Origin of the sequence: Vagococcus allomyrinae (assembly GCF_017829975.1) — a bacterium.
GTDB classification, from domain to species: Bacteria; Bacillota; Bacilli; order Lactobacillales; family Vagococcaceae; genus Vagococcus_D; species Vagococcus_D allomyrinae.
Window position 1 is genome coordinate 57,672 of record NZ_JAEEGA010000006.1, and the last position, 57,671, is coordinate 115,342.

A 57,671-nucleotide genomic window follows, 5' to 3' on the forward strand; every position below is an offset into this window, starting at 1 on the left:
TAATCAGGATAGATAAGATAACAAATGAAAAAGTGAAAAAACAAGAATGGTTGCTGAAATCATTCATGAAGCTGCTTGTGATGTTAATGGGATTTGGTTCAGTGGTAATGTGTTATAAAACGAGTGATGGGATCACTCATTGGTTGAGGAAATGATTATTTTAACACAACAGAAAAATTCGATGGAACTACGAAAAGCTTTGGTGGCAGAGAGAAATCAGGATAGATAAGATAACAAATGAAAAAGTGAGAAAACAAGAACTGTTGATGAAATCACTCACGAAGCTGCTTGTGATGTTATGAGGTGTTCACTTAGGGTTAGGCAGTTTTAAAATAAGTGACGAGGCACTCCTTGTATAAGCGCCTCTTTTTAGTGACAAAAATCGGCAGGAAAATGATGAAATTAAGATAGACATAGAATGTTGTTAAAGCTTAGACTAAGTGATTTTTGTCGTCCTTAACAATCGTTTTAAATTGGTTACAGTTAATTACCTCTAGGGTAACTGACTGTAATTTTTTTTGGTTGTGAAAGAGTAAGTAAAGAAAATTACAGAAAAAAATCAAAATACTTGCATTAGAGATAAATAAAATCTATAATGGATTTCATAAGTAGAGGAATTAAATAGATGTTATTTATTTAATGTGATTAAAGGAGTTGACTTACATGAAATTGACCAATGCAACAGAGCAAGCTTTGGCCATAATGGCCATGCTTTCCATGCAACCCAAAAATGTGCCCGTCTCGTCAGAAAGTATCTATACGAAATTATCGGTCTCTCAATCCTATATCAAAAAGTTGTTACGTAAACTGGTAGTATCTAAGTTAATCGGTGGTGTGTCAGGAAATAATGGCGGCTTTTATTTGGAAAAAGAGACATCGGAAATTTCTCTCTTAGAAATTGTCGAGGCCATTGAAGGGCCTTTAGAAACCTTTCCAGATATCGGTGTTTTACAACGGGCGTTCTCAGAATTTGACGAATATGCTCAAAATGGCCACAGCATTGTCTCCTCTTTTTTCTCAGAAGCAGATCGTCTTTGGGAGGAGCGGTTGCGTCAAGTTTCTGTCAGAGAGGTACTGGAAAAAGTATTTGAAAAAGAAGTGGAAATACCCACACGGGATTGGAATCAGATTTAACAGTGAAGGAAGATGGTAGGAAATGAAAAAGAGTCTCAAACAGACAGGTGAATTATTTAAATTAGATTGGCAACGGATATTTCACAACAAATTAACGTTGTTATTAATTATTGCCCTCATGATCATCCCATCTTTATACGCTTGGTTTAACATAGCGGCCCTTTGGGATCCTTATTCGAATACGAAAGATATTTCAATAGCCGTTTTTTCGGAAGATAAAACAGTCACTGTGCTGGACAAAGAAGTCAATATTGGCGATCAGATAGTGACGAGCCTCAAAAAAAATAAAACAGTTGGTTGGCGGTTCGTTGATTCTAAAGCGGAATTGGACAAAGGCGTTAAAAGTGGTGAATTTTTTGGCGGGATTTATCTACCTGAAAACTTTTCAGCTAACTTAGTGAGCTTTATTGATGGTGATATTCAAAAGCCAGAAATAAAGTATAGTGTGAACCAAAAAATCAATGCGATTGCGCCTAAGATTACCGACAAAGGGGCCAACACTATTAAAGATACCATCAGTAAAGAGTTTGTTGGGACTGTTAGCGAAACTTTACTGAAAACTTTTAATGAATTAGGTTATGATTTGGACTCCAATATGGCCAGTATTAATAAAATTACCAGCAAGGTGATTTTGCTGGATGATAATTTAGATAAAATTGATGGCTATACGAAAGAAGTAGTCGAGTTAAATAAAAAGATGCCAGAGTACAAGGAAAAACTGGAAAAGGCCAATGAATTTATCAAATACATCCCTGAAGTTAACAAGATGGGGGATAAATTAATTGAGGTTAATAAGCTAATGCCTCAAATTAAAGAATCAGGCAAAATGATTTTAACATTGCAAGAAAAAATCCCTGAGATTGAAAATGCAGGACGTCAAATCAAAACGATTGACGAAGACTTTGATGATCTCGTTGGGATTATGACTGATGCTATCGGTGAAGCGAAAAAAGGGGTTGAAATCGTCGAGAAAGCTCAGACGGTCTTACCTGATGTTCAAAAGTTAGCAGAAACTGCTAATCAGATGATTCCCGAGGTTTCTGCTAGTATTGAAGAAGTCCAAAATGCGTTGCCAGAAATAGCCGAAGGTGTTGGGACTGGTTTTCAAATTATCTCTGCCATTGCTCGTGATGTCCAAATCAGTTCTCAAAAATTGGCAGAATTACTGGGGGACAACGAGCTAACACCAGAACGCAAAGCGGAAATCAAAGCGGCTTTGGCGAGTTTAAATTCAAGTTTAGGTGCATTGGATCAAATGATCAGCTCCACAGTCGGAATGTTGCAACAGATTCAGGAATTGACTGGCAGTACCGACTTGCAACCGATTATTGATACCTTAGTTGGAGCTCAAGGTCGCATTCCGCAATTACAAGGGGACATTGAATATGTGATTGCTAATATTGACGGCTGGTCATCAGCTGAGTTGCAACAACACTTAACAACGATTAGTCAGGAAGCAGGGACATTGGCAGATGCCTTGAGCACCATCACCCCAGAAGCGATTAAAGCCAAAGTGGCCCCTCTTTTAGCTCAATTACAAGAGCTTCTAGGATCTGCTAAAAACATTACAGGGAAAGTGGTCGATGAACAGTTAATCACTCAACTAGACACGCTCTTGACCAATACGACCCAAACGGTAACACAGGCCATCACTTTTTTAGAGAAATACCAAGCTGAATTGCCAGCCGTTAAACAGGAAATCCACACTGCCAATGAAATTCTTAATGGCAATATGACGACGATTGTCAGTGGCATCAATAAAGCGGCTGATTTGTATCAAAATGATTTGCCGGAATTGGCAACGAAACTCAACAAAGCAGCGACGTTTGTTGAAAATGATTTGCCTAAAATCGAAGCGGATTTAACAAAGACTTTGGAAATGGTTAATCAAAAAATGCCACAAGTAGAAGAGGCATTAAATACAGCCACAACAATGATTCAAGATGACTGGCCCAACATTCGCAGCGGTGTTCACAAGGCGGCGGGGTTGATTCGTAAGGGTCAAAAAGATGTGGACTTAAAAGAAATTGTTAAATTGTTAAAATCAGATGCCAATGCTGAAAGTGATTTTATCTCAAATCCAGTGACGATTGATCAAAAAGATGTTTACCCAGTTCCAAATAATGGCTCAGCCAGTGCGCCTTTCTATACAGCGCTTTGTCTTTGGGTGGGAGCCGTCTTATTTTCAAGTATTGCGTCAACAGAGTTTCAACTATCTGATGAGCAAAAAAAGAAATACTCAAAACGGCAACAGTTTTTGGCAAGAATGGGAACTTACTTAGTTGTTGGCTTTTTCCAAGCCTTAATCGTCAGTGTGGGAAATCACTGGTTACTTGGGACATACGCGGTCAGTCCTTTGTACAGTATCTTGTTTGCTTTACTAGTTGGTTTTACCTTTATGATGATGGTCTATGTCCTAGTGGCGATTTTTGGCAACTTGGGCAAAGGCGCGGCGATTATTATTTTAGTGCTTTCCATCTCAGGCGGGGGAGGAAACTACCCGATTCAGATGTCAGGGAAGTTTTTCCAGTTTATTAATCCGCTACTGCCTTTTACTCATGCTGTCAATCTCTTGCGAGAACCAGTCGGCGGAATTTATTGGCCAAATGCCTGGAAGGCGATCATTATTTTAAGCTTGATCATGGTAGGATTTTTCGTGCTAGGTGTTTGGATTTATCCAAAACTTCGTCCCTTCTTTAAGAAATTAAACGAAAATCTTCATGAAGGCAAAATTTTACACTAGATTTTTGATGACGACTCAAGTTAAAAAAACTTGAGTCGTTGTTTTTTGTAGTATATGATTAGAGAGAAAAAACAAGTAAGGAGGCCATCATGAATTATTTAAAAAAGTTCAACAACAATGTTGCGATGGTCATTGATAATGAGGAGAAGGAATGGATTGTCATTGGCAAAGGGATCAGTTTTGGCAAACGACCAGGGGATAAAATTGTGACCAGTGAAATTGAGCGTCGGTTTTTAGCGGAACCCTCTCAGGATTTTTCCTATATCGTTCAAACTATTTTTAGTATGGACGCAGAATTAATCGAAGCGGTCAATGAGATGATTCATGAAGCGGAGCTGGTGATTGGGGTAAAGTTAAAGGACAAAAACTATATTACGTTGTTGGATCATATTAATTTTGCTTTAAAGCGAACAAGTGAAGGGATTGAGTATTCTGCTCCCTTAAAATGGGAAACCAAACGGTTGTATCCGAAGGAATATCAAGCAGCGGTCCAATCCATTGGTTATTTAAACCAGCGTCTAGGAATAAATTTGCCAAAGAGTGAAGAAACGTTCATTACCATGCATTATGTGAATGCTCAAGATGGTAAGGAAAAACTGGAGCAATCTGATCGCATTAACATGATTGTGCGGATGATTATGACTTTTGTTAGCGATGAATACCAGATTGAATTAGATGAAGAGTCAACCAATTATATTCGCTTTGTGACTCACTTACGGTATTTTATCATTCGTCAAATCAACAATGAAAGTTTGAAAGACAGCTCACTCGACCGTGATTTAATGATGATTATTAAAGAAAAATACCGACGAGCTTACGAAGTGGCCTTAGGGGTCAGCGAAAAAGTCCGTCGGGAAGAAGACTGGGAAATTACAAGCAATGAAGTCCTCTATCTAACGATTCACATTTGGCGCGTGACCAGTGTAGATGATGAATAGTTAAAGAAAAGGTTTACATTATTAGGTAAATCTGATAGAATGGATTTGTCAGAAATAGGACTGTTACCATTAGAGGGCATAACCTAAGCTGACATAGATATGGAGCAACTGTCTCCATGTTTATGTCAGTTTAGGTTTTTTTGTTGTTTACTATGTTAGCTAGTCAGTGAAAGAAGGAGGATAAAGAGATATGAAGTATGAAGAATTGGCTAAAGAAATTATTGCCGGTGTTGGCGGGGAGGACAATGTCAAAAGTGTCTTTCACTGTGTGACGCGCTTGCGATTTAAGTTGGAGAATGAAAGTAAGGCACAGACGGAAAAGCTTAAGGGACTGGACGGCATTGTCACGGTGATGCAAAGCGGTGGACAGTATCAAGTTGTTATTGGCAATCATGTGGACGAAGTCTTTAATGCCGTCGTGAAGGCTGGCAATATTAAAACAGAATCGATGGATATCTCAGATGCGGAACCAAGTGGTAATTTATTTGATCGCTTTATTGATTTAATTTCAGGCATTTTCACACCAACATTAGGCGTTTTAGCGGCTACGGGGATGATTAAAGGCTTGGTTGCCCTGTTGGTTTCCATGAACGTCTTAGTGGATGGCCAAAATACGTTTATTATTTTAAATGCCGCCGGTGACGCCATGTTTAATGCCTTGCCGATTTTCTTAGGTTATAATGCGGCTAAAAAATTCCGTTCGAATCCTTTTATTGCCATGACCATTGCCGCGGCGATGATCTATCCGTCAATAGCCGGGTTATCACCATTGGCGATGGCGGGAGCAGGAGCTGAGCCCTTATATACGTTATTTTCCGGGACGCTGTTTGAGGCCCCTGTCTACATTACGTTTTTAGGTTTGCCAGTTATTATGATGAGTTATGCCTCATCCGTTATTCCAATCATTATTTCCGTTTACGTTTCCTCTAAAGTCGAGCGGTTTTTCACGAAGGTAATTCCCAGCGTCGTTAGGACCTTTTTAGTGCCTTTTTGTGTGATTTTAGTGATGGTTCCACTGACGTTTCTTATTATTGGGCCAGTCGCAACTTGGGCAGGGAATTTGCTTGGGGCATTGACGGAGCTATTGTATAATTTCAGTCCAGTGGTGACCGGTGTCTTTATTGGGGCCTTCTGGCAAGTTTTTGTCATCTTTGGTTTGCATTGGGGCTTGATTCCGATTATGATGAGCAATTTACAGGTTCTCGGCTATGATATGATTGTCGTTTTAAGTTTTGCTTGTTCTTTTGCGCAAACTGGGGCGGTTGCCGCGGTGTACTTGAAAACTAAAAACAAAAAGACTAAGTCTTTAGCAATTCCAGCATTTATTTCAGGGATTTTTGGTGTAACAGAACCAGCTATTTATGGGGTAACCCTACCACTTAAGCGGCCTTTTTATGCGAGCTGTGCGGCTGGAGCGGTTGGCGGCGGGATTCTCGGACTACTCGGAACGAAATCTTATATCAATGGCGGTTTGGGGATCTTTGCCTTTCCGAATTATCTCAATGTTGAAACAGGGATGGACATGGCCTTTTACGGGTCATTTATCGCCGCAGGTGTTGGCTTGGTTTTAGGATTTATCTTTGCTTATATGATCGGCTTTAAAGAAGATCTGACAGAACCAGAGTTAGTTAGTGCTGGCGGGCCAAATCAACGATCAGTGATGCCAGAAGTTGAGGCGGCAGTTGTGCCATCCCAAGTTGAAGCAGTCGACGCAGTCATTTTGAGCCCTTTAGATGGTACTCTTAGCCCCTTGTCTGAGATAGACGATGAAGTTTTTTCTTCAGGTGCTATGGGGCAAGGGCTGGCTATTACCCCAACCAAAGGTGAATTGCGTTCTCCCGTGACGGGTCGAGTGACAACCATTTTTCCTACTGGACATGCGGTTGGTTTAACTTCTGATGAGGGTGTAGAAGTGTTATTGCATATTGGCATGGATACGGTTGAACTTAAGGGGCAGGGCTTTGAGGCCTTTGTTAAATCTGGGGAAACCGTTGGGGCAGGCGACCTCTTAGTACGTTTCGATATTGATAAAATTAAGGCCGAGGGCTACAGTGTGGTGACGCCTGTCGTCATAACCAATGGCGCTGATTATCGTGTTGAGCTAACTACGGCAACAACTGCCACCACGGGCCAGTCGTTAATCACGATTAAAGACTAAGTCATGAGGCTATCTACATCCTGTAAAATAATCAGACATGGGGCGACAGAAATAAACCTCAGTCAAAAGGGGGACTTTCAGCTTTGCTTCCGCTGAAAGATGAACGGGAGCAGCCTTCAAATTTAGTACTTAGAATTGGTTGAGAGCGAAGCCTACGTAGTGACTCTTTAGTGGGAATTATCTAGCTATAGAAAAAGAGGCTAGGACAATAGTCCCAGCCTCCGATACTTTTACGAACATTGTGAGATAGACGCGCTCCAAAAGTCTGCTCTCTCGGCAATTTCTCAAAACCCGAGCAATCGAAAAAGCCGATTATTCGGGTTCTTCGAGATTGCTCGGAGCAAAACGACTTTATGTCCCAGCTTGTTTTCATTATTTAACGAAGTAAGTACAGACACATTCTGGTGCGAACACATCTTTTTGAATCAATGTTAAGTGACCGGTTGCAGCGTCACGGCTGAAAAGAGTCAAGTTATCTGATTCTTGATGAGCAACAACGACGAATTCGTCAGTGCTATTTAAGGCGAAATCGCGAGGAATATGACCTTCAGATGAAATCAGTTGGCTCAATTCTAAGGCTTTGCCATCGTCAATTGTTTGGAAGACCGCGATTGAATCATGGCCACGGTTTGAGGCGTAAACAAATTTGCCATCTTGCGAAATGCGGATGGCTGCGCCACCGTTAAAGTCGGTAAAATCAGCGGGAATTGTTGAAATAGTGTGCAACGTTTCAAATTTGCCAGTTGCCGCATCGTAGCTTAATGTCACCACGGTATTGGCTAATTCACCAAAGAGATAAGCGATTTTGCCATTTGGGTGAAAGACTAAATGGCGAGGGCCAGTTCCAGGTGTTGCGTGGTAAACGGCCACTTCTGTCAGCTTGCCATCAGCTGCAATATCGTAAGTATAAACGCCATCTGTTCCTAGATCACAAGCGACGAGGCGTTTGTCAGGCGTTAAATCGGTGTAGTGAGCATGAGGGCCTTTTTGATTTTCATGAGGTCCATTGCCTTCATGTTGGATCTTATCGACTAATTGGATCGTGCCATCGGCTTGAATTTTATAAGATAAAACTTGACCTTTGTGATAATTGGCGCCAAATACTAAGCCGCGCTCATTGTCGATGCCGACATAACAAGGCGGCGCGCCTTCTTCTGTGACCGCATTTAATAAGCTATAGCCACCATTTGCTTCTGGTTGATAGGCAGCCATCCCACCTTCACCATCAACAATCGTCATCGAATATAAGTGATTATCACTGCCAACGCCAACATAGGTAGGATTTGTTTCAGTGATAACTGGTTTAAAGTTTACAAGTGCCTGCTTTTCTGTATCAAGAGAAATTTCATAAATCCCTTTACTTTCTCTCTTGGTATAAGTCCCTAATAAGATTTTTTCTAACATAAAACGCCATCCTCTCAATCTTTATAACCAAAGTATAGCATAAAGATTTTTCGATTGACACGGTAAAGCTATTGGCTACAATCAATCTCTTGTTTTTTGTGAAGTAATTTGTTTTTTTGACAGAAGTGATTGAGTGACGGAGCTAGCTCTTTCGTTGCTGGAAAAATAATGAATTAGTAAACTTTGATTCTTAAACACCTCTCATTAATTGGTTTGTGGTACAATTAAAAAGGAGAGAAGTGGCATTTATGTAACACAATTAATAAAAGTGACCCTTCCCATAGAAAAATAGGTTAGGAGCAGACAGATGACACAAGGAATTGTTAGACATATCGGTTCTCAAGCAATCGATGCTAAAGACAAGATGTTAATTTTATTTGGCGATGACGCTACCGAGGAATTGAAAAAGGTATCCATTATTCAAGATCTTAAAACGGCAGGTCAGCCGATTGAGCTAAAAGAAGGGGGGAAAATTTCTTTTGGTAGACAGGACTATACAATTACTCACGTAGGTCATCTTGCGATTAATCACTTAAATTCAATTGGTCATGTGACCGTTGTTTTCAAGGACGCGCCAGCAGAGGATAGTTTGGTTAATGCTATCTATGTGACCCCTTTTGAGATGCCACAGATCACAGAAGGCTCAACGATCACTTATCACTAACTATTAGGAGGTCACTATGGAAAAAAAAGAAAATGAGCACAGCAAATCCTCTTGGTTTTGGAAATGGTTTTTGAACAACCAAGTTGTGACCGGACTTCTCGTCATCTTATTGTGTCTCTTGATTATTTTAGTCTTTACCAAAGTATCTTACTTATTTACGCCAGTTTGGCAATTTTTTGGTATCGTTGGTTTTCCGATTGTTTTTGCCGGCATTCTTTATTATTTCCTGAATCCCTTGGTTAACATGCTTGAGAAACGAGGCATCAAACGGGTCTGGGCCATCACCATCATTTTTATTGGGATTATTGCCTTAATGGCTTGGGGAATTATCATCTTAGTGCCTAAAATTCAAGAGCAAACAATGAGCTTCTTAAACAATTGGCCAACTTACTGGAAAACAATTGAAGCTCAAACAACGAAGTGGTTAGGTCATCCAATGTTTGACCAGTATGTGGATCAGTTGGAAAAAATTAGTGAAAGTTTGTTTGATAGTATTGGGAACATCGTGAAAAACCTTTCTAAAACAACCTTTGAAGGGATTGGCAGTTTTATTGGTACGGTGGCGAATGTCTTTATCACCGTCATTACAACGCCTTTCATCCTCTTCTATTTACTGAAAGATGGCAAGGACATGATGTCTTACTTTGTAAATTTCTTGCCTACGAAAGCCCGCAAACCGACGACAAAAGTCTTAATTGATATTAATAACCAAGTTTCTCAATACATCCGTGGTCAGTTGACTGTGGCTTTTGCTGTAGCGGTCATGTTTGTGATTGGTTTTAGCTTGATTGGCTTGGATTATAGTATTACCTTAGGGATTTTAGCTGGATTTTTGAATTTGATTCCTTACTTAGGCTCATTTTTAGCGACGATTCCAGCGATTATTTTAGGCTTGGTTGTCGGGCCATCCATGTTGATTAAGGTCATTATCGTCTTTATTATTGAACAGGTGATTGAAGGGCGCTTTGTCTCACCTTTAGTGTTAGGCAGCCAGCTAAAAATTCACCCAATTACCATCATCTTTGTCTTGTTAACAGCCGGCAAACTATTCGGTGTCGTTGGCGTGATCGTTGGGATTCCTGGTTATGCGGCGATCAAAGTAGTGGTCACTCATTTATTTGATTGGTACCGTGACAAGTCCAGTTTATACGAAGAAAGCGAGTCGCCTGCGATTGAAGCACCAGATGAATAGAGGGCAAAAACAGTGTTCTTCCTAGAAGAATGCTGTTTTTGATTGATTTGAAAAAGCGTGTAAAAACATATAATTAATGAAAAAAAGCAATAAATTCAAATTTTGACTATCATTTCTTCTTAATTATGAGGTATGATTATAGCTGGAACTTTTGATAATTGTCAATTTTAATTAGTTTATGGGAGAGCGTAATCTGGTTTCCGTTTTATTAATGGGTGATTATTGAAATGAACTAACTATACGGAGGGAAGGAAAAAGGTTAATATGATTGTTATTATTTTAGAAGTCCTTCTTTGGTTTGCCCTTTATCCAGCTATCTGGTGGTTTGTTCTCAAATATTTATTTGAAGAATACCCTGTCTTAAATTATTTGAAATTATTGATTATACCTTTAGGGATAACTATCGCGATCCTACTTTTTGCTCTTTTACGAGACAGCACGCGTTTCGTTGTTGTTTTTCTAATTGAAGGTCCTAATAAATCTAAGTGGTTGGCAGAACAAGGGCCAAAAATTTCCCGATTATTATTTTGGACTTGGTTGTTGATGCCAATCACCGTTCGTTTAGTTTCTTTAACTAATGGTCGTGATTATAAAGTGTTAAAAAGACATGTTAAACAAATTAGAAAAAAAGTAACTCAGGTGACAGCGCCAGAAAAACCAGTGAGAAAAACGAAAAAACATAAAAAAAGTAAAAAAAAGTGACGTTGAAAGACAACTTGTAACGAAAAAAAACTCAGCCAATCGAAGATGGCTGAGTTTTTTTGTCGTGTATAGCAGCTTAGCTCCCTGTGGATGTCCGAATGATTTTAGCTGTAATAAACGTTGAAGTCAATGTCTTGATCATGATTCCCAAAACCTTTGCCAAATAAGGTACAACCACCAACATTGTCGGCGTCCTCTTTGACTTCTATTTTAAATGTCCATGTTTCTGCGGCAAAGTCGATGTCTGATGTGCTGATATCAGATAAGGAATCCCCATCCATGTAACAACCGTGATTGGTTATTCTAATGGTTTTGAGTAAACCGTATTGATTGTTTTTATCTGGGTACCAGTCTGGCGTAAATTTTCCTCGTGTATCGGCAAAGTCACCTGGACTGGTCCAAGTTCCCAGCTCACAGCCGTTTAATGAGAAGGTGATATCCGAAGGCCAGACATCGTTGGAAAAAGGAAACTCGGAACAAAGCTCTAAGGAAATATCAATCATTTCTAAGGTGTCGCTTTGGGATAAAAAATTGGGCGTACGGTATTCCACGAATCCTTTGGTAAACCAAAGGATGCTAGCATCCATGCGGCGTGGGTCCATAAAATATTTGGGCTCATCAACTTTGCCGATAAACTCGTTAACAGAGGCCAGTCCGCAAGTGGGTTCAACCAAATAATCTGTATAATGACCAACGGGGATGGAAGATCGATAAGTATCGAAAGCTTTGAAAATTTTTTTGGGAAAGCAGATCTCAATATTATCGACTTTTAGACTTGAGATCTTGTTTTGCTTGACTTTCTCAGTTTTAATAATGCCAGCTTCTTCTAGTTTTTTGATGTGCATGGTGATGATAGGACTACTTAAATCAAGTTCTTGCGCAATTTCTTTGATGTTCATTTTACTGGTAGCTAACAGTCTGATAATCGCTAGTCTGACGTCACTGGCTAAGGCCTCATATACTTTTAAAGAATCATTTGTTATATCTAGTTGCATCTGGCATTCTCCTATCATTCGATATTAATTGTATATTAACATTTATATTTATTTATGTAAATAGAAGGTGTTTTTTGAGTTATATATTAATAGATATGTTAATTAATAAGAATATAAATGAAATAAATTAACATAAAACTTATTGACAGCGATTGCAAAAGATATTATAATTCGTATTATCATTACTGAGGAGGTATTGCATGAAATCAAAAGTAACGGTATCGAAAGATTTTATCGTGTCAAAGGTTGATCCAAGGATTTATGGTTCCTTTGTGGAGCATATGGGGAGGTGTGTCTATGAGGGGATTTATGAGCCCGGTCACACAAATAGCGATTCAAAAGGCTTTAGAGAAGATGTTAAGGCCTTAGTGAGTGAACTAAATGTTCCGCTGATCCGTTACCCAGGAGGGAATTTTCTATCGGGTTATAATTGGGAAGATGGTGTTGGTGAGGTTTCCCAACGTCCTAAACGGTTGGATTTGGCTTGGCGAACTGTGGAAACCAATGAAATTGGGATTCACGAGTTTATGGGATGGGCTAAAACCGTTAATGCCGAAGTCAATATGGCTGTCAATTTAGGGACTCGCGGAGTTGATGCTGCCAGAAACTTAGTGGAATATTGTAATTTTGCTGGTGATTCAGAGTGGAGCAATCTTAGACGAAAGAACGGACAAGCAGAACCCTTTAAGATTAAAACCTGGTGTTTAGGAAATGAGATGGATGGCCCTTGGCAAATTGGTCATAAAACGGCTGAAGAGTACGGTCGGCTGGCAGAAGAAACGGCTAAAGCGATGAAGTTAGTTGATGACTCGATTGAGTTAGTGGTCTGCGGTAGTTCTAATAGTAAGATGCCAACATTTGCTTCATGGGAGGCAGAAGTGTTGGAACATGCCTATGAGCATGTGGATTATTTATCTTTACATCAATATTATGGGAATCATGAGAACAACATTGAGAATTATTTGGCTCAATCGATTGACATGGATCGTTATATTAAAAGTGTGGCGGCCATTTGTGATTACATCAAAGCCAAAAAGAGAAGTGATAAGCAATTGAACCTGTCTTTTGACGAGTGGAATATCTGGTACCATTCAAATGAAAAAGATGAGAGCAATGAACCATGGCAAGTGGCACCTCATATTCTTGAAGATGTCTACAACTTTGAAGACGCGTTAGTTTTGGGATGTATGTTGATTACCCTTGTGAAAAATGCGGACCGGGTTAAAATCGCTTGTCTGGCCCAATTAGTCAATGTGATTGCGCCGATTATGACCGAAAAAGAGGGACCTGCTTGGAAACAAACCATTTTTTATCCATTTATGCAATTATCGACTTTTGGCAGGGGGAATGTCTTATTGCCCCAAATCGATTGTCCTAGTTATGCAACCGACCAATTTGCAGAAGTCCCGTATTTAGAATCAGTTATTATTCACAATGAAGAGGCCTCGGAACTCGTGATTTTTGCAGTGAATCGTTCCCTGGATGAAAGTTTAACTTTGTCAGTCGACGCTCGCGATTTCACTGATCTGACGGTGGTTGAGTTCAGCCAAATGGCAGGGTTTGATATTAAGGAGGTCAATACCAAAGAGAAACAAGCAGTAAAACCAAGTATCAGCAATGATTACCAAATAACTGAAAACACCTTAGAAGCTGTTTTAGCACCACTTTCTTGGAATGTTATTAGATGTAAAGTCAAATAATGGAGGATATGGACATGACTAAAAAAATTAAAGTTATTGTAAGCGTATTAGTTCTATTGTTATTGATTGGCGGGTGTGGCAAGAAAAAGGAAAGTGCCAAAACCAGCGATGGTAAAACTAAATTGGAGATGTGGACCTTTGTTGAGCAGCATGCTAAATTTTTTAATGATGCGGCGACTTCTTGGAATAAAGAAAATCCTGATGAACAGATTGAACTTAAAACCAATGTTTTAGCTTATGATCAAATGCATCAAAAACTGCAGGTGGCATTGACTTCTGGATCAGGTGCTCCCGATATTTCTGATATTGAAATTGGCAAGTTTTCTTCCATGACAAAAGGCAACAAAGTTCCCTTGGAATCATTTAATGACGAGATAGCAGATATTAAGGATGTCTTAGTTACCTCCAGACTGGATAATTTTACAGTAGACGGCAACGTTTTAGGTTTGGATTATCATGTGGGCTCCTCAGTGGTCTTCTATAATATGGAGATTATGGATGAAGCGGGCATTAATCCCGATGACATCAAGACTTGGGCGGATTTTGAAGCGGCTGGTAAAGTGGTTAAAGAAAAAACCGGGAAACCCATTACGGATTTAAATACTACTAATGCCACCCAATATTACTTGATGGTCACCCAACAACATTCGGATATTATTCAAGAGGGGAAGTCGGATTTAGCCAATGAAGCTAGCGTTCGTGCGCTGGATTATTTACAAGGCCTTATTTATGACAGTAAAGTCGCTGGTAAATCAGCCGGTGGTTTTAATGACACAGAAGAATTTTTCCCCACATTTAACGAAGGGCAGTCAGCTGCTGTGGTTTACCCGATTTGGTACATGAGTCGGATGGTGGATTATATGCCAGACTTAAGCGGGAAAATTAAAATCACCCCATTGCCAATCTTCAATGAAGGAGATGACCGTTCGGCTGGGATTGGTGGGACTGCCACCGTTGTCACCAACCAAGCAAGTAATAAAGAGTTGGCTAAGAAATTTATCGTTTATGCCAAAGCCAGCAAAGAAGGGGCCATCAACATTTGGAATGAATTGGGATTTGACCCAATTAGAACAGATGTCTGGGAGTCTGATGAGTTGCGCGCGGAAAATAAATTTACCAATTATTTTGGCACCAATATCTTTGATGTTTTAGCTGAAGTGAGTGATGAGATCGGCACGATCAGTTGGACGGATCCTCTTTATGCCACTGTTTCAGATAAAATAGGCACAGATGTTTTCCCTAACACCTTAGAAGAAAACAATGAAACGCCAAAAGAGGCCTTAGCCAAAGTAGACAAAGCAGTTAACGCTAAATAGCAGGCAAAGCTGTGCTGAGGCAGTAGAGTGCAGCTTGTCTTTTATGTAAGTGAAAGGAGATTATGATGAGCAAAAAAGCGTTTAATCAACAAAAAATTGCACCTTACCTATTCGTAGCGCCATTTATCTTAATTTTTATCTTTTTTTCCATGTATCCTCTTTTTGACGCCTTTAAAATGAGTTTTCAAGAAGTGAATGGCTTTGACGATGTGACGCTGATTGGCTTGGATAATTATATCAGATTAATCAAAGACCCGGTTTTTTATAAAGCGTTGTGGAATGTTTTACGCTATACATTTTGGACCTGCTTAATATTGATTCCGTTTCCGATGTTAGTCGCCATTGTCATGAATTATCAGGGAACGCCGTTTAAATCTTTCTTTCGTTCCTTGTATTTTATGCCAGTCTTAACCTCTTCTGTGATTATTGGGATTGTCTTCAAATTTGCTTTTAGCAAGCAGCCAACGGGGGTTTTTAATACCTTTTTAAGTCACTTTGGCGTGGGGCCTGTTAACTGGTTAAACGGCTCTAGCACGGGGATGTTTGCCTTGATTATTATTTGTGTTTGGCGTTGGTTAGGGGTTAACATGATCTATTTTCTTTCTGGGCTACAAGGGATTCCAGTTGAATTGTATGAATCAGCGGATGTGGACGGAGCGAGCACTTTTCAAAAGTTCAAGAATATCACAGTGCCTCTGTTAAAGCCGATCACGGTTTATGTTCTGACAATCTCGATTTTGGCAGGCTTCTCATTATTTAATGAGTCCTATGTGTATTGGGGGACGGCTTCTCCTAATAATATTGGGACAACCTTAGTGACGATGATTTATAAATTCGCGTTTGAGCAAGGGGATTATGGTTATGCGTGTGCTTTAGGCGTAGTGATGTTCTTAATTGTGGTGACCTTTAATGGGGTTCAGATTAAATTAACAGGACTTTTCAAGGAGGATAACTAATGAAAATACAACGTCGTTTTAGTCCGGTTGGCTTGGCTACATTGCTCTTTTTATTAGTTGTCGGGTTGCTGGTCTTTATTCCTTTTATGTTTTTGATTATTTCCTCTTTGCAAGATGCGTCACTGATTTTTTCTAAAGGTCTCACATTGAAGATTGATTTCAAAGTGGCTGATTTGGATAATTACAAATTGTTATTTACTCATAATGAAGGGATTTATTGGGTCTGGTTTAAAAACAGTGTCGTGATTACCTTTATTCAAACCGTTGTGGTATTAGTGTTGTGTTCAATGGTCGGGTATGGCTTGGCTCTTTATGATTTTAAAGGCCGTCAGCTTATTTTTGGAATGGTCCTCGTCATGATGATGGTGCCAAATGATATCTTATTGATCCCTCTCTATAAATTAATCACGAATTTAGGGTTAATGGATACCTATTTGGGGGTTATTTTACCGGGGATTGTGCCTCCTGCCACCATCTTCTTTTTTAGGCAGTATGCCATTGGTTTATCAAAAGAATATGCAGATGCGGCCAAGATTGACGGCTGTGGTGAGTTTCGCATATTTTGGAATATTTATGCGCCGATGATGAAGCCAGCTTTTGGAGCCATGGCGATTCTGACGTCGATGAATGTTTGGAATAACTATTTATGGCCGATGATCGTCTTACGATCAGACGAAAATCTCATGTTGCCAGCAGGCTTGATGACGTATATGACACCTTATGGCAATAATTACGATATTGTTTTTGCAGGGTCTGTTATGTCGATCATTCCGATCATCATTGTTTTTATGTTAAATCAAAAACAATTTATTGCAGGGCTGACGGTTGGTGGGGTTAAAGGATAAGAAAGGAGGAGCTGAGATGAAGCCGAATTTGATGAATCGTTTTTTGAATACAGTCTGGTTGTTGTTTCTTTTAAACTTGTGTTTAGTTGTGACCAATCCCCTGATTGTGGCTGCTTTTTTCATCAAGGGAAGTCTAAAACTAGTGTCTTTAGCTGTGGGGGTATTGTTATTTTCTCCTTCCTTAACGGCGACATTATTCCTGTTAAATAATCCTGTTGAAGAAAACGTCATAGGAATGTTTGTTAGGCGCTACCGCCGTGAGTTTAAAGAGGCTGTTCTTTTAGGCTTGCCGACTGTCTTACTGTCACTTGTTCTGGTGGTGAATTTAATCGGGGTAAAGTTATTTCCAAAATTTCAAAGTCTTAGTCCTTTGTTTATGATTCTGCTAGTTCTGGTAGTTGTTTTCTATTTTTATCAATGTCTATTTTTTGCCAATTTTGAGATGACGCTCAAGGTGTCATTCAAATTCGCGCTCCAGTTCTTTTTAGATAACATGGTCCTAAATGCTGGGGTGATGCTCGTCCAGCTAATCGCCTTGTTTATGGCTCGCCAATACATGGGGTATTTTTGCTTAATTGGTTTTTCGGGAACACTGTTCTTGATGAATCTGATTGTAAAAAACAAGCTGATTAAAATGAAACAAATAGTTAATTTACATGAAGGAGGAATGACCTTTGAGCATTTCTAAAGTCACCGTTTATCACAATCCAATCGTCAGAGAACGAGCTGACCCATGGGTCTATCGCCATACAGATGGCTATTATTATTTTACTGGCTCGGTACCTGGCTATCAAGAAATCGAAGTACGCCGCAGTAAAACACTTAATGGTTTAGAAGAAGGGGAGCGTGCCACCGTTTGGCGAGCCCATGCCGCTGGTCCCATGAGTGCGTTAATATGGGCGCCAGAAATTCACTACATTCGCGGGAAATGGTATATCTATTTTGCTGCCGCCGCTAGTTCAGAAACCAAAAACAATATTTTTCAACATCGAATGTTTGTGATTGAGTGTGAAGAAGCTAATCCTTTAGAAGGTCTTTGGAACGAGAAAGGGCAAATCAAAACCCATCAAGAGAGCTTTAGTTTAGATGGAACGGCTTTTGAGCATCGGGATAGACTGTATTATGTCTGGGCTCAAAAAGAACCGGCGATTCCGGGAAATTCCAACTTGTACCTGTCTGAAATGAGCAATCCGTGGACTTTAAAGGGAACGCCAACACTGTTAACAATTCCAGAGTTTGACTGGGAAAAAATTGGCTTTTCCGTCAATGAAGGCGCGGCGGTACTAGTACGTTATGGTAAGGTATTTATCACTTATTCAGGCAGTGCTACAGATGAAAACTATCAGATGGGGCTATTATGGGCAGATCAGGATGCTGATTTATTAGATGGTTATGCTTGGCACAAAAGCACTGTCCCTGTTTTTGAAAGTTCAGAAAAAGCGGCTCAATTTGGGCCAGGGCATAATTCATTTACCCGTTCGGAAGATGGTCAGCAGGATGTGCTAATTTACCATGCTCGACCTGAAAAAATTAAAGCAGGTGATCCTCTGGACAACCCTAATCGTCATGCTCGTGCCCAACTGTTTCATTGGCAGGACGGGATGCCAGTTTTTGGAGAACCACACTGATCAAGTAGAGGAGATTATTTATGAAATTAACGATATTAGCTGATAAAAAAGGGCCCCTGATTAGTAAATACATTTACGGTCAATTTGCTGAGCATTTGGGCCGTTGTATTTATGAAGGGGTCTGGGTCGGGAAAGATTCGGAGATCCCTAATGTTAATGGCATTCGCAGTGATGTCGTGGCCGCCTTGAGGCAGATCAAGGTGCCGGTGGTCAGATGGCCAGGAGGTTGTTTTGCTGATGAGTATCATTGGAAAGATGGCATTGGGCCTAAAGAAAATCGTAAAAAAATTGTCAATACTCATTGGGGGGGCGTGACTGAGGACAATACCTTTGGTACCCATGAATTTTTTGAATTGATTAACCAACTGGGCTGTGAGGCTTATGTTAATGGGAATGTCGGCAGTGGCACTGTTTATGAGATGCAGGAATGGGTGGACTATCTCACCAATCCTGGCGAATCGCCAATGGCTAATTTAAGACGTGAAAATGTTCGTCAAGAACCGTGGCGGTTAGCTTTTTTCGGTGTTGGCAATGAAAGCTGGGGCTGCGGAGGGAATATGCGGCCGGAGTACTACGCCGATTTATACCGCCAATATCAAACGTATGTGAGGCAGTACAGCACAGAAAAAACCTATAAAATTGCTTGTGGGCCTAATATTGATGATTATCATTGGATGGAGGTGCTGATGAAAGAGGCCACTCCTTTTATGGACGGAATCAGTCTCCATCATTATGCTTTAACAGGCGCCTGGGAGGATAAAGGGCCCGCTCTTAATTTCCCTGAAAACCATTGGTATTCTTTAGTAGAAAGCGCTCAAAAGATGGACGAATTGATTACCAAACACTCCCAAATTATGGATCAATACGATCCTGAAAAGCGGGTCGGTTTAATTGTTGATGAATGGGGCTCGTGGTTAGCAGTGGAGCCTGGAACTAATCCGGGATTCTTGTATCAACAAAATACGATTCGGGATGCCATGGTTGCGGCTGTCACCTTAAATATTTTCCACAAGCACGCAGATCGGGTTCAGATGGCAAATATTGCGCAAATGGTCAATGTCTTACAGGCAATGATTTTAACCGATGGACCAGATATGATAAAAACTCCTACCTATCACGTTTTTGATTTGTATCAAAACCACCAAGATGGGGAATTGATTGCCAGTTACGGGGCAGAAAACCAATTGATAAGCCATACAATCTCGAAAAAAGCCGGGCGGCTGACGATTTCACTCTGTAATCTTTCTGTTGATCAGGCGTTTACGCTGGAGCTCAAAAAGCAAAGCGGTGCCTATCAGGAGCTTGCCGGGCGTTATATTACGGCAACTCAGATGGATGCTCACAACAGTTTTGTGGAACCTGAGACCATTAAGGTGAGGGGGTTTGCTGACTTTAAGTGTGTCGAGGATCAGTTAACGATCTGTTTGCCACCTATGAGTGTGGTGACCTTAACAGAAGTGGGCAGTTAAAATGAGTTGCAAAACATGTGATGGCCGACAAAGTCTCAGCTTTTTAGAGGTCGATCAATTAGTAGCAGAACAGTTGGCAGTCGAAATAGACCTGGCAACGGAGGCGCAATGCCAGGAACGTTTACAACTATGTTTTGACTGTCCTTTTTTAATGGGACACACCTGCCATAAATGTGGGTGTTTTGTTAAGTTTAGAGCAGCACTGCGCTTTAAAGGCTGTCCTATTAAAAAATGGTAGGAAGAGCGTGGCTCGTCTTGGTAAGAAGCGTTTGTGGTGAGTCCTATTCATCCCAAACGTTTTTTATGATGAGAATCGCTGTTTCTAATTGTGCTCAGGTGTAGTAGAATTGATTGAAAGGGATCAACAGGTTATTTTGAAATGCAAAGAGGGGATCGACTGTGGTTAGTTTGTGTCGAACCTCCTAATTTTTTAACTTAAGAAGGCTAAGGGCTATTCTTTTTACTGAGTGGTAAGCCGCAAAGTTATTAGAGCATTTTTTTTAGAATAAGGAGGCTTATATGTTTATTTGTCGTCGTGGAACCAGCTTAAAGGCTCAACAAAAACGGGTCGATTTAAAGACTACCCAAAAATGGGTTTATCGAAACGCGAGACCTCTTGATCTTTTGAGATGGCAAACTCACTTTGAAAAGGGACCTGAGATGGCAGCCGCTCAGGTATTAGCGGCTTTTCAAAATAAGGATGGTGGCTTTGCTTTCGCCATGGAGCCAGATTCATGGAATCAATGCTCTTCGCCAATCCAAACATGGGCAGCCGTTGAGGTGCTGAGGGAGTTAGAGTTACTAACAGTTGAGAGTCATCTGGTAAGGACTGCGCTAACCTATTTAGAGCACTCCTTTGATCACCAGACCAATTGTTGGCCCACGACCATTAAAGCACAGGAAAATTGCCCTCAAGCTTTTTGGTGGGAATGGTCAAAGGAGCTTAATCTTAATCCAACGGCTTATTTTTGTGGGCTAATCATTCGTTTTGCAGAAAAAGGAAGTTCGCTTTACAAGCTGGCAATCGATCTTGCGAATCAATCAATTGCCCATTTTTTGAACTCGAAACCGACGACAGATGGTCATCTGCTACTATGTTACTTGCGATTGCTTGAATTTAGTGAGGAAGCTGGCTATACAGCTATCTCCAAGCAGGCTAACTTTCATTTGAAACTCCAAGCAGAGATTAAAGGATTTATGACTCAATTGGATATGGACTGGTTAGTAGATGGGGTTGCTTATGGATTTTTACAAAAGTATCAAGATGACCTATCACAAATTTCAGATAATCCTAATATAGTCAGTGATATTGTGGAGTATCTGATGACGAGTATTCAAGATAATGGCACATGGACTATTCCGTGGGCTTGGAATGACTTTCCAGATGAGTGGGCAATCAGTCAAAATTGGTGGCGGTCCCACGGAATTATCTCCACGTTACTTTTTTTGCGAAAATTTGGCTATTTAGTCGATGAGTGATCAAAATCGCTTGTCGCACACTCACCAAATTCACAGGCTATCTCCACTAAGAAGATTCACGTTTAGCGTAAAAAGCGGCACCGTACATCCCAGCGGCATCTCCTAATGAGGCAAGGACGATATTACAGGTAGCTTGAGACAGTTGAAGGGCGTGAGCGCTAACCGTTTCTCGGGTTGTGGCTAATAACCGTTCACCGGCAGCTGACATTCCGCCACCGATTATGATGGTTTCAGGGTTATATAAATTTATCACATTGGCTAATCCAAAACCTAAAATCTCGCCAGTTTCCTTGAATGCGGCAAGTGCGACTGAATCTTTTTCGTCATAGGCTTTTGAGACTTGTTGCGCTGTCAGTTGTGTTAAATCATGATTGACCCACTCGGATAAGATGCTTTGTTGACCAGCTTGAATTTTTTCACGGACAGTTCGCAAAAGTCCTAAGGCGGAGACATACCGGCCTAAGCAGCCGGAGCTTCCACAGCGACATTCTCTGCCTTGGCGATACATGTTCATATGGCCGATTTCGCCAACACTTCCCGTTGTGCCATATAAAACATTGCCATCAATCATCACACCGGCCCCTAATCCTGTGCCTAGAGTTAAAAGCACTACATTCTTTTTGTCTTGACCACTGCCAAATTGGCACTCTCCGTATAAATTCATTCTGACGTCATTATCGATAAAGGTAGCAATTCCCAATTCCCTTTCCAATAGAGCGGCAACTGGTACATTTTCCCAATTCTGAAAATTAGGAGAAAAGATCGAAATCCCTGCGTGACGATCAAGTAATCCTGGTACTCCAACACCTAAGCTTTTAATTTGACTGGGAGTGATCTGTGATGATGCCAATAATTGATTGAGAGAAAGAATCATTCGTTTTAAGACAATTTCAGCTCCTTCATGAGCGTTTGTTTCAAGTCTATTTTCGGCAACTAAAGAAAAATCAGAAGTGAAGAGAGCTGACTTGATGCTTGTTCCACCTAAATCCATTGCCAAATAAAATTCGTTCATCCAAAACCTCCTGTTCTAGCTCTATGTAGTGACTTGTAATGAATAGGCTATCTTTATCCTTAGTATAAATCATCGTAATGAATGGGTAAACTCTTTAATTGTAACGAAGGTGATTTTTTTAGGCAGTTTCATTAAATATGGGGTATAATTAATGTATTAACGACTAAGTGAGCAGGATATGTTGTCAGACAGATTGGTCAATGATTATCTATCTGAGAAAGTAGGAGCATTTAATTCAAATGAAGAGCAGTTCATAGCGAAAAAAATCACAGCTGATTTGATCATATACAGAGATATTTGTTATTACCTTCATGTGTTAAATCATCCTTTGACGATCGATCAAACAGCCTTATTACGGGTCTATCAGGTGAGATTATTTAAGGCAATACTAGGAATTTAGCCTTTTTTAGAAGAAACTCTATCCCCTTTAATTGGAGTCTATTCTTATCGATAAAATCAAGACGTTGCTAGGTTGCAAAGGGAGGGTTAAGGGCGAGTCTGACCCGTTCAGATCCCCTTTTTGGGGGGATGACTAGAGGAGGTTTCAGAAGATGGATACAGCACTCATTCTAAAAAAGAAGCGGCGCCTTGGAGAAACAATCTCAAAAACTCAAATTGATGCTCTATTAGGTCGCTCAAAAGTAGTTGAGGCGATCGTCAATGCTGACTATCGGACGGACAGGTTTACCGGCCTTAGAAAGTTGGAATTTCTTTTAACAGAGTTGTCTGAAATCCCTGATACGATCGGGCTTGAAAAGACCAGCATCATGTTAAATGAGTTAATTACTCACACTAAGCAAGGAGAGGGCTTTTCGCTTTCTGATGGTGAAAAGGGTGTTCTTGCTTGCCATCAGGCCATGATCACCTTGATAATGATTAGATTTGATCAAAAACAGTTAGCAGAACATGGCGTAGATTGGATTATGAAGTATCAGATCACGCAGAGAGGTCAGGTCTGCAACTGGCGTGGGTGTGATTTGTACCAGCGTTTTGGCTGTGTGGGAAAAACACCTTGCTATGATGGCTTGGTTAAATCGATGAAGGCTCTTGCGGAATTCCAAAGAGCATATGGCAAGGATGCGGATATTCAGCAAAAATTGACGGCGGGAATCACCTATATTTTAGAACATGAGGTCTATAAAACAATGGACCGAACGGCAACTTTGGGCTCAGATATCACCAAATTATTTTATCCCTATCCTTATAGAACCAACTTAATCGAATTGTTAAGTTTGCTGCAACAAGAAGGGTATCTGTCAGATGAAAGAGTTAAAGACGCACGGGCAATGCTGGCGAGTAAGAGAGAAAGTGATGGTGGGTTTAAAGCTGAAAAGATCTTTATGCAAAGTTCTTGGGTTCCTTTCGATAAGCTCAAAGAAACGGGTGAGTGGCTCACTGATGAAATTGAGTCTATTTTAAATGACCCCCTAGTTAAAGCTGAAAAGTAGCGATGAAAAAAGCGGCGTTAGCTGTGATTTGGATAAAATAACAATGATAGCCATTCTTTTTAATTAAAAGGTGGGATTCATCAAATAAATTTCATCTTTCAATAACGTTTATTTAACAATTTCTTCAAATATTGCTGGTAATATATAGGTATTAGCTGGTGATGGAATGTTGAGTGGCTAATAGATCAAGAAGTTCCAGCAGCTAGCTAATAAGTGGCTGCCGACAGGAACGGTGGTCACTTTCAATACAAGGATGAAAGGAGGGGAAAAAATGACTTACAGAGATGGATATGGCGAATACCGGCTGTCTCTTGATTTAGAAACGCAGTTGTTCAAAGTTTATCTACCTGATAATCCACAAATTTGTGGCTATGGCACAACAATTGAAAAGGCGCTTCAAGAATTAAGCAGACAAAAGGAGCCAGTATAGATGAGTGATCTGGAAGTGGATTCACGATAAAAGGTGTATTGTAAGGAAGTTTACAGTACACCTTTTTTGTTGTGATGTTTTTCGAGAGTTATAAATGGAATTTAAACATTTAGTAAAGACTAAAGAAGGTTCTTTACTATTTTTTTTGCATATGGTTTAATAGGCTTAGTATTGAGAAAGTGCGGGGTGACCTATGTCTACAGGAAAAAAAGTATTTTTGAGTATTTTGGCTATTATGCTTGTAATTATTATAGGGATTGGCGGTTATGCGGCTAAAGTTTATTTTGATGTTAAAGGAACAGCCAATGAGATTCATCAACCGACAACGCGAAAACAATCTGAAAAAAGAGAACAGCCAGTCAACATTGATGCTGGCGAACCGTTCTCAGTTTTACTACTTGGCTTAGATACAGGGGATTTAGGTCGGGACGAACAAGGACGTTCAGACACGATGTTGGTGGCAACGATTAATCCTAACAACAATCAAACGACTCTTGTAAGTATTGCGCGTGATACCTATACAGAGATAGTTGGCAATGGTACCATGGATAAAATAAACCATGCCTATGCTTTTGGTGGCGTTGAGATGGCCATGGATTCAGTTGAAAATCTGTTAGATATTCCCTTGGATCATTATGTGACGATTAATATGAAGGGGCTCAAAGAACTGGTTGATGCAGTGGGTGGTGTTAGCGTTGAAAACACACTGGCCTTTAGTCAAGATGGAAATGACTTTCCGATCGGCACAATTCAGTTAAATGGCGAACAGGCTTTGTCCTATTCGCGGATGCGTTATGAAGATCCTAAAGGGGATTATGGACGTCAAGATCGTCAACGTAAAATCATTACTGCGATTGTCAAAAAGTCGTTAAATTTATCGACGATTACGGGGTATAAATCGATCTTGGATACCATTGGTTCTAATATGAAGACCGATTTATCATGGGAAGATATGGTAGATTTACAGAGTAAGTACCGTGAGGCATTTGCTAATATTAAGCAAGATACCTTACAGGGACAAGGGGTTATGCGTGATGGCGTGTCTTATCAAGATATTACGCCAGAGGAATTGGCCCGTGTTCAAGGGATTCTAAAAGCTCAATTGGAAAAATAGTAAAAACTGCTGCTAGTAATAGCGGCATTTTTTTTTAGAATATAGGAAAGTTTTACATGTTTTCTATATGATAGTTTGGATCTAGCTTGAGGAGGCAGTCCTACGCTAAGTTTTGAAGGATGAAGTAAAGCAATCAGAGTGGCGGCAGCCCCTCGTTCAGCTTTTCTTATTCAAGCAGCTTAAAAATTTCTTTTGTGAGGTTGGCGTTTTGAGATTTGGGATAGAGATAGTTGCTGAGTGTGATAATGCCCGTACGACCGTCAGCTGAAAAAGCCAATGTTGGTTCAAATCCAACGATAACACCATGGCCATTAAGGGATTGCTCGTTATGGTACAGCCCAGCTGCGTAGGTATACTCAAAAGCTAGCTCAGGACGGGCCCAAAGTTCACTTAGACTGTTTTTAGAAAGCAACTTCCCATCCAACAGCGCTTGGAAAAAGGTAAAGACGTCACCGGTTGTGGCGTAGACATTGCCAGTTCCAGTTTCTGCTGCAAAGATGTTGTCCGCTGTTTTTAGTGGAACAGCATAGGGAGCATTTTTAGGGTCAGATGCGACAGCATGATTTGGATTTGAATAAAAAGATTGGTAAAAGCCAGTGTGTTCTAAGTTTAGTTTTGTGATTATTTGTGACGTAAAGTAATCTTGGTATGATCGTCCTGTTAGCTGACGAATGATCCCAGCTAATAGGGTGTAGTTGACAGCTGAGTAATTCCATTTTGAGAGCGGGGCATAGGTCACCGTATTAAGTGCGTATTTGATAGTATCCTCTTCTGTTCCACCTTGAGAATTAAAACCTTTCATTTGCAGGCCAGATGTCATGTTTATTAAACTTTTAATGGTAAGTTGATCGCTGTTAGGGAGGTTTGGATAAAAGGTTGATAAAGGAGTGTCTAATGTCAGCAACCCCTCCTCAACTAGTTTCATCACTAAAACCGCTGTATAGGCTTTTTGCACCGAGGCGATCATAAATTCGGTGTTAGGGGCATTCAGTCGCTCCTGAGATTTATCGGCATAGCCGTATCCTTTTTCCAAGACTATCTGATTGTTTTTAATAACCAGTAAGGAGCCGATAAAGTTTGCCTCATGGAATTTGTTGTCAATTTGAGAGGCTAGGTCTGGAAATTGCTCGCCATTATTAGGTTGTCCGAAGGTCATTCGCGGTTGTTTTTTTTCCGCTTCGGCCTTAAGGTGTTGCTTATTTAAATCAATTTCCTTTTGCAAGTCGGTATTTTGTCCGGTTAATGTTTCTATTTGCTCTTGTGTTTTTGATTGTTCAGTTGCTGCTTCTGTTGCTAATCGAGGGGTATAATACACGTGATAAAAACAGAAGACGGCAGCACTTCCCACTAGGAGCCCGCTAAAAAAAGAGAATCGAATCTGTCGTCGTTGTCGCTTTCTCTGTCTTTTTATTTGTTGTAGTCGCTTCTTTTCCATAAAGGCCTCCTAGAATACTCAAAAAGAATCTAGTTCAGTTATAACATGTCTATTATTAAAGATAAACAAATTTTGGCAATCCTTACAAAGACGTAAGATTGGGCTAGGTAAATAGTATCTTAGTTTCTTTTTTGATCGATTATTAAGTCCGGTTCGTTCCTTTGATATTTATCGTACTATATTAAGTGTTTTTATATTATTAATCTCGACAACAAGGTTTTTTTAATGAAAATGATAAAAGTGTTTGTTTATATACCGTTTTATGATATTATAAAAGGGACCTTTTATAAAGGATCATAATAGAAAAAGAGTGAATCAGGTATTATGAATAAAATAAAGTTTGCAGGTATTATTAGCTTTTTGTTGGTGATGGTAGTGAGTTTGACTGGCTGCGGCAAAGAACAATCAGCAACTTATATAATCAATGAGGAAGAAATCAAGACCGAAGTAACCCTAAAAGCCAAAGGTGATGAAGTTTATCAGCAAGTGGCGGTCAGTCGTTTGACCTATGATAATTTGGCTGTCTTAGATGAAAAAGAGGCTAAAGCAAAAATGGCAGAACGTTCTCGGGTCTATGCGGATGTTTCCGGTGTTAATTATGAGGCTAAATTTAGTCACAATCTGGTGGTGGAAACAATCACGATTGATTACCCCGATGTGAAGTGGGAAGAATTAGCAGATGTTGAAGGATTTTTTATTAGTTCAAGTGAAATAAAAAATGGGATAAGTTTTAAAGGAACTACTGAATTATTGGATTCATCAGGGGCTCAAAAAATCAACAGTGAATCATAAGAGAAGAGCGAGTTCAACAGATGACATATCTGTTGAACTCGCTTTTCTCTTATGATTTAAGGGTCAGTTTCGCAACTACTTCGGCGCGAGCCGTTTGGGGGAACATGTCGACGGACTGTAGATAATCCACGGTGTATTTTTTTGTGAGTTTAACTAAATCCCGAGCCAAAGTGGAAGGGTTACAGGAAACATAAACCAGTTTTTGACTAGGATAACGGAGGAGAGCTTGAATCAGCTGGTCATCTAAGCCTGTTCTTGGCGGATCGACGACAATCCCATCTGGTCTAAAGCCATTAGTAAACCAGTGTGGCAGCAGTTCTTCGGCTGTGCCAACTTCATAGCGGCTGTTTTCAACGCCTAAGCGCTCAGCGTTTCGTCTGGCATCCTCAATAGCTGCAGGGATAGTGTCCATGCCACGAACACGGGTAACTTTTTTAGCTAAGCTTAAGCCGATGGTCCCAACGCCGCAGTATGCATCAACAATGGTATCGCTTGGTTGAACATCCAGTGCTTTGCGAGTTTCTTCGTAAAGGACAGCGGTTTGTTCGGGATTTAACTGGAAGAAGGCTCGTGGTGATAGATCAAAAATCAAGTCGCCTAAATGTTCTTCAATGCTTTCTTTCCCCCAAAGGTGTTTGGTTTCTTCTCCCATAACCAGTGAGGTTTTTTGTTGTTGAATGTTTTGCATGATCGAGACAATCTCTGGCATGTCTTCTGTCAGTTCAGCGATTAAGGCTTGTTTTTTTGGCAGTTTAGGGCTGTTAGTAATAAAGACAAGTTGGATTTCTTTAGTGGCAATTCCCACCCGAATCATGATGGTTTTGACAATGCCACTATTTTTTTGTTCATCGTAGATCGGTACGTTGTATTTGTTTAACAGGGCTACGACTTTATTGAGCGTAGTCATCGTGGCCGGCTGCTGTACTAGACAATCGTCAATGGGAACTAATTGATGAGAGTCTGCTTGATAAAGGCCTGCTTCAGCCAAACCATTGTCATTTTGGCGCACTTGAAATTGTAGTTTGTTTCGGTATGACCAAGGATTGTCCATGCCGATGGTCGGCAGTAGCGGATACTGCTGATAACCTGCCGGTTTGTATTTTGCGAGAGCTTGTTTAACCACGTCTTTTTTGAAGTCCAGTTGCGAATCATAAGCTAAATGTTGCAGTTGACAACCGCCGCATTCTTCATAGACCCGGCAAGGAGGGGTGACTCGGTCAGCCGCCGCTTTATCGATTTGGATCAGGCTAGCTTCGACGAAGCGTGGCATGACTTTTGTCACCTTAACTGTGACGGTTTCACTAGGCAAGGCACCTGGTACAAAGACGATGGTTTTTTTGAAATAGCCAATGCCTTCGCCATTAATTCCTAAGCGTTTTATCGGCACGTTTAACGTTTGGTCAAGTTGGATAGTATGATTTGTTTCCATTAGAATCACCTTTTTCATTATTGTTTCAGCCTGTTTATTTTAGCACAGAATGACGGGAAAAGCTGTTGAAGTTGAATAACCGCAGATTTTTCTGAAAGGTTTAGGGAGGTTGCTCAGGAATATCCTCGGAAAATATGTTAAACTAGTCGGAGAACGTTTGTTTGTTTTAGTCGGCTGGTAAGGATTGTAAGTGGCGAATGAAGTCAAAAGGACGAACAACTATTAAGGGGTTGAAAACGATGGAAACAATTAAAAGTATTTCAAAAGAGAAAAATAATCAATATAAAGTTTGGCTAGAAGCAGGTGGCTCTTTTTATGTGTCAGAAGATGTGTTAGTGCGCCAACGCCTGCTCAAAGGCATGGAAATTAGTGATGAAGTGATCGCCACTGCGAAAAAAGAAAGCCAGTTGGACCATGGTTATCAAATGGCATTAAACTATTTAAGTTATCAGTTGCGTTCACAAAAAGAACTGGAGGATTATCTAAAGGGGCGAGAGATTGAGTGGGCGAGCATTGTGGCAATTATAAAGCGTCTTGAAGACCTTCAATTAATTGATGATGTGATGTATGGTGAAAGCTATGTTAGAACTCAAATGAGAACGTCTGACAAAGGGCCTAGTGTGGTTCGCCAACAATTGAAGCGTCGTGGAATTAAAGATGAGGTCATTGAGCAGGTTCAACAGCTCTATACGGAAGAGGAGCAGTTGCGGATAGCTTTAGAGGTGGCGACCAAAGCTGCGCGAAAGTATGGCCGAAACAGCCATTATGAGCGTTTACAGAAAATCCGTCAATATTTAATGACTAAAGGGTTTAATGGAGAGATTATTACAGCCACGTTAGAGACTTTGTCAATTGAGAAAGATGAAGAAGAGGAAGAAAGTCTACTTGAAATTCAAGGTGATAAACTATGGCGGAAAAATCAGCGCTTTGATGCGAAAAAGCGTAAACAAAAAGTTACCCAATCCTTGTACCGAAAAGGCTTTAGTTTTGATATAATTAATGCTTATATCAGTCAGAAAGAGATGGAAGATGAAGAGTAAAAATGAGTTAACAGATAGTCGCTTAGAAAAATTGAGTATTGGCTGGCAGGAGGATAAAATCACTGCTTTTCAAAAGGATTTTTTGCGCTGGTATGATCGGGAACGGCGTTTGTTACCTTGGCGAGAAAATCAAGACCCCTATCGAATTTGGGTCTCAGAAATTATGTTGCAACAAACTCAGGTTGTAACGGTGATCCCCTACTTTTATCGGTTTATGGAGTGGTTTCCGACAATCAAGGATTTGGCAGAAGCCCCTGAAGAGCGTTTGCTAAAGGCTTGGGAAGGATTGGGGTATTACTCACGGGTTCGGAATATGCAGGTAGCCGCTCAACAAATTATGGAAAATTTTGCTGGTGAGATGCCAAAAACAATCACTGAAATCAGTACATTAAAGGGCATTGGGCCATATACGGCTGGCGCCATCGCCAGTATTGCTTTCGACTTGCCTGAACCGGCCATTGATGGCAATGTTATGCGGGTCTTTAGTCGTTTGTTTGAACTGGATGATGATATAGTGAAGCCTGCTAGTCGCAAAGTGTTTGATTATGTTGTGCGCAAGGTTATCTCCCACCAAGATCCTAGTAGCTTTAATCAAGCCATTATGGATTTAGGCTCTGGGACGTGTACGCCGACTAGTCCTAAATGTGACAGTTGTCCCTTACAATCTTATTGCGGGGCGTATCAAAAGGGGACAATGACAAATTACCCAGTTAAAAGTAAAAAAGTAAAAAGTCGACCGGTTTATTATCTTGCTCAAGTCATCCGCAATCAAGAGGGGGCCTATTTAGTTGGGCAACGGGCAGATACCGGTTTGTTAGCAAATTTATGGACGTTTCCTTTAGTGGAAATCGCCAGTGAAGAATACGCCGACTTGCGCAATCAGTGGCAGGAGTATCAGGCGAGTCAAGAGCCTCAACTTCGTTTGGATCTTGTGGCAGAAGAAGCGTTTGACCTTAGTGACTGGATTGTAACTAATCGTCAAGATCAAGCGGTTGTTTGGCAAAAACAACCGGTTGGAGAGGTGACCCATGTCTTCAGTCATTTGAAATGGCATGTTCTCGTTACTTATGGCATTAGCAAAAATAGTGACTATCCACTTGAGGCGCAGCAGCGCTGGCTAAAACCTACGGAATTTGCTGAGTATGCCTTTCCCAAGCCTCAGCAAAAAATTGTTGAGTTACTGCAAGGGCTGCATTATTTTTAACGATTAAATTTTAGGAAGGAGCAGTTATGAAAACAATTGGTTTGATCGGTGGCATGAGTTGGGAAAGTACGGTTGATTATTACCGACTGATAAATGAAGCAGTCAAAAGAGAGCTAGGAGGTTTACACTCTGCTAAAATTATTCTGGTAAGCGTTGATTTTCAAGAAATTGAAAATTATCAATTTGCTGGACAGTGGGATAAGAGCGCCCAAGTCTTAAGTGATGCAGCTAGGAGATTAGAAGGAGCTGGAGCTGATTTTATTTTGATTTGCACCAATACGATGCACAAGGTTGCCGATCAAGTGGCGGCGGCAATTACTATTCCTTTGGTGCATATCGCCAGAGTTACGGGGGATGCTTTAATTGCCAAAGACATTCAAAAAGTTGGGTTGTTGGGAACTGTTTTTACAATGGAAGAGCCCTTTTATCGCAAGGAGATAGAGGCGAAAGGGATTGAGGTAGTGGTTCCTAATCAAGAGGATCGTCAATTGGTTAGTCAGATCATTTACGAGGAACTCTGTTTAGGGATACTAAGTGACGATTCTCGGCGGACTTACTTGCGAATTATTGCAGAATTGGCGGCTCAAGGAGCTGAGGCCGTGATTTTAGGCTGTACAGAAATTGGCTTATTGGTTAAACAGGGAGATACCCTAGTTCCTTTGTTTGATACCACTACAATTCACGCTGAGAGTGCAGCGGTAAAATCATTGGAATAGCCAAGGGGTAGGGACACTATTTTCTGGACTCAACCATTATTTAGGTATTTTATTCTAGCTATCAGTCGTATTTATGATATAATAATTCTGATGCCGGTGTAATGAACACCCTAACGAAATGGCTGAATCATTTCACAGAAAGTAGGGTACCTATGCGTGTTCCTAGAGAAGGGGAATTCATCACCATTCAAAGCTATAAACACGATGGCAATTTGCATCGCACATGGCGTGATACCATGGTATTAAAAACAAGTGAACATTCTCTTATAGGGGTCAATGACCATACTTTAGTGACAGAATCTGACGGTCGCAGGTGGGTTACACGAGAACCAGCTATTGTGTATTTTCATAACAAATATTGGTTCAATGTAATTGCCATGATTAGAGAAAAAGGTGTGTCTTATTATTGTAATTTAGCCTCACCTTACCTCATGGACGAAGAAGCCTTAAAGTATATCGATTATGATTTAGACATTAAAGTCTTTCCCGATGGTGAAAAACGCTTGTTAGACGTAGACGAGTATGAAGAGCACCGTAGACAAATGAACTATCCAACTGAAATTGATTTTATCCTCAAGGAAAATGTCAAAATTCTTGTCGATTGGATTAATAATGGTTATGGACCTTTTTCTCAAGAATATGTTGAACTATGGTACGACCGCTACCAGCAATTGTCACGTAAGTAGCAAGAAGTTAGATGAATTCTAACATAAGTAGAAGGTTAGAACTAAAATGCGTTATGGCACGAACAACTTCCAAAGAAGTGGCGCAAGTGGTTTTTTCACTTAAGACAGTTATGGGAAGTTGTTGAGTGCCAGCATTTTTTCTACCGTCAAAAAGGTTAGAACTGAAATGCGTTATGGCGCGAACAACTTCCAAAGAAGTAAGGCTAAGTGACTTTTTTACTTAAGCTAGTTATGGGAAGTTGTTGAGTGCCAGCATTTTGTAAGCAACGAATGAGCTGTCAGCTAATTTAGCGACAGTTCTCTTTTTAATTAAACGTTCATGTAAGGAGGGAAAGGATGAAAGTAGTATTTTCAGATGTAGATGGTACCTTTCAGGAGTTGGGTAAGCCCATTCCTAAAATTAATATAGAGGCAGTTAATGCCTTGCAGAAGAATGGGGATCGTTTTGTGTTCGTCAGTGGACGCAATTATCAGCAAATGAGGATGTTGTTAAGGGAAAGTCAGCTTGATTGTGATCTGATCTTTAGTAATGGAGCCGGGTTTCAGTTAAAGGGAGAATCCCCTCAATATCCTAAAACACTAACACTTGATCAATTCAAATTTATTGTTAATATATTGGATGAAAATCAAATTTTTTATCATGTACATACGAGTGCTGAAACCTATTTGCGGCCGATTGAGCACTATCAGGAACATCTTAAGCAATTGAGGTTAGATTTGGCTTTTATGGGCCAACAAGGAATCGAAGCGATGAATTATAAAGAGGATTATTTTACTAATGTTTGTGAGCATCATGAAGATTTAACGAGTTATTTTACAGAACATCCTGAGATTAAGTTGTTGAAAGTAGAACTGATGGAAGGGAACGATGAGAATCGCAATCGCTTAAAAACTCTTTTTGAAGCGGCTGGTTTTTCAGCTTTTTCGACCTTTCCGACTGTTTTGGAGATCATTGACCCCAAAAGTAACAAGGGGGCTGCGATCGCAGGTTATATTCAACAGTTTGAAGAAGTCACCTCCTATGGAATCGGTGATGGGGAGAACGATCTGTCGATGTTTGAAGCTGTCGACGTTTCGGTAGCTGTTGGGAATGCTCCGTTAGCTATTCAGAAAAAAAGTGATTTGGTTATTAGAGAATGTGGTGATGGTGGTGTCGGCCATTTTATTTTTGATCAGCTTATCGGCAAATAAAAAATATTATTAAACAGGTGTCGCCCCAAAAAAATGTAGCAGGCTTGGTCTGCTTTTTTTGGGGCGGCAGTTGCTTGAGATGCTGTTATTTTTAAAGTGTTTTTTCCATCATATGATGAGGGATGTCGGCGTCAAGGAACTCGTCTCCCTCAACTTGATAGCCAAGTTTTTCATAAAAACCGATGGCAGTATTTTGGGCTCCGAGAATGATTTTATGGAAGCCGTGGTCTGCGGCGATTTTTTCAGCTGCCACCATTAACTCTCTGCCAAACTGGTGGCCACGCCCTTCTTTTAAAACGGCCATGCGCTGCAATTTAGCTATGCGAGAATCCTTTTTCAGCAGTCGGCATGTGGCAAGAGGGCGCTCGTTATGATAAAGCACGAAATGAAGGCACCCTTCTTCTCCTTCAATTTCAATGGCTTCAGACACGCCTTGTTCTTTAATGAAAACGTCTCGTCTAATAGTTAAGGCATCTTGATAAATCGATGTTGTCAGATCTTCAGTATAGCGAACAGTCATTAATAGCTCTCCTAATGGTTAGATTTCTTTTTATGATAGTACAAACACCTTAGAAAAAGCAAGTTAAATAATCAGTCTTAGGTGGGATGTTGTATCCTGACTTATTCAGTTATAATAAATGCTGTACAGTATCCTTTAGCTTTTGTTCTGTTTTCTGACGTATGAGGAAAATGGGAGCATTTTAGCGGGAAATACTTTATACTTACATGAGAGTTGTATTTTGTTGGCAGTCAGCTACCTTTAAGCGTATCTGACAATTAGAAGGAGGAAGAATTATTGTTTGATAAACTTAAACAATCTAAGTTAATGTTTTGGTCAGTGGAATTGCTGGTCATTGCCACGTTTATTTTGGTATCATCTAAAATAAACTTTATGTTTAAACCGGTGGCCACATTATTTACAACGTTGTTTGCGCCAATTTTAATTGCAGGATTTTTTTATTATATGCTAAATCCTTTAGTGAAGTTGTTGATGGATAAAGCTAAGATGAAAAAGAATTTGGCAGTGGCATTAGTTTTTATTTTATTATTAGGCGCGTTGGTGATTTTTATTGGCGCCGTGATTCCGAACTTAGCGAGACAGGTTGCTTCATTAGCAAGCAGTGTGCCGGGGATTGTCAAAGGACTAGAGTCATGGGCCAACGAAATGATGAATCATCCGCTGCTAAAAGATGTTAACTATCAGGAATATATCGATAAACTGGACTTATCATTTGGCGATATCTTTAAGAACGTTGTTAATGGCTTGTCAACGAGTGTGGGTTCTATTATCTCATCTGTGGCCAGCGCCACCATGTTGATTGTGACAGTGCCACTGATTTTGTTTTACATGTTAAAAGATGGCGAAAAGTTTGTTCCGTCAATTTCGAAATATTTGCCAAAGGGACATGCTAGTGAAATTAAAGAGTTATTGAGCAAAATGAGTGACACGATTTCAGCCTATATCAGTGGACAAGCCTTGGAGTGTTTGTTTGTCGCAGTTGCGACGATTATCGGCTATTGGGCGATTGGGATTGAGTATGCTTTCTTGTTTGGTGTGATTGCTGGGATTACTAATATGATCCCTTACTTAGGCCCTTATATCGGTTTAGCACCGGCTGTTTTAGTAACGGTTTTTGATTCGCCTTTTAGAGCGGCTTTGGCCTGTGTTGTAGTTCTTGTGGTCCAACAAGTTGATGGGAATTTTATCTACCCACTGGTTATTGGTAAGAGTTTGGATATTCATCCACTGACGATTATTTTAATTTTATTAGTTGCTGGTAATATTGCTGGTTTGGTTGGCATGATTTTAGGTGTTCCTTTTTATGCGGTCTGTAAAACAGTCTTTATGTATGTCTTTGATATCATGCAACTGAATCGCAAGAAGGAACTGATGGATGGTTCCAGTAAAATAATTAAATGATTCTATATATTGATAAATCGTATCATTTATGATACGATTTTATCGTATATTATTAACATGAGATGATGAGGTAAGTGTCACATCTATCATGATGGAAAACCCACTAAGTGTTATGACTACATAATGGCTAGTGGCCAAAAGGGCTAGTGCGTTCGACAACAGGTGAGCTCCTCACTTGGGCTTTCGAACAATCCCCCTAAACAGAAGGAGAGAACAGCGTATGAATGCTGACCCGGAGAGTCAGTCGTTAATAGTACAACTTTTAATTTTAGTAGTATTAACATTGTTAAATGCTTTCTTTGCAGCTGCAGAGATTGCCGTCGTATCACTGAATAAAAATAGAATTCAACAGAAAGCCGAACAAGGGGACAAGAAAGCTGCCCGTTTGTTTAACTTATTAGGTAATTCAAGTAATTTTTTATCGACGATTCAAGTCGGAATTACTTTAGTCAATATCTTGTCTGGTGCGTCTTTAGCAGATTCACTATCAAGAAAACTAGCACCACTTTTTGGTGATGCAACATGGGCGACGCAATTATCGAAAGTCCTTGTATTAATGTTATTAACCTATATTTCAATTGTGTTTGGGGAGCTTTATCCGAAACGGATCGCTCTTAATAAATCAGAAGAAGTTGCGCGGATTGCCGTAGGACCAATTTTGGCCATCGGTGTGATTGCGAAACCCTTCGTTTGGTTGTTGTCAGCCTCAACAGATTTATTAAGTAAGTTAACCCCGATGAAATTTGATGATGAAGACAATAAAATGACCCGCGATGAAATGCGATATATGTTAGAAAAAGAAGGCATCTTGGAATCAGATGAACTGGAAATGGTTCAGGGAGTGTTTTCCCTAGACACAACGGTTGCTCGTGAAGTCATGGTGCCACGAACAGATTCCTTTATGATTGATTTAAATGAACCGATGGCAACTAATTTAGAGTTGATTTTAAACAATACTTACTCGCGAGTGCCAGTTTATGATAATGATAAAGACAAAGTAATCGGTGTTTTACATTTGAAACGATTGTTAAAAGAGGCTCATGAAAAAGGCTTTGATAAAATTGACCTGTTGTCTATCTTACAGGAGCCCCTGTTTGTCCCTGAGACGATCTTTACCGATGATTTGCTCTATGAGTTGAAACGAACTCAAAATGCCATGGCGATACTTTTAGATGAGTATGGTGGTATGGTTGGAATTGTGACCTTAGAAGACTTGTTAGAAGAAATTGTCGGTGAAATTGACGATGAATCAGATCAAGTTGAAAAATTGTACACACAAATTGAAGAAAATGTTTATTTTGTTCAAGGGAGAATGCCAATCGGTGAGTTTAATGAAGAATTTGATACAAACTTGGACATGAAAGATGTGGACACTATGGCAGGATATTTGATTACTGCTTTAGGAACAATCCCAGATAAAGATCAAAAACTATCTTATAGTGTTGATAACTTAACCTTGATTTCAGAAGAGATGGAAGGGTCTCGTGTGTTGTTGCTGAAAGTGATTTTCCATGAACCAGAAGAAGAAGAACCTGAGGAAGAAAAAAAATTCTTTGGTAACGGCAATAAGAGCAAGTCCAACGAAGATGAATAAGTAAACAGTCAGCCGGTAGAAATCGGCTGGCTGTTTGCTTATTAAGTGAAAGTGAGAGGACGATATGAGTAAACGACAGTTGATTTTAAGGGCGGATGATGCAGGATCTAATTCATCAGCTAATGAAGGGGTAGCGAAAGTCATCAAAGCAGGGATGGTTAAAAATGTCTCACTGATGGCTGTGGGGTCTAAAATTGAAGAAGCGGCCACTCTTCTAAAGGATGATGATTCGGTTTGTTTTGGGGTTCACTTAGTGCTGAATTCGGAGTGGGATCGAGTAAAATGGGGGCCTTTAACAACCTTGACACCTGAAAGTGGGCTAGTGGACGAAGAGGGGCACTTTTTGCCAAACCCGCAGTTTTTTCTTGAGACAAAACCTGAGATTGCAGTGATTATGGCAGAATATGACGCTCAGTATCAGCGACTGCTTGATTTGGGATTCAAGATCAGTTACGCGGATTCTCACATGTTTGCTGAGAATTGTATTCCAGGTTTACAAGAAGCGGTTGATCAATGGACAGCTGAAAAAGGGCTGCTTAATCATGCTGACTATTATTCGGTACCACCCGATGTGGAAAAGTTAATCAATCGTGAGATTCGCACACTGGATTTTTTGAAATCAGTACCACCAGGTCAGTATTTTTATGTGATTCATCCAGCCGTTGATTCAGCTGAAATGCGTCAAACAGGCAATGCTAGCATTAGCGGTCAGAAGATTGCAACAGATCGGGATAAAGAGGCCACCCTCTTTTCCAAGAAAATGGTTAAGCTGACTTTAAAGAGCATTGGGGTGGAAACGATTCGCTACGACCAAGCAATTAAAAAGCCACGAATTGATGTGACATCATTATTGTTATAAGAAAACTCGTTCTCTCAATGTGAGGGAACGAGTTTTTTCTTTACAGGTAAGTCTAATACTTTCTCTACCGCGTCATTTGGATCTAACTTCACGAGGCAGCACTAGGCTTTGCTTATTCGGCGGTTTCTTTTATGTAGGCATTAATCACGTCTAAGAAAGCGTCGCCGTATTTATCGAGTTTAACGGTTCCGACACCGCTAATGGTGCCTAGCTGAGCGCTGCTTTCAGGTAAGCGGGCCGACATTTCTCTTAAGGTAGCGTCGTTAAAGACGATATAAGCCGGCACTTTTTGTTCATCAGCAAACTCTCGTCGCAAGATTTGCAAGCGGGCAAAGAGGGCTGGATTGACCACGTCGTCTGTGACTGCCACTTTCTTTTTAGGAGCTTCTTCTTTGGCCAGGTTCATCATTAAGTTTGCTTGAGGGGTTAATAAATCTTTGGCCCGAAAACCTAGTTGTAAGACGGGATACTGACCGTCACTGGTAATGAGGTAACCTTCAGCAAGCATAAATTCAACCATGTGGCGGAGTTGCTTTTCACTGGTATCCTTCATAATCCCGTACGTCGAAACGTTATCAAGCCGGAGCGTTTTGATTCGTTTTTGTTCACTGCCACGAAGGACATCGATGACCATTTTCGTCCCAAAATTTTCCCGTAGTCGTTTAACACAGGAAATGATTTTTTGAGCAGAAAGGGTGACATCAACTTTCTCAAAATTTGTGAGGCAATTGCTGCAGTTGCCACAATAATTCCCAGAAGCCTCACCGAAATAGTTCAGGATGTAATGGCGTAAACAATCTTGGGTAAAGCAATAAAAGGACATCCGTTTTAAGCGTTCTTGTTCATGTTTTTTGAAGGCTTCCCGTTCTGCTTCGGAAAGCTGGTCGTCCTCAATATCGTTGTCGATAAAATATTGATTGGTCACTACGTCACGGCCACTGTATAGCAAGATACATTCAGCAGGCGAGCCATCTCGACCAGCCCGGCCAGCTTCTTGATAATAACTTTCCATGTTTTTGGGCATGTTGTAATGGATAACGAAGGCCACGTTGGACTTGTCAATCCCCATTCCAAAAGCGTTAGTTGCCACCATCAATTTCATTTTGTCGGTGACAAATAACTCTTGGTTGGCGCGGCGTTCATCGCTTGCTAGACCAGCGTGATAGCGAGTCGCCTCATGACCTAGGTCTGATAGACGTTGGCAAACGTCTTCCACATTTTTGCGGGACTGGCAGTAGATAATGCCGCTGATGTCTTCTCGCTTAGCGACATAGTCTTGGACGAAACGGAACTTGTCTTTTGGTTTTTCAACAGCAAAGGACAAATTTTTGCGATCAAAGCCGGTTGTTAGGGTCAGTGGGTCACGTAGTCGCAGCAGTTGGCTAATATCTTCTTTGACGAGGTTAGTCGCTGTTGCGGTAAAGGCCCCGACGATGGGGCGTTTTGGCAACGCCGCTAAATAGTCATTGATTTGTAAATAACCAGGTCGGAAATCCTGTCCCCATTGGGAGACACAATGGGCTTCATCAACGCTGACAAAGGCGATGGTGACTGTTCGAGAAAACTCTAAAAAACGCGGAGTGGTTAATTGTTCAGGCGCGACATAGATCAATTTGTACTGATTATTGCGGGCGTTTTGCATCATTTTTCCTTGTTGGCTGGGAGTTAATGAGCTGTTTAAAAAAGCCGCAGGAATTCCAACTTGATTAAGAGCGGTCACTTGGTCTTTCATCAAGGAAATCAAGGGAGAGACGACGACTGTTAAGCCTTCAAATAAAAGGGCGGGAACTTGGTAACATAAGGATTTTCCGGCCCCAGTTGGCATAATGCCCAGCACATCTTGTCCTGAGATGAGAGCATCGATGATTTCGGTTTGTCCTTCACGAAACTCTGAGTAACCAAAATAGGTTTGGAGGACGGAATATTTATCTTGAATCATAAATGGAATCTCCTTTCAGCGGGAATATGATTAAAAGTCAACTGTCATTATAACATATTTTGGTCTAGGGATTGGAGGGGAATCAGCTTTTTTTACGAAATTCGTCAAGGATATTTCTCAATAACCGGAAAAGATAAAGGCGCAAAAAAAGACCGATTTAGCCTCAGCTAATCAGTCTTAAGTTATTAGTTTATCGCGTTGCGTTCGATGACGTCTTTCATCCAGAAACTGGATTGTTTTGGATAGCGTTTAAAGTTGTCGTCAAGGTCAATGCGGTAGAAGCCATAGCGGTTTTTATAGGCGTTTAACCAGGACCAGCAATCAACAAATGTCCAGAGATGGTAACCGAAGCAGTTGCTGCCTTCTTCAATCGATTGGTGAAGGAATTGCAAGTGATCTTCGATAAACTCAATTCGATAATCATCTTGAACGATGCCTTGTTCGTCGATAAATTTCTCTTCGCCTTCAACGCCCATGCCGTTTTCGGAAATAAACCAAGGCAGGTTGCCGTAGTCATTTTTAATCCGCATGGAAATATCGTAAATGCCTTCTGGGTAAATCTCCCAGCCACGGTGAGGGTTAATCCGTTTTTCAGGCCAATCATAGCCTTTAAAATAAGTCCCAGGTGTAATGGTCTCTAAATTTGGATTATCTTGATGCTGTACCCGTAGTGGTTGGTAATAGTTAACCCCTAAGAAGTCAATTTTATTGTTGGCGATGATCTCTAAGTCACCTTCAACCATTTCTGGTAGTAAGTCTGTTTCTTTATAAAGCGCGATTAATTCCTCAGGGAAGCTGCCAAGAACGATAGGGTCAAGTAAACTTCTAATTAAGAGTAAATCCGCTAAACGGCGAGCTTCTTGATCCTTCTCATCCTGACTTTTAGCGTAGACAGGTGACAGGTTCAGGATACAAGAGATTTCACCATCGTTGTGTTTATTTTGACGGAAGGCTGCAACGGCTTTAGCGTGAGCCATCACCGTGTGGAACCCGACTTGGATGGCTCGTTTATAATCGTGAACCCCAGGGTAGTGAGCGTCGCCTAAATACCCACACTCAATATGAACCATTGGCTCATTGAACGTGGCCCACTTTTTGACGATGTCACCGAAAAGGGTAAAGGCTGTGTCAGCATAAAAAGCAAAAGCGTCAACAGATTCGCGGTTTTCCCAGCCACCTTTTTCCATGAGCCACATCGGCATATCAAAGTGGAAAAGGTTCATAATCGGCTCGACACCTTTGGCTTTTAGTTCAGTGAAATAAGCCCGGTAATAATCAACGGCACTTTGGTTGACCGTTTTGCCATCTGGTAAGAGACGAGTCCATGAAATAGAAGTGCGATAAGAGTTTAAAGACATGTCTTGCATTAATTGCACGTCTTCCTTGTATTGATAGTAGACGTTCGACGTATCTTTAGGGCCGACTTGATTGAAGAAACGCTCAGGCTCTTTTTCAAACCAATAGTCCCATGTTGAAGGGCTTTTGCCATCGATTAGAGCGGCACCTTCTGTTTGTGGGGCTGAAGCAGCGGCGCCCCAAAAGAAATTCTCTGGAAATTTTCTCATTTCTTGAATGCTCCTTTTTTGTGGGCCAGGTACCTTGGGAGGACCTGGCCGACTGTTTTAATCTTTCTTCCAAATTGTACTATGAATCTCAGCAGATGCCAAAGTATTTGTCAGTTTTTTCTCACTTAGTGTTTCGATCAGTGTGGCTCGCTCTGGTGAGTAGCCCTTAATGGCCAGTGTTAATGGATAAGACTGGCTATTGGAGAGGTTGTAGCCACGAACGATAATCTCGCTTTGATGTTCTTTGCGTTTCATGGTTGTTAATAAATAACCGTCTGAGTCAACGCTTAAGAATTGGTTAGTTGTGGCTAATGGGCCAGCGTGAACCGTTGTTTGAGCGCTTGAGACTGGAATTTGGAAATTCTGCGCCCTCTTAAAGGTCTCGTTGTAATTGTTTGGACCATGGAAATCAACGGCAAAGGAGACTTCTTGTTGGCCGAGACACTGTGCTTCTGGTGTTGCGAAGAAGCCCCAGTCACCTAGTTCACCTGTTGCTCGGAAAATCGTTAAAGCAAGAGTGGTGTCTTCTTTGACTAATTCGTATTCGTTAAGGCCGTAATTGGCTACTGTCACACCGCCTTTGTCATCTCTCACATTGACGAAAGAATGTTGGTGTTGGGGGTTCGTTGGGTTTTCCCAAGAACTGCTAACACTGTTTGGCCGTTGAACGACTTCGTAAATACTTTCTGCGTAGTGAACGTCTGTCTCGAGCTTCGTTGGGAAGAGCACACGGAGACGGTGGTTTTTCATTTGATTATTAAAGCGGGTCGTAAATTTAAGTTGAGAACTATTTTGATCCAAACGAATAATCGTCGTTAATTCTAATGGAGCTAGTTCTTTGCTACGACCGGCATTGCGATGCCTAAATTCGGTTACCGAAAGCATCTCTTCGTTTAAGACAGACTCATCGGCACTGACAGGAATCATCAGTGTTTGTGTCAAGGCGATTTCCGCTTGAAGTGGGCTGTTGGTTAACACAGACAGTTCAAATGGGAAATCGTGGGCATAGATCGCAGTGTCGTTTTTAGGTTGCTTAAAGATATACTCATTGGCAATATCGCCGACATTTTCAAAGGTTAAGAAATTGTCATGAGTGATATTTGTTAGTTTATCGGTGATCGTTAAGCGACCATCGGCTTGAATGGTGACTTTCAAGAAGTCGTTTTCCAATGTGCGACCAAGGTCTTTGATTAAACTGGCTGCTGGTCCTTGGCTAGCTTTTTCAACTAGGGCGTAGCCTTTCCATGACATTTCAGCCATCTCGCTCACCATCACGCGGACTTTAATGTAGCGTGCCATAAAGGGAATTCTGAAGCCATCTTTTGGTAAATCATAGCCGAAGCGGACTTCTGAGCTAATGATTTCGGCCTCAACTTCCACACCCTTTTCATCGATGACGACTAATTCAGGGACAGTTTCTGCTTTTAATTGGTAATATTGGGCATTTGGTGCCCCTTCTGAAAATGGCCCTCGCTTCCATTCGATTTCCGTTTCCACCACGTCAGATGTTGCATTACCGCTAGTATTCACCAGCACAAATGGTTTGCTGCCTTCTGGGAAGTGGCTAGTATCAATGGCATTGGTTAAGCTTTCTAAGGCTTCACTTGCCAAGAAACGGCCAACTTCTAAGGATTTAGCAAAACGAGTCATCATTTCTTGATGAACTTCGTCAACGCTACAGCCACAAATGCTATCATGTGGGTGATTTTGCAAAAGTAGTTTCCAAGCATAGCGCAACTCGTCATGAGGGTATTTACCAGTAACTTCGTAAGCCATGGTAGCCAATGGTTCCGTGATGCTTTCTAATTGACGTTGGACTTCGGTATTTTTTTGTTTTAAGTAAATCCGTGATGAAGAGGTGTTAGCCAATGTGTACCAGCCGTCAGTTTCTTGGCTGGTCAATTCGCCTTCGACCGTGCTTAAGGTATCAGGGGCATCCGCCATGACGGCTGTTAAGTACTCATCGAAGCTGCTGTGAACGAATTCGTAATCGGGATAAAGCTCGTTGGCTAATTTAATGGCCGTCGTCACATCTTTTTGTAACGGTTGATGATCACAACCGTTCATCATTAAGAGGTGACCAGTTGAGGCGTAAGCCTCGGCGTCGGCCAGTTTAGTGTCCCAGAAACGAATGGCCGCTTCTTTTTCAGCGGGAATTTCATTGCCGTTACTGTACCAGTTGGCAAAGAGCACGCTGAAAATCTTTGAACCGTCGGGACCTTGCCACCACATTTCGGAAAACTGTGAGGCGTATTTTTCATCGTTAATAACCGCGTTGTTAAAACCAGTTGGCTTAACCCCACGACCGAAAGCAGCGATCTCAATGCCACCTTCTTGCATCATTTGTGGCGCTTGGCCCATATTGCCAAAGGTATCGGGGAAGTAGCCAAGGAGCACTGGATCTCCCCATTTTTTGCTTTCTTCCAAGCCGATCAGCATGTTGCGCGTATTGGATTCAGCGCTAATTAAAAAGTCATCTTGTAAAATATAGAAAGGGCCAATTTTTAATTTACCATCGGCAATGGCTTGTCTAATTTCTCCTTCTTTTTGCGGGCGAACTTCCAAATAATCGTCTAAGGCGATGGTTTGTCCGTCTAAGTGGAAGCTGTGAAAATCAGGATCGGTTTTAAATGTTTCTAGTAAGTCATCCATTAGTGCCACTAAGCGCATATGGTGCTGTTCGTAAGGCATATACCATTCCCGATCCCAATGGCTATGCGAGATGATGTAAACTTTTTTCTTCATGTTAGTCTCCTTAGTAGTAAGGAGCTAGCCTTGTGAAAAGACTAGCTCCTAGTTAATTTATTAATATTAGAAGCTATCTAATTGTCAGTTGACTCTTAGCTTGGGTTATTTTGCCACGCGGATATCGTAGTAGTCCATGACCAATTCACAGAACATCATATTGGCCCAAGAGAACCACTCACGTGTGAATTCATCTGGATTATCGACGTTAACACCTTCGTGCATCAATCCTGTGCCACCAGTTGTGGCGGCTAGCATATCTAAAATCCGTTTTTTCTCTGATTTATCAGAAGTGGTCATGCCTTCAATTGAAACGGCAATGGGCCAGATATAATTCTCAGGTGTATGGGAGCTGCCGATTCCTTTAGCAAATTTCCCTTCGTAATAATAAGGGTTTTCTTTGCTTAACAGGGTTTTTCTGGTGGCTAAGTAAACCGGATCCGTTTCATCACAATAGCCTAAGTAAGGGGCAGCCATTAAGCTAGGAACATTGGAATCGTCTTGAATCGAGTAGTTGCCAAGACCGTCTACTTCATAAGCGAAAATCGTTTCGCCAGCCCCATTGTTGACTTGAGCAAATTCTTTAATGCCAGCGTCAATCTCATGTTTCAATTTACGGGCGCGAGCCACAACCTCAGGCTGAGGCAGGATATCCGTGTAAATTTCTGCTAAGTAATCAAGGACCACAACGGCGAACATGTTAGATGGGACCAAATAGCCATAGATACAACGGTCATCACTTGGACGGAAGCCAGACCAAGTCATCCCTGTTTTAGCCACAGGTGTGCCTTTGCCGCCGTGAGTTAAGGTATCTTCCTCACGCCAAGTGTCACGTTCAAAGTTGTAAGGGGATTGGCTGTGATCTTGTTCGGTTTCCCAAACCGTTAGAATTTTAGTGACGCCGTCTTGGAAGTCTTGGTTAAAGTGAGCTGTGTCACCTGTTGCTTTATAGAGCAAGTAAGCTAGTTGAACAGGGTAGCATAATGAATCGATTTCATATTTACGTTCCCAAATCCAAGGGGTCATCTTTGTGTGATCGTCTTGATGGCCGGCGTTATTGGCCTCTTCATTAAAGGCGTTAGCATAAGGGTCCATATTAATGTAGAAAAATTGACGTTTAACTAACCCAGCAATCATCTCAGCTAAGTCGGCATCCTTTGCCGCAATTGGCAAGTAAGGACGGACCTGAGCGGTAGAATCTCTTAACCACATGGCAGGAATGTCACCTGTAAGTAGGAAGGTCGTGTTGTCTTCCAAACGTTTAACCGTTGTCAAAAGGGTGTTGGCAAAACAGTTAGAGAAAATTTCGCCCCATTTTGGGTTATCTGCTTGGGTTTTCTGTGTCATCTCATCCATAAATTGTTGCACGGATGTTGGTACTTTTTCATAAGCCATTAAAAATAGCCTCCTTTAAATGGTATATCATTTATTTACAATTACGATTATATGGTATATCATTGATTTTGTCTAGTGGAAATATAATAGAAAAGATAGGACAGATTATAGGTTGCTATTTTGACTGTGAAAGCTTTGGCATAAATTTAAAAGTTGCTTAGGCTAAAGGAGAAGAATCTCCTGATTTATCAAGCTTTGATGGCCTGTCAGAGATTAGTGTGGTAAAATATAAATCAGAGAAATGAGGAGACGTTCGTGAAGAAGCAACCATTGTACCAAGTGATTTTAAATGATATAAAAAATGATATATTGACTGGTAAATTTAAACCAGATGAACAGATTCCTACCGAATTAGAATTAGCAGAACGCTATCAAGTGAGCCGGATTACCTCAAAGCGAGCTTTAGCGGAGTTGGAGAATCAGGGGTTTATTTATCGCTTACGAGGGAAGGGCAGTTTTGTTAAGGAAGCGGTGGCCCGCAAAGTATCAGGGAATAAAACTGATATTTTGTTTGTGATGCCTTTTCCTAAAGATATCGGGTTTGGCAATTACACTCAAGGAATCTTTCAAGCCATTGAGGGTACCTCTTATCGTTTAGTGGTTCAATCTCATGAAAGTTTAAATCAAGACAATTTAACGGACATCATTCAACATTACGCTGGCATTATTTTTTATCCGATTAATCGAGGGGGAGATTTGGAAATGTTGTACAGCTTGTATCTTCATCAAATGCCAACGGTTATTTTGGATAAGGTTTACGAGGGGATTGAGTTTACGACCATTGTCTCTGATAACCAACAAGGCGGTTTTGAGGCCACAAGCTTTTTATTAAAGACAGGCCTTGAGAAAGTTGCTTTTGTCAGCAGTCAGCCGATCATGGAGATCTCCACCGTTCGTGAGCGTTACTTAGGGTATTTAAAAGCCCTTCATCTTAAAAAAAATATGAGCAAAACCTTGTATGAAGATTCTGGTCATGACACGATGGCTAGTTTTGTTGATGAGGTCCTTGATCGGGCACTCAGTGAAGGCATCCAAGGAATCGTGGCGGAAAATGACTTGGTGGCGATCGCCTTGATCAACCAGCTTAAACAGCGGGGGATTGCGATTCCTGAGAAGTTATCAATTGTCGGCTTTGACAATATTCAGGCAAGCGAGCTTTTAGAGCCGAAACTAACGACGGTCAGTCAAAATTTTACTGAAATGGGCTTATTGGCTTGTCAAAAACTAATCGAGCAGATTGAAAGTCCCCTGCCAAAGTGTGAGACAATTGTGGTTGAAGTCGATTTTATCGAGCGGGAGACGACGAAAAAAATTAGAAAGTGAGTGAGTCTCAATGAAACAATTGTCGGTCTTGATTAAGCCAGCTTCCTCTCTCTGTAATTTACGCTGCCAGTATTGTTTTTACGCCAATATTAGTGATTTGCGAGACGTTCGTTCTTTTGGTCGCATGACATCTGCGGTAATGGAAAAGATGATTGATCAAATTTTTTTAGATCTTGAAGATGGCGATCAACTATCCGTTGCGTTTCAAGGGGGAGAACCTACCTTGGCTGGTTTGGCTTATTTTCAAGCATTTGTTGCACATGTCAAGCAACAGTCTAAAAATGTCACCGTCAGGTATGCGATTCAAACCAATGGGACGTTAATCAATGAAGCTTGGTGTCAGTTTTTGGCGGAAGAAAAATTTCTTGTGGGACTGTCGCTTGACGGGGGTGCTAAATTCCACAATGACTATCGGGTCAATCCTAAAGGTCAAGGAACCTTTGGGGATGTGATGAGGACCAAGACATTATTTGACCGCTTTGAAATTGACTATAACGTGTTATGTGTGTTAACGAATCAAAATGCGCGACATCCTAAGCAATTATTTAATTTTATCATCAGCCACCAAATTGACTATATGCAGTTTATCCCGTGTTTAGACGATTTAGATGTGGAAAAGCCTTCGATTTACGCTTTAACACCTGAACGTTTTGCAAGTTTTTATAAGCAATTATTTTTTCTATGGGAACAAGAATATCGCCAAGGAAATTACTACAGCATTAATCTGTTTGATAATATTGCCAATTTATTGGGGCATGGTCAAGTTAATGCCTGTGGTTTAGTTGGACAATGTGCGATCCAGTATGTGATCGAAGGCGATGGCAGTGTATATCCCTGTGATTTTTATGCCCTAGATGATCTTTGTTTAGGAAACATTACTGAAAGTACCTTAAGGGAGTTATTCTCGGCAAAAGTGGTCCAAAGGTTTTTGCGCACCCCACGTGACATGAGTGGGTTATGCGAGACTTGCCCTTATGCCAAGCTTTGTGGCGGTGGCTGTAAACGGATGGCGCAGACTATTTATAAAAATAGCGAAGGGACTTATTGCGGGTATCAGGATCTTTTGAACACGGTTGCAGAGCCTTTGTTTCAGATTAGCCGCAACTAAATGAGTGACGAGATAATTTCCATTAAATAATCAAAGAAACTATCTGTCTGATGATGTGTATAGTCGGCTTCTTTTGGTGGTCTGCCGGTCTGTTTTACAGGAGCGGTGAGCCCTTTTTGTCACAATTGACCGGATTGTCTAAAAAAACTCCAGTATTTACTGGAGTTTTAAGGGAGATCGATTAAGTTTAACCGGTATTTCAATAATAAAATGCGTGTGACGCTGGCATTAATTTTTTCTAGCGCGATGTTGTTATCTTTAACGGCCTTGATAACAGCGGGGATTTGGGTTTGATAGCTAGAGCTTAAGATTAAGTCGGCACTGCTGTTAATAGCTGAAACAGCCGCTTCTTCTTGTGTTGTAAATTCTTTTAAGCCTGCCATATCGAAATCATCGGTCATTATCACACCATTAAAATCCAGATCCTCCCGCAAGTAGTCGTAAACCTTACTTGAGATGGAGGCTGGTTTTTTGTCGTCTAAGGCTTCAACAATATTGTGAGTGATTAAAACCGAGTCAGCGCCAGCTTCAATTCCGGCGATAAAGGGGGGCAAGGCTTCCTTTTTTAAGGTTTCTAGTGAGCGTTTATCGCGGACAATTTCTAAATGGGAATCCTGGTTATCGCCGTACCCAGGAAAGTGTTTCAGGGTGCTGCCGATGTTTAGCTTCTTCATCTCAGTGACAGCTGTTTCGATAAAAGCGGCGGTTTCTGTCACATTTTTTCCAAGTGTTCGCTGGTAAATGAAGGAATCTGGCTTGGTTGAGACGTCAGCGACTGGCGCGAGACTCATGGAAATACCTAAATCATGTAAGATCGTTGACTGATAGGTCAGTTCCTTTTTGATTTCCGCCAGTCCACCTTTTTGATAACTTTTTTGAGGGGAGGCAAAAGGGGTTTTGAGAAAGCCTTTCTCATAGCTGAGCCGCGAGACCAATCCGCCTTCTTCATCTGAGGCGATGATCAGTGGCAGTTTAGCTGTCTGTTGAAAGCCAACGATTTTCTGCTTAAGTGAGGCTTGGCTCTCGCCAGCGATATCTCGACTGAAGAGTAAGTACCCCCCTAAATGGTAGTCTTTTAGGTCTGCCAATTGGTTGGTTTCCGGAACTCGGGCTAAAAAGAGTTGACCAACTTTTTCTGCCAGAGTCATATCAGCTGCTTGTTTTGCAAAGGCTTTTTCAGGGCTGATCTCCAAGTCGATATTGACGGTGGGCTTTTTAAAGAGCGCGTCAGCGATTTGTTTTTGAGAACGACCTAGTTGTTTGGTCGGTAGGGAAGTTGAATTAATTGTTTGCTGAAAAAAAATAGCAAAGGCAATTATGCCAATGGTCAGGATTGTCAGCGTTGTTTGTTTCTTCATTACGTTAGTATCTCCTTAATATAAAACCATAAAAAGCAAGTGCCAGTTGTTCAAACGCTATGGCTCGATCTTTTCTAGAATTGATTACGCCCTATACTAGCATAGATCGAAGCCAGAGAACAATAGAATTGGTTGGGATCGGGAAAATTTAAGAGATTTTAAAGGTTATGACGTACGTCAAGGTAAATTTGCTAAATTATCAAATGGTATATCATATGTTTACAAAAACGCGATAATGGTATATCATATTATTGAGATCAATTATTTGAAAAGGAGCGATATGATGTTAACTGAAAAAGAGTTATTAGCAATTGATACGCGGCAAGGCACCAATAACCAACATTCCTATTCGAATGGCAATTGTTTACCATACACAGCAGTGCCCTTTGGCATGAATCACTTCGTCGTTCAAACGACAGATCAAAAGGGCAGTTGGTACTTTAATCCTCACGATCGAGTTTTTCAAGGATTTCGTTTGACTCATCAACCAAGTCCTTGGATGGGGGATTTTTCTAGTTTGTTGATGACACCGATTGCCGGTACGGTAAACAATTTGGAGCTATTTACGCTTCAAAGTAGTTATCGACCAGAAGAGGCCTGTTACGCGCCTCATTATCTCAAATTAAAGCAAGAACGTTATCAAATTACTTCGGAATTGGTTCCAACAACCTATGGGGCAATGGTTAAAAGTCACTACGCTTATGGTGAAAATGCTGGATTTGTTTTAACCAGTCAAGGGCCGTACAACCTAACCATTGATCAAGAAAACAACCGTGTGTCAGGATTTATTATTAATTATTCCGATGTTGAGGATCCCGAGTTTAAAATGTACATTGATTTTTCTTTTAATCATCAGATTGATTTGGCGGCAAGTGGCATTGATACGGAAAAATTGGTTGCTGGCACTCAAATGACAGGTGAAAACTTGCGTTTAGTGCTTCGATTTAATCAGTGTGAGCTGCTTGAAACAAGGTTGGCTACTAGTTTTATTTCACTGAAACAAGCGCAGTTGAACCGACTGGCAATTGCTCAGAGCTCATTTAGCCAACTGAAAAAGCAAGGAGCAGATATTTGGTTAGATTATCTTAATCGAATTGAAGTCGAAGATGACAATCAGGAGGCTATTAAGACCTTCTACGGCTCGCTTTATCGGACGTGTCTGTTTCCTCAAAAATTTTATGAAACAGATGAAATGGGGCAGGATTACCATTATGACACGTTGAGCCGCAAGGTGAAGCCGGGCAAATTGTATACAAATAATGGCTTTTGGGATACGTATAAAACGGTCTATCCGTTGTATTCGTTAATTGCAGCAGATGACTACCAAGACATGCTGGAAGGCTTTTTAAATTCTTATCGCAATGGGGGGTATTTGCCAAAGTGGCTGTCACCTGATGAACGTGGTTTAATGCCCGGTACATTAATCGATGCTGTTATTGCAGATGCGGCAGTTAAAGGCATTGGTAAAGAGTTGATGCCAGAATTATTGGAAGCCATGATTAAGGCGGCTACCGTTCAAAGTGACAATGGTCATTATGGACGCCGAGGGACTAATCAATACAATGAAATCGGTTATGTCTCCTCAGAGTATGGTGAAAGTGTCAATCACACACAAGATTATGCGTATTCTGACTTTTGTATTGCTCAAGTTGCCACGACAGAAGGTCAAGCTGACTTAGCCAAGGATTACTTTGAGCGCTCTCATAATTATCGGCATATTTTTGACCCTTCAGTCGGCTTTATGCGAGCCAAAGATTCAGCAGGCAAGTTCGTAGAGGAGTTCCACCCTTTTAATTGGGGCAGGGATTACACTGAAGGATCTGCTTGGCAAAATAGCTTTGCTACTTATCACGATTTGGCCGATTTGATTGAACTCCACGGAGGACAAGAGGCGTTTTTTGAAAAACTCATTGAATTATGTAATACCTATCCAGAGTTTAAAGATTTGGGTTATGGTTTTGAAATTCATGAGATGAGCGAAATGGCGGCAGTTAATTTTGGCCAAGTGGCAATGTCTAATCAGCCAAGTTTCCATCTGCCTTATTTATTTAATTACGTCAATCAGCCTTTATACACCCAGTTATTGCTTAAGAACATTAAGGATAATCTCTTTAATCCAGGATGGGATGGCTATCCAGGTGATGAAGACAATGGCAGTATGGCGGCCTGGTATGTCTTTTCTAGTTTAGGGTTTTATCCAGTATGTCCAGGGGCAGGCGAGTATACAATTGGTCTGCCAAGTTTCCAACGAGTGACCCTTCATTTAAGTAATGGCAAAGAGCTGGAAATAGTTGCGGAAAATAAGAAGCCAACCCATCATTTTGTTAGCCAAGTAAGGCAGGGAGAAGCGGTGGTAAACCCGCTGGCGATTTCTCATAAATCTTTGATGAGTGGCGAACCCTTGCATTTTGATATGAGCTTGGTACCTCCACGCCCTCAAGCAGAGGTTGTTTTACCTTATTCGTTAAGTTAATATGGAACTCACTTTAACTGACAGTTAAGGTGAGTTTATTTTGATATAGCAGAATGGCCTTAACGATGTTAACCTATCCTAGCAAAGAAGGATCATAGTGACATTGATTGTCTAAGAAAAAGCCAATCACTAGGTTGGGGTATGCTATACTTGTTGATATAAACAAAAGATAGTTTTGGGAAGATGGTTGATTAATATGGTGAGTGTGGAGGGATATCAGTGGAGATTAAAGCAGAGTTAGGGAAAAAAATCAGAGGTCTCAGGCAGCAAAAAGAGCTAACAAGAGAAGCGTTTTGTGATGATGAAGTCTTTTTAACGGTTCGTCAGTTGGCGCGAATTGAGGCTGGCCAATCATTGCCTACATTACCAAAATTGACTTATATTTCACAAAAACTTTCCGTGCCGATCCATCAGTTAATTGATGAGAAATACGTGGAGTTACCGAAGAAATACTTGGAGTTGAAATATAGTATTTGCAAAATCCCGACTTACGATGAAGCCGAGCAGATAAAGCGAAAAGAAAGGTCCTTTGATGAAATATATGAAGTGTACTATCCTAACTTACCTGAAGAAGAACAGCTGGCGATCGATGTTTTACAGACCTCTTTAGACGTTCATATGAGTCAAAATATTACCTTTGGCCAAGGGATAATTGATGATTATCTATTGCAAATTAAACTCAAAGAGGAGTACTCGATAAATGATTTATTGATCATAGAACTGTATTTTGGTTGTATCTATTACCAAGGCTATGAAAAAGAAATTTTTAATAAGATTCTTTATCGCGTAATAGAACAGGCTAACTTCATCATAGACACTGATTTATTTTACATCAGAAAAGTATTATTTGCAGCGGCGAGTATCACGTTAGTACAGAATGAGTATCATGAGTTAAAGAAAGTCATTCAAGTGTTAAAATTAATAATGAAACATACACAAGATTTTCAGCAAAAACCAATTTTAAGTATGATAGAAGGAAAATATTATTTATTTGCAGAAAATAATAGCGAGTTAGCCAAAGAAAAGTATGATGATGCCTTGGTATGTGCAGGCATATTTGAGAATGACTTACTGGTTCGAAGAATTGAAGCTGAATGGCAGAGTGACTATCAGCAGTTTAGAGCAGAATAGGTGTGTGACCAATAAGCTAGTCCACCATTAGGAAACTAATGATGGGCTAGCTTATTTTGTAGACCCATTGAATGCTGACTTTTTTAGGAGATGACATGAATGTCATGTTGAAAAAATGAAAAGTTTTCTATACTAATAGACATGAAGCACTTAGAACAAAGAACAAAGGAGGTCAATAGGGTGATGAACATCCGGACGTAAGAATAGTCTGAAAAAATAATGATTAACAGGTTAGTGAAGGCACGTGCTGTGGAAAGTTAAAAATAGAAAAGAGATCAACTATGACACAAGTAGAGTATTTTTTTAAACAGATTCAAATCGAAAAAAAAGTTTTGATCATCGATAATAAAACGAATCAAGAAAAACTATTTCAAGTAATAATCAATCGTCAATTAGTTAAAATTGTTTTTCTCAAGCCACATGAAACCAAAGAAATTGATGTTAAGGATGAAGTAATCTCAATGATTGACGTTGTGGAAATTAACTAACTGATAACACGAAAGGGATGTAGCAAATGGAAAACCAACTAAAGGCAGTTTCCTTATTAAGAACAACTAAACTAATCAAGGCGTATCAAGAATACCGAGCCGTTGATGAGGTGTCAATGACGATTAACCAAGGGGATATCTATGGGTTTATTGGCAAAAATGGCGCTGGTAAAACCACCTTCATTCGAATGTTAACGAATTTAATTGAGAAAAGTTCAGGTAGTATCGAATTTTTTAGCGGTAAGGAGAATATTAAAATTGGGGCTGTCATAGAGTCGCCAGCCTGTTATCCTTATTTATCGGCTCAAGCTAATTTAGCCTATTATGCGATACAAGTTGATTTGCCTGATAAGCAGGAAAGAATCAAAGAAGTCCTTGAATTTATTGGCTTAGGAGATGTTGGAGAGAAAATGTTTAAAGATTTTTCTCTTGGGATGAAACAGCGGCTTGGTATTGGGTTAGCGATCTTAAATAAGCCGAATTTACTTATTCTTGATGAACCAACCAATGGTTTAGATCCACAAGGGATTGTTGAGATTAGAGAAATTATCAAAAAATTAAATCAGCAGTATCAGACGACGATCCTAGTATCGAGTCATATTTTATCAGAGTTATCGATGATTGCAACTCGTTATGGCATTATTCACCAAGGAAAATTAGTCAAGGAAGTCACCACTCAAGAGCTTGAACATGAATGCGAAAAACCAATTTTGTTATCGAGTGTTGATGATCAGAATTGTCAGACTATTTTGAAAAAAGAAGGGTATATCGTCGATGTGGCAGCTAACGGCCTGATTATTAATGCGGAAAAATCGAAAATGCCCGATATATCTCGTTTGTTGTTTCGTCACCAGTTAAATCTGACTTATTTTTCATATAAAGAAGAAAGTCTAGAAGAGTATTATTTGAAAGTAACGAGGTAAAGGAGAATGGTTATGTTAAATATTTTAAAATCTGATATTTATAGAATTGTCAAAGGTAACCTATGTTTTTATGCTATAGCAGGGTTAAGCTTATTCGGTCTATTTTTTGGAATCGTTCGTGAGGATACACCTAGTTTAGAAGCCATCAAAGACGGCTTATCTAATGCTTCGATATTTGTTTCAATTTTTATGATTAATATTTTTATGGTTGTTTGGGGCCATGAGTTTACTCATCGAGTGGTCAATAATTCCTTGATTTTTGGCATTCAGAGACGGACTTATTTTTATAGTAAAGTGTTGCTTACCTTTGGCATGACATTGCTCTTTTTAGCAGTTTACACATCCGCCTTAGGAATCACAGTCTGGCTAACAGCTGGAGGCTTTTCTTTACTTGAGATGTTTAAGATGTTATTGCTTCAATTGCCGTTGTACTTCGCAGTTAGCTTAATAGGAGTGTTGTTATTCAATGTAATTAAATCAGGAAATGTTGCCACCTCGATCTTTGTGACGTTGATCTTAGTAGGTGAGGGCTTAGCCTCAAGTGTTATTTCCACTTATTTTTCGGCTGCGGAAGTCTTATTGGATACCTTACTATTTACTAATATTCGGCTATTGACAGATTATCTGAAGCTTTCAGGTCAAACCGTTGGGCTTATTTTTAGCAGTGCAGTGGTTTATGGCCTGATCTGTTATATGTGTAGTTATCAGGTCTTTAAAGCAAGAGAATTTAAATAATAAAGAGCAAAGGAAGAAACTATAGTGAAAAAGAAAGTAATGATCTTAACATTGACGGTAGTGGCTTTATTTTTAGTCGGTTATACAACGTTGGGTTCGGCTAAAACAACGAATGAGGTCGCAAAGGAATGGGATTTATCCGCAGATACGATTGATTCCCTGTCTTTATTAGGGGCAGAACAAGATGTTAAGATGACTATTATTAAGACTGATCAAGATAAAACAGTTGTGAAGTTAGTCGGCAAAGTGTCTAGTAAAACCGAAAAAGAACTTGAGCAGGCAAAAGTAGCACTAGGAAGTTTGGAAATAGTTTTGTCAGATCCATCTGATTTCAAATTAATGCCTAACAATGATGGAAAAAGCGAGCTGGAAATGCAAGTCTTTTTAGGAAAAGAGGTAAGTCTTAAGAAGGTTAAAATTGAGTCAGTTGTTGGCAATATCACAGTCACGATTCCTCAAGATTTTCAAGGAGATTATGTGACGGTGGCTAAAAATGGTGGAGAAGTCCTAGAAGTTCCTGAGACAAGTAACGAACAAACGAAAGTTTTAGAAGTGAGTACGATTGGAGATATTCGCATCAAAAAGTAGGCCGAGTTGTTGATGTCAGTAAGTTACAGGCAACATTAGAGCGTGCGCTGGCGTCGTTAAATAGTCCATAAGTAAGCTGACGATAGAATTCCACTGAGTGGTCCTTTGGGCTTTAAATGATTCTGGAGAATATCTATAATTTTTAACATAAATCACTATAATTTGTTTCTTCTAGTTACAGACAATTATAGTAAAATAGAGACAGTCAAAGTTATCGTTGTTTATTTTAAGGAGGGTCAATGTGGAAACATTATTGTCAAAGTTAGCTCATTATCAAGAAGTTTATACTAAAGGGGCCTATCAGTTTATCGAAAAGCCAAGACTTAAAGTGAAGTTTTACGGAAAGTTTTTCCGATTTGAAACCCATCAAGATGTGATTCCGCAAGAGCAATTTCCCGATATTGACTGGGTAAGCAGTGATGATGAAGCTCAAGCGGATCTTCATTTTTATCATGAGTTTGATCGCCGAATGACATTAGATGGTTTTTCTTTGGAGGTAAGTGAGCCTGGGAAAGTGGTTGTGACGACTAAAAATTTGCGAGGGTTTAGGTATGCCTTAGAGGCGTTTCATATGCTTTTAGAATTTGGGGAAGAAGGAGTGGCCTATCCTTTAGTTAAAATTAAACATGAAGTTTCTTTTCAAATGCGAGGTGTGATCGAAGGTTTTTATGGTGTTCCTTGGCAACACAGTGATCGTCTTGATCTATTGCATTTTCTGGGGAAAGAGCGGCTGAATACGTATATGTATGCGCCAAAAGATGATCAATATCAGCGGAAATTATGGCGAGAGCTGTATTCTGACGTAGCACTTGCCAGATTTTCTGAGTTGCTTGCGGTCGCTGAGGCAGAACACATTGATTTTTATTATATGATTAGCCCAGGAAATGATATTGATTACACATTAGCATCCGAAGTGGCAGTCTTAACGACAAAGCTGCAGCAGTTAATCGACATTGGCGTTCGACATTTCGGTTTATTGTTGGATGATATTGACTATATTCTTAAGGGTAATGCTAAACGGAAGTTTTCTTCTTCAGCAAGCGCCCATGCCTTTTTGATTTCAACCGTCGATGCCTTTTTAGGCACACAATTAGCCGATTATCGTTTAGTGGCTTGTCCAACAGAATACGATAATCACCATGACTCCCTTTATTTAGAAATATTGAACCGTGAATTGCCAAAGGACATCCCGTTATTTTGGACGGGCCCTGCTACCTTGGCCACTGAAATTAGTACAGCGGCGATTGAAACGATGGCAAACATCTATGAGCGACCGTTGGTTATTTGGGATAATGTGCCAGTTAATGATTACCAAAAGGATTATGAGTTGCTTTTTCTTAGTCCCTACGAAAATCGTTCTCCAAAATTAGCTAATGATGAGTATCAAGTGGTGGGGATTGTTTCTAATCCAATGGCTCAGTGGGAGCTTTCAAAATTAACTGTCCATAATATGAGTCAGTATTTATGGAATAGTCCCAAATTTGAAGTGGTCAGTGCTTGGGACAAGACGTTGCTTGAATATGCCGGTAGTGAGTATTATGAGGCTTTAAAGTGTTTCGCTAAATTTAATCCGAATAAATACACCAGAGAACAGTACAGCCATGAGCAATTACTAAAAATTAGGCAAAAAGATCAGGACTATATTTCTGATGAATTGGCTAAATTACATTTTGCTGGGAAAGTGTTAGCAAAACTACCAAATGAGG

49 protein-coding genes (1 of these 49 only partly in view) are annotated in these 57,671 nt (G+C 40.5%); 38 read left to right on the forward strand and 11 right to left on the reverse strand.

Going from position 1 to position 57,671, the window contains the following annotated elements; all coding sequences use genetic code 11:
• Positions 1-663 precede the first annotated feature (663 nt).
• From I6N95_RS10360 to I6N95_RS10375, 4 genes are all read left to right on the forward strand, one after another.
• The gene (locus I6N95_RS10360; RefSeq protein ID WP_209527328.1) at positions 664-1,134 is read left to right on the forward strand and encodes an RrF2 family transcriptional regulator; all 471 of its coding nucleotides are present in this window, start codon (positions 664-666) and stop codon (positions 1,132-1,134) included.
• A gap of 22 nt (positions 1,135-1,156) precedes the next feature.
• A complete protein-coding gene (locus I6N95_RS10365) occupies positions 1,157-3,877 on the forward strand; it encodes a YhgE/Pip domain-containing protein (protein WP_209527330.1) in 2,721 nt (906 codons plus the stop codon).
• Between the two features lie 89 nt (positions 3,878-3,966).
• Positions 3,967-4,815: a PRD domain-containing protein gene (locus I6N95_RS10370; protein ID WP_209527332.1), complete on the forward strand. Its 849-nt coding sequence runs from the start codon at positions 3,967-3,969 to the stop codon at positions 4,813-4,815.
• 190 nt (positions 4,816-5,005) lie between these two features.
• Positions 5,006-6,973 (forward strand): beta-glucoside-specific PTS transporter subunit IIABC, encoded by a 1,968-nt coding sequence (locus I6N95_RS10375; RefSeq protein ID WP_209527334.1) that lies wholly within the window; start codon positions 5,006-5,008, stop codon positions 6,971-6,973.
• Positions 6,974-7,345: 372 nt separating this feature from the next.
• Here the strand turns inward: I6N95_RS10375 and I6N95_RS10380 are convergent, their stop codons facing one another.
• A complete protein-coding gene (locus I6N95_RS10380; protein ID WP_209527335.1) occupies positions 7,346-8,377 on the reverse strand; it encodes a lactonase family protein in 1,032 nt (343 codons plus the stop codon).
• A gap of 307 nt (positions 8,378-8,684) precedes the next feature.
• Between I6N95_RS10380 and I6N95_RS10385 the strand changes: the two genes are divergently transcribed.
• The 3 genes from I6N95_RS10385 (at position 8,685) to I6N95_RS10395 (ending at position 10,935) form a co-directional block, all read left to right on the forward strand.
• The gene (locus I6N95_RS10385) at positions 8,685-9,041 is read left to right on the forward strand and encodes a PTS glucitol/sorbitol transporter subunit IIA (protein WP_209527337.1); all 357 of its coding nucleotides are present in this window, start codon (positions 8,685-8,687) and stop codon (positions 9,039-9,041) included.
• 16 nt (positions 9,042-9,057) lie between these two features.
• Positions 9,058-10,233 carry an AI-2E family transporter gene (locus I6N95_RS10390; RefSeq protein ID WP_209527339.1) on the forward strand — a complete coding sequence of 392 codons (1,176 nt, stop codon included), beginning with the start codon at positions 9,058-9,060 and terminating at the stop codon, positions 10,231-10,233.
• A 264-nt stretch (positions 10,234-10,497) separates the two neighbouring features.
• Positions 10,498-10,935, forward strand: a complete 438-nt coding sequence (locus tag I6N95_RS10395) for a hypothetical protein (protein WP_209527340.1) — start codon at positions 10,498-10,500, stop codon at positions 10,933-10,935.
• Between the two features lie 104 nt (positions 10,936-11,039).
• Here I6N95_RS10395 and I6N95_RS10400 read toward each other — a convergent pair whose 3' ends face one another.
• Positions 11,040-11,930 carry an ArsR/SmtB family transcription factor gene (locus tag I6N95_RS10400; protein WP_209527342.1) on the reverse strand — a complete coding sequence of 297 codons (891 nt, stop codon included), beginning with the start codon at positions 11,928-11,930 and terminating at the stop codon, positions 11,040-11,042.
• Positions 11,931-12,130: 200 nt separating this feature from the next.
• On the opposite strand from I6N95_RS10400, the gene arfA reads away from it, so the two are divergent.
• From arfA to I6N95_RS10445, 9 genes are all read left to right on the forward strand, one after another.
• Positions 12,131-13,630, forward strand: coding sequence for an arabinosylfuranosidase ArfA (arfA, locus tag I6N95_RS10405; RefSeq protein ID WP_209527344.1), 1,500 nt, complete (start codon positions 12,131-12,133; stop codon positions 13,628-13,630).
• A gap of 14 nt (positions 13,631-13,644) precedes the next feature.
• The gene (locus I6N95_RS10410; protein WP_209527346.1) at positions 13,645-14,946 is read left to right on the forward strand and encodes an ABC transporter substrate-binding protein; all 1,302 of its coding nucleotides are present in this window, start codon (positions 13,645-13,647) and stop codon (positions 14,944-14,946) included.
• Between the two features lie 65 nt (positions 14,947-15,011).
• Positions 15,012-15,902 carry a carbohydrate ABC transporter permease gene (locus I6N95_RS10415; RefSeq protein ID WP_209527348.1) on the forward strand — a complete coding sequence of 297 codons (891 nt, stop codon included), beginning with the start codon at positions 15,012-15,014 and terminating at the stop codon, positions 15,900-15,902.
• Complete coding sequence (locus tag I6N95_RS10420; RefSeq protein WP_209527350.1) at positions 15,902-16,747, forward strand: carbohydrate ABC transporter permease; 846 nt, start codon at positions 15,902-15,904, stop codon at positions 16,745-16,747. Before I6N95_RS10415 ends, I6N95_RS10420 begins: the two co-directional genes overlap by 1 nt.
• 16 nt (positions 16,748-16,763) lie before the next feature.
• Positions 16,764-17,435 (forward strand): YesL family protein, encoded by a 672-nt coding sequence (locus I6N95_RS10425; RefSeq protein ID WP_209527352.1) that lies wholly within the window; start codon positions 16,764-16,766, stop codon positions 17,433-17,435.
• Positions 17,422-18,375 (forward strand): glycoside hydrolase family 43 protein, encoded by a 954-nt coding sequence (locus I6N95_RS10430; RefSeq protein ID WP_245249391.1) that lies wholly within the window; start codon positions 17,422-17,424, stop codon positions 18,373-18,375. The genes I6N95_RS10425 and I6N95_RS10430 overlap by 14 nt, the downstream gene beginning before the upstream one ends.
• Positions 18,376-18,395: 20 nt before the next feature.
• On the forward strand, positions 18,396-19,844 hold the full coding sequence (locus tag I6N95_RS10435; RefSeq protein WP_209527354.1) for an alpha-N-arabinofuranosidase: 1,449 nt from the start codon (positions 18,396-18,398) through the stop codon (positions 19,842-19,844).
• Between the two features lies 1 nt (position 19,845).
• Positions 19,846-20,082, forward strand: coding sequence for a DUF6171 family protein (locus I6N95_RS10440; protein ID WP_209527356.1), 237 nt, complete (start codon positions 19,846-19,848; stop codon positions 20,080-20,082).
• Positions 20,083-20,363: 281 nt separating this feature from the next.
• Positions 20,364-21,323, forward strand: coding sequence for a hypothetical protein (locus I6N95_RS10445; RefSeq protein WP_209527358.1), 960 nt, complete (start codon positions 20,364-20,366; stop codon positions 21,321-21,323).
• Between the two features lie 46 nt (positions 21,324-21,369).
• Here I6N95_RS10445 and I6N95_RS10450 read toward each other — a convergent pair whose 3' ends face one another.
• Positions 21,370-22,335 carry an ROK family protein gene (locus I6N95_RS10450; RefSeq protein ID WP_209527360.1) on the reverse strand — a complete coding sequence of 322 codons (966 nt, stop codon included), beginning with the start codon at positions 22,333-22,335 and terminating at the stop codon, positions 21,370-21,372.
• Positions 22,336-22,516: 181 nt separating this feature from the next.
• Here I6N95_RS10450 and I6N95_RS10455 point away from each other — a divergent pair, with 181 nt between their 5' ends.
• The 4 genes from I6N95_RS10455 (at position 22,517) to I6N95_RS10470 (ending at position 25,327) form a co-directional block, all read left to right on the forward strand.
• Entirely contained in the window at positions 22,517-22,735 is a 219-nt protein-coding gene (locus I6N95_RS10455; protein WP_209527362.1) for a hypothetical protein, read from the forward strand.
• A gap of 151 nt (positions 22,736-22,886) precedes the next feature.
• Complete coding sequence (locus I6N95_RS10460; RefSeq protein WP_209527364.1) at positions 22,887-23,783, forward strand: hypothetical protein; 897 nt, start codon at positions 22,887-22,889, stop codon at positions 23,781-23,783.
• Positions 23,784-24,054: 271 nt separating this feature from the next.
• A complete protein-coding gene (locus I6N95_RS10465) occupies positions 24,055-24,213 on the forward strand; it encodes a hypothetical protein (protein WP_209527366.1) in 159 nt (52 codons plus the stop codon).
• 193 nt (positions 24,214-24,406) lie between these two features.
• Complete coding sequence (locus I6N95_RS10470; RefSeq protein ID WP_209527368.1) at positions 24,407-25,327, forward strand: LCP family glycopolymer transferase; 921 nt, start codon at positions 24,407-24,409, stop codon at positions 25,325-25,327.
• A gap of 166 nt (positions 25,328-25,493) precedes the next feature.
• On the opposite strand, the gene I6N95_RS10475 is transcribed toward I6N95_RS10470, so the two are convergent.
• Positions 25,494-26,762: a serine hydrolase domain-containing protein gene (locus I6N95_RS10475; protein ID WP_209527370.1), complete on the reverse strand. Its 1,269-nt coding sequence runs from the start codon at positions 26,760-26,762 to the stop codon at positions 25,494-25,496.
• 324 nt (positions 26,763-27,086) lie between these two features.
• Here I6N95_RS10475 and I6N95_RS10480 point away from each other — a divergent pair, with 324 nt between their 5' ends.
• Entirely contained in the window at positions 27,087-27,554 is a 468-nt protein-coding gene (locus I6N95_RS10480; RefSeq protein ID WP_209527372.1) for a DUF1307 domain-containing protein, read from the forward strand.
• Between the two features lie 49 nt (positions 27,555-27,603).
• Here the strand turns inward: I6N95_RS10480 and rlmD are convergent, their stop codons facing one another.
• Positions 27,604-28,983, reverse strand: a complete 1,380-nt coding sequence (gene rlmD / locus I6N95_RS10485) for a 23S rRNA (uracil(1939)-C(5))-methyltransferase RlmD (protein ID WP_209527374.1) — start codon at positions 28,981-28,983, stop codon at positions 27,604-27,606.
• Positions 28,984-29,222: 239 nt separating this feature from the next.
• Here rlmD and recX point away from each other — a divergent pair, with 239 nt between their 5' ends.
• From recX to I6N95_RS10510, 5 genes are all read left to right on the forward strand, one after another.
• Positions 29,223-30,023, forward strand: coding sequence for a recombination regulator RecX (recX, locus tag I6N95_RS10490; protein WP_209527376.1), 801 nt, complete (start codon positions 29,223-29,225; stop codon positions 30,021-30,023).
• Positions 30,013-31,227, forward strand: coding sequence for an A/G-specific adenine glycosylase (gene mutY, locus I6N95_RS10495; protein ID WP_209527377.1), 1,215 nt, complete (start codon positions 30,013-30,015; stop codon positions 31,225-31,227). Before recX ends, mutY begins: the two co-directional genes overlap by 11 nt.
• A gap of 26 nt (positions 31,228-31,253) precedes the next feature.
• Positions 31,254-31,943: an aspartate/glutamate racemase family protein gene (locus tag I6N95_RS10500; protein ID WP_209527379.1), complete on the forward strand. Its 690-nt coding sequence runs from the start codon at positions 31,254-31,256 to the stop codon at positions 31,941-31,943.
• Positions 31,944-32,095: 152 nt separating this feature from the next.
• Positions 32,096-32,629, forward strand: coding sequence for a nucleoside tri-diphosphate phosphatase (gene ntdP / locus I6N95_RS10505; protein WP_209527381.1), 534 nt, complete (start codon positions 32,096-32,098; stop codon positions 32,627-32,629).
• 336 nt (positions 32,630-32,965) lie between these two features.
• Complete coding sequence (locus I6N95_RS10510; RefSeq protein ID WP_209527384.1) at positions 32,966-33,820, forward strand: HAD-IIB family hydrolase; 855 nt, start codon at positions 32,966-32,968, stop codon at positions 33,818-33,820.
• A gap of 91 nt (positions 33,821-33,911) precedes the next feature.
• Here I6N95_RS10510 and I6N95_RS10515 read toward each other — a convergent pair whose 3' ends face one another.
• A complete protein-coding gene (locus tag I6N95_RS10515) occupies positions 33,912-34,340 on the reverse strand; it encodes a GNAT family N-acetyltransferase (protein ID WP_209527386.1) in 429 nt (142 codons plus the stop codon).
• A 276-nt stretch (positions 34,341-34,616) separates the two neighbouring features.
• Here I6N95_RS10515 and I6N95_RS10520 point away from each other — a divergent pair, with 276 nt between their 5' ends.
• The 3 genes from I6N95_RS10520 to I6N95_RS10530 all read left to right on the forward strand — a co-directional run bounded on the left by I6N95_RS10520 (position 34,617) and on the right by I6N95_RS10530 (position 38,194).
• Positions 34,617-35,741 (forward strand): AI-2E family transporter, encoded by a 1,125-nt coding sequence (locus I6N95_RS10520; RefSeq protein WP_209527388.1) that lies wholly within the window; start codon positions 34,617-34,619, stop codon positions 35,739-35,741.
• 220 nt (positions 35,742-35,961) lie between these two features.
• The gene (locus tag I6N95_RS10525; RefSeq protein WP_209527390.1) at positions 35,962-37,335 is read left to right on the forward strand and encodes a hemolysin family protein; all 1,374 of its coding nucleotides are present in this window, start codon (positions 35,962-35,964) and stop codon (positions 37,333-37,335) included.
• Between the two features lie 64 nt (positions 37,336-37,399).
• The gene (locus I6N95_RS10530; protein ID WP_209527392.1) at positions 37,400-38,194 is read left to right on the forward strand and encodes a ChbG/HpnK family deacetylase; all 795 of its coding nucleotides are present in this window, start codon (positions 37,400-37,402) and stop codon (positions 38,192-38,194) included.
• Between the two features lie 112 nt (positions 38,195-38,306).
• On the opposite strand, the gene recQ is transcribed toward I6N95_RS10530, so the two are convergent.
• The 4 genes from recQ to I6N95_RS10550 all read right to left on the reverse strand — a co-directional run bounded on the left by recQ (position 38,307) and on the right by I6N95_RS10550 (position 45,838).
• Positions 38,307-40,133, reverse strand: coding sequence for a DNA helicase RecQ (gene recQ, locus I6N95_RS10535; protein ID WP_209527394.1), 1,827 nt, complete (start codon positions 40,131-40,133; stop codon positions 38,307-38,309).
• Positions 40,134-40,318: 185 nt separating this feature from the next.
• Positions 40,319-41,698: a glycoside hydrolase family 1 protein gene (locus I6N95_RS10540; RefSeq protein WP_209527396.1), complete on the reverse strand. Its 1,380-nt coding sequence runs from the start codon at positions 41,696-41,698 to the stop codon at positions 40,319-40,321.
• Positions 41,699-41,755: 57 nt separating this feature from the next.
• Positions 41,756-44,443: an alpha-mannosidase gene (locus I6N95_RS10545; RefSeq protein ID WP_209527398.1), complete on the reverse strand. Its 2,688-nt coding sequence runs from the start codon at positions 44,441-44,443 to the stop codon at positions 41,756-41,758.
• 105 nt (positions 44,444-44,548) lie between these two features.
• Entirely contained in the window at positions 44,549-45,838 is a 1,290-nt protein-coding gene (locus I6N95_RS10550; RefSeq protein WP_209527400.1) for a glycoside hydrolase family 125 protein, read from the reverse strand.
• A gap of 255 nt (positions 45,839-46,093) precedes the next feature.
• Here I6N95_RS10550 and I6N95_RS10555 point away from each other — a divergent pair, with 255 nt between their 5' ends.
• Positions 46,094-47,161, forward strand: coding sequence for a GntR family transcriptional regulator (locus tag I6N95_RS10555; RefSeq protein WP_209527402.1), 1,068 nt, complete (start codon positions 46,094-46,096; stop codon positions 47,159-47,161).
• A gap of 10 nt (positions 47,162-47,171) precedes the next feature.
• On the forward strand, positions 47,172-48,269 hold the full coding sequence (locus I6N95_RS10560) for a radical SAM/SPASM domain-containing protein (RefSeq protein WP_209527404.1): 1,098 nt from the start codon (positions 47,172-47,174) through the stop codon (positions 48,267-48,269).
• A 167-nt stretch (positions 48,270-48,436) separates the two neighbouring features.
• Here I6N95_RS10560 and I6N95_RS10565 read toward each other — a convergent pair whose 3' ends face one another.
• Entirely contained in the window at positions 48,437-49,627 is a 1,191-nt protein-coding gene (locus I6N95_RS10565) for a glycoside hydrolase family 3 N-terminal domain-containing protein (RefSeq protein ID WP_209527406.1), read from the reverse strand.
• Between the two features lie 283 nt (positions 49,628-49,910).
• Between I6N95_RS10565 and I6N95_RS10570 the strand changes: the two genes are divergently transcribed.
• The 7 genes from I6N95_RS10570 to I6N95_RS10600 form a co-directional block, all read left to right on the forward strand.
• Positions 49,911-52,100 (forward strand): GH92 family glycosyl hydrolase, encoded by a 2,190-nt coding sequence (locus I6N95_RS10570; protein ID WP_209527408.1) that lies wholly within the window; start codon positions 49,911-49,913, stop codon positions 52,098-52,100.
• A gap of 219 nt (positions 52,101-52,319) precedes the next feature.
• Positions 52,320-53,231 (forward strand): helix-turn-helix domain-containing protein, encoded by a 912-nt coding sequence (locus tag I6N95_RS10575; RefSeq protein WP_209527410.1) that lies wholly within the window; start codon positions 52,320-52,322, stop codon positions 53,229-53,231.
• A gap of 281 nt (positions 53,232-53,512) precedes the next feature.
• Positions 53,513-53,719, forward strand: coding sequence for a hypothetical protein (locus I6N95_RS10580; RefSeq protein ID WP_209527412.1), 207 nt, complete (start codon positions 53,513-53,515; stop codon positions 53,717-53,719).
• A gap of 26 nt (positions 53,720-53,745) precedes the next feature.
• The gene (locus I6N95_RS10585; RefSeq protein ID WP_209527414.1) at positions 53,746-54,642 is read left to right on the forward strand and encodes an ATP-binding cassette domain-containing protein; all 897 of its coding nucleotides are present in this window, start codon (positions 53,746-53,748) and stop codon (positions 54,640-54,642) included.
• Positions 54,643-54,654: 12 nt separating this feature from the next.
• Positions 54,655-55,377 carry a hypothetical protein gene (locus I6N95_RS10590; RefSeq protein WP_209527416.1) on the forward strand — a complete coding sequence of 241 codons (723 nt, stop codon included), beginning with the start codon at positions 54,655-54,657 and terminating at the stop codon, positions 55,375-55,377.
• A 24-nt stretch (positions 55,378-55,401) separates the two neighbouring features.
• Entirely contained in the window at positions 55,402-55,965 is a 564-nt protein-coding gene (locus tag I6N95_RS10595; protein WP_209527418.1) for a hypothetical protein, read from the forward strand.
• 241 nt (positions 55,966-56,206) lie between these two features.
• Positions 56,207-57,671 carry the 5' portion of a protein O-GlcNAcase gene (locus I6N95_RS10600; RefSeq protein ID WP_209527420.1) on the forward strand. The gene runs 188 nt beyond the window's last position, so only the first 1,465 of its 1,653 coding nucleotides appear in the window; its start codon is at positions 56,207-56,209; the stop codon falls past the right edge of the window.

What these genes read in the sequence shown, in the direction of transcription:
- I6N95_RS10360 (WP_209527328.1), top strand. Translation starts at nt 664, where the DNA reads ATGAAATTGACCAATGCAACAGAGCAAGCTTTGGCCATAATGGCCATG.
- I6N95_RS10365 (WP_209527330.1), top strand. Translation starts at nt 1,157, where the DNA reads ATGAAAAAGAGTCTCAAACAGACAGGTGAATTATTTAAATTAGATTGG.
- I6N95_RS10370 (WP_209527332.1), top strand. Translation starts at nt 3,967, where the DNA reads ATGAATTATTTAAAAAAGTTCAACAACAATGTTGCGATGGTCATTGAT.
- I6N95_RS10375 (WP_209527334.1), top strand. Translation starts at nt 5,006, where the DNA reads ATGAAGTATGAAGAATTGGCTAAAGAAATTATTGCCGGTGTTGGCGGG.
- I6N95_RS10380 (WP_209527335.1), bottom strand. Translation starts at nt 8,377, where the DNA reads ATGTTAGAAAAAATCTTATTAGGGACTTATACCAAGAGAGAAAGTAAA.
- I6N95_RS10385 (WP_209527337.1), top strand. Translation starts at nt 8,685, where the DNA reads ATGACACAAGGAATTGTTAGACATATCGGTTCTCAAGCAATCGATGCT.
- I6N95_RS10390 (WP_209527339.1), top strand. Translation starts at nt 9,058, where the DNA reads ATGGAAAAAAAAGAAAATGAGCACAGCAAATCCTCTTGGTTTTGGAAA.
- I6N95_RS10395 (WP_209527340.1), top strand. Translation starts at nt 10,498, where the DNA reads ATGATTGTTATTATTTTAGAAGTCCTTCTTTGGTTTGCCCTTTATCCA.
- I6N95_RS10400 (WP_209527342.1), bottom strand. Translation starts at nt 11,930, where the DNA reads ATGCAACTAGATATAACAAATGATTCTTTAAAAGTATATGAGGCCTTA.
- arfA (WP_209527344.1), top strand. Translation starts at nt 12,131, where the DNA reads ATGAAATCAAAAGTAACGGTATCGAAAGATTTTATCGTGTCAAAGGTT.
- I6N95_RS10410 (WP_209527346.1), top strand. Translation starts at nt 13,645, where the DNA reads ATGACTAAAAAAATTAAAGTTATTGTAAGCGTATTAGTTCTATTGTTA.
- I6N95_RS10415 (WP_209527348.1), top strand. Translation starts at nt 15,012, where the DNA reads ATGAGCAAAAAAGCGTTTAATCAACAAAAAATTGCACCTTACCTATTC.
- I6N95_RS10420 (WP_209527350.1), top strand. Translation starts at nt 15,902, where the DNA reads ATGAAAATACAACGTCGTTTTAGTCCGGTTGGCTTGGCTACATTGCTC.
- I6N95_RS10425 (WP_209527352.1), top strand. Translation starts at nt 16,764, where the DNA reads ATGAAGCCGAATTTGATGAATCGTTTTTTGAATACAGTCTGGTTGTTG.
- I6N95_RS10435 (WP_209527354.1), top strand. Translation starts at nt 18,396, where the DNA reads ATGAAATTAACGATATTAGCTGATAAAAAAGGGCCCCTGATTAGTAAA.
- I6N95_RS10440 (WP_209527356.1), top strand. Translation starts at nt 19,846, where the DNA reads ATGAGTTGCAAAACATGTGATGGCCGACAAAGTCTCAGCTTTTTAGAG.
- I6N95_RS10445 (WP_209527358.1), top strand. Translation starts at nt 20,364, where the DNA reads ATGTTTATTTGTCGTCGTGGAACCAGCTTAAAGGCTCAACAAAAACGG.
- I6N95_RS10450 (WP_209527360.1), bottom strand. Translation starts at nt 22,335, where the DNA reads ATGAACGAATTTTATTTGGCAATGGATTTAGGTGGAACAAGCATCAAG.
- I6N95_RS10460 (WP_209527364.1), top strand. Translation starts at nt 22,887, where the DNA reads ATGGATACAGCACTCATTCTAAAAAAGAAGCGGCGCCTTGGAGAAACA.
- I6N95_RS10465 (WP_209527366.1), top strand. Translation starts at nt 24,055, where the DNA reads ATGACTTACAGAGATGGATATGGCGAATACCGGCTGTCTCTTGATTTA.
- I6N95_RS10470 (WP_209527368.1), top strand. Translation starts at nt 24,407, where the DNA reads ATGTCTACAGGAAAAAAAGTATTTTTGAGTATTTTGGCTATTATGCTT.
- I6N95_RS10475 (WP_209527370.1), bottom strand. Translation starts at nt 26,762, where the DNA reads ATGGAAAAGAAGCGACTACAACAAATAAAAAGACAGAGAAAGCGACAA.
- I6N95_RS10480 (WP_209527372.1), top strand. Translation starts at nt 27,087, where the DNA reads ATGAATAAAATAAAGTTTGCAGGTATTATTAGCTTTTTGTTGGTGATG.
- rlmD (WP_209527374.1), bottom strand. Translation starts at nt 28,983, where the DNA reads ATGGAAACAAATCATACTATCCAACTTGACCAAACGTTAAACGTGCCG.
- recX (WP_209527376.1), top strand. Translation starts at nt 29,223, where the DNA reads ATGGAAACAATTAAAAGTATTTCAAAAGAGAAAAATAATCAATATAAA.
- mutY (WP_209527377.1), top strand. Translation starts at nt 30,013, where the DNA reads ATGAAGAGTAAAAATGAGTTAACAGATAGTCGCTTAGAAAAATTGAGT.
- I6N95_RS10500 (WP_209527379.1), top strand. Translation starts at nt 31,254, where the DNA reads ATGAAAACAATTGGTTTGATCGGTGGCATGAGTTGGGAAAGTACGGTT.
- ntdP (WP_209527381.1), top strand. Translation starts at nt 32,096, where the DNA reads ATGCGTGTTCCTAGAGAAGGGGAATTCATCACCATTCAAAGCTATAAA.
- I6N95_RS10510 (WP_209527384.1), top strand. Translation starts at nt 32,966, where the DNA reads ATGAAAGTAGTATTTTCAGATGTAGATGGTACCTTTCAGGAGTTGGGT.
- I6N95_RS10515 (WP_209527386.1), bottom strand. Translation starts at nt 34,340, where the DNA reads ATGACTGTTCGCTATACTGAAGATCTGACAACATCGATTTATCAAGAT.
- I6N95_RS10525 (WP_209527390.1), top strand. Translation starts at nt 35,962, where the DNA reads ATGAATGCTGACCCGGAGAGTCAGTCGTTAATAGTACAACTTTTAATT.
- I6N95_RS10530 (WP_209527392.1), top strand. Translation starts at nt 37,400, where the DNA reads ATGAGTAAACGACAGTTGATTTTAAGGGCGGATGATGCAGGATCTAAT.
- recQ (WP_209527394.1), bottom strand. Translation starts at nt 40,133, where the DNA reads ATGATTCAAGATAAATATTCCGTCCTCCAAACCTATTTTGGTTACTCA.
- I6N95_RS10540 (WP_209527396.1), bottom strand. Translation starts at nt 41,698, where the DNA reads ATGAGAAAATTTCCAGAGAATTTCTTTTGGGGCGCCGCTGCTTCAGCC.
- I6N95_RS10545 (WP_209527398.1), bottom strand. Translation starts at nt 44,443, where the DNA reads ATGAAGAAAAAAGTTTACATCATCTCGCATAGCCATTGGGATCGGGAA.
- I6N95_RS10550 (WP_209527400.1), bottom strand. Translation starts at nt 45,838, where the DNA reads ATGGCTTATGAAAAAGTACCAACATCCGTGCAACAATTTATGGATGAG.
- I6N95_RS10560 (WP_209527404.1), top strand. Translation starts at nt 47,172, where the DNA reads ATGAAACAATTGTCGGTCTTGATTAAGCCAGCTTCCTCTCTCTGTAAT.
- I6N95_RS10565 (WP_209527406.1), bottom strand. Translation starts at nt 49,627, where the DNA reads ATGAAGAAACAAACAACGCTGACAATCCTGACCATTGGCATAATTGCC.
- I6N95_RS10570 (WP_209527408.1), top strand. Translation starts at nt 49,911, where the DNA reads ATGTTAACTGAAAAAGAGTTATTAGCAATTGATACGCGGCAAGGCACC.
- I6N95_RS10580 (WP_209527412.1), top strand. Translation starts at nt 53,513, where the DNA reads ATGACACAAGTAGAGTATTTTTTTAAACAGATTCAAATCGAAAAAAAA.
- I6N95_RS10585 (WP_209527414.1), top strand. Translation starts at nt 53,746, where the DNA reads ATGGAAAACCAACTAAAGGCAGTTTCCTTATTAAGAACAACTAAACTA.
- I6N95_RS10590 (WP_209527416.1), top strand. Translation starts at nt 54,655, where the DNA reads ATGTTAAATATTTTAAAATCTGATATTTATAGAATTGTCAAAGGTAAC.